The sequence below is a fragment of the Micropruina sp. genome, from assembly GCF_047606365.1.
GTDB lineage: Bacteria > Actinomycetota > Actinomycetes > Propionibacteriales > Propionibacteriaceae > Micropruina.
Genome location: NZ_JASGEN010000060.1, coordinates 1 through 42682, shown reverse-complemented (window position 1 = coordinate 42682; position 42682 = coordinate 1). Strand labels below are relative to the sequence as shown.

The window sequence follows — 42682 nt, the reverse complement described above, 5'->3', positions numbered from 1 at the left end:
TGTCGCTCCGCGGTGGCGGCGCGGGTCAGTGAGTCGGCACGTCCGGCCAGCGCGCGGGCCCGTTCCTCGATGGTGCGCAACGCCAGCCGGGCCTCCATCTCGGCGCCGCGAGCGGTCCGCTCCGCCTCACTCAACCGGTCCCGCTCGGACGGGTCGGCCTCGGTCACCTCGGTCTGCGCCGAGGCGAGTTCGAGCCGTTGCTCCAGCGCGGCGAGCGCCGCGCGGTTCTGCTCGCGGGTCGCCTGGGCCGCGGTGATGGACGCCTCCAGCCGCTCCGCCTCGGCCCGCGCGGCCCGGGTGGTCTGGCTGAGCGTGGCCAGTTCCTCGGCGAGGGCGGCATGCTCAGCGTCCGACTCGTTCAGCCTGGCCAGCGCGGCCTCGGCCCGCTCGCGCGCTTCGGCCAGCTCGGCCTCCGCCTGGGCGAGTGCGAACCGGGAACGCTCCAGATCGGCCTGGACGGCGGTCAGCCGCGCCTCGGCCTCGTCGACCGCGGCCTGCACCTCGATCAGGGACGGCTTCGCCGACGAGCCGCCGGCGGCGAACCATTGGCTGAGCACATCGCCCTCGGCGGTGACCGCGGTGACGTCCGGCAGGTCGGCGACCAGCGCGCGGGCGGTCGTCAGGTCGTCCACGGCGGCCACCTTGCGCAACAGCCGGACCAGCGCGGGCCGCACCTCGTCGGCGCAGGTGACCGTGTCGATCGCCCAGACCGCGCCGTCCGGGAGCGCCGGCCAGTCCTGCTCGTCGGGTGCGGACGCCCCACCCAGCAGCAGCCCGGCCCGGCCCAGGTCCTCGGCCTTGAGGTGCCCGAAGGCGCCGAGTGCGGCGTCCAGATCGGCGACCGCGACGGCGTCCGCGGCCGAGCCGAGCGCCGCGGAGATCGCCGCCTCGTAGCCCGAGCGCACCCCGATCAGGGTGGCGACCGAGCCGAGCAGCCCGCCCACCGCGTCACCGGCCGCCATCAGCGCGGCCGAGGCGTCCTTGCGTTCCAGGCCGAGCGCGAGCGCGTCGAGCCGGGCGGCCAGAGTGGCCCGTTCGGTTTGCGCCTTGGCCTCGGCTTGGCGGATCTCGGCCAGGCTCGCCTCGAGCTGTTCCACCTGTTCGGCGGCCGACTCGTAGGCGGCGTCCAGGCCGGACTCGCCGTCGCTGACCCCGGCGATCCGGGTTTCCAGCGCGGCGAACGACCGGGTGGCCGACTCGGCCCGGCCCAGCGCGTCGTCGCGCGCCGCACCGAGCCGTTCGATCTCGGCACCGGCCGCTTCGGTCCGGCTGCGCAGCGTGTTCACCTCGCCGGTCAGCCGGGCCAGGCCCTCGCGCCGGTCGGCGATCGCGCGCAATTGCGCCGCATAGCTGCGTTCGGCCTGCTCGTGCGCGGTCTCTGTCTCTTTGAGGGTGGCGCTGGCGTCGGTGAGTGCCTGTCCGGCGTTCGCCACCTCGACCCGCAGCGCCTCCTCGGCCTTGCGGACCTCGGCGGCCTCGCGTTCGATCAGCTCCGGGTCACGGCCCGGACGTTCGCCGTCGCCGGCGGATTCCGCGTTGCGCACCCGCTCGCCGGCGATGGTCACCGTCGAGGCCAGCCGCTCGCGCAGCCCGGCCAGCCCGTACCAGGTCTCCTGCGCTGCGTTCAGCCGTGGCAGTGCTTCCCGGGCCGCCGTCTCGGCCTCGGCTTCGGCCGCCCGGGCCGCTTCCAGGGATGCCTCCAGCGACGCCCGGCGGGCCTTCAGGTCGGCTTCGACCGCCAGGTCGGATTCCAATGCCAGCGTGGCGAGCACGTAGTCGTCGGCGATCAGCCGGGCCTTGGCGTCGCGCAGTTCGGCCTGGATCACCGCCGCCTTGCGGGCCACTTCGGCTTGCCGTCCGAGCGGTTTGAGCTGGCGGCGGATCTCGGCGAGCAGGTCGGTGAGGCGATTCAGGTTGGTGCCGGTCGCCTCGAGTTTGCGCAGCGCCTTCTCCTTGCGCTTGCGGTGCTTCAGGACGCCGGCCGCCTCCTCGATGAAGCCGCGCCGGATCTCAGGGGTGGCCTGCAGGATCGAATCCAGCTGGCCCTGGCCGACGATGACGTGCATCTCGCGTCCGATGCCGGAATCGGAGAGCAACTCCTGCACGTCGAGCAGCCGGGCGTTGTTGCCGTTGATCTTGTAGTCGGAGCCGCCGGTGCGGAACATCGTCCGGCTGATCGTCACCTCGGTGTACTCGATCGGCAGGGCGCCGTCGGTGTTGTCGATGGTGAGGGTCACCTCGGCGCGTCCGAGCGGGGCGCGTCCGGAGGTGCCGGCGAAGATGACGTCTTCCATCTTGCCGCCGCGCAGCGATTTGGCACCCTGCTCGCCCATCACCCAGCTGAGCGCGTCCACCACGTTCGACTTGCCCGAGCCGTTGGGTCCGACGACGCAGGTGATGCCGGGTTCGAAGGCCAGCGTGGTGGTGGACGCGAACGACTTGAATCCGCGCAGGGTCAGCGACTTCAGATGCATGGGTCTTACCGGACGCCGGCGGCCGTCTCGTTCTGGGCGTGACGGCGGCGGACGTGCCGGAACGTCCACAGCTTGTTGACCAGGAAGTTGATCGGCGTGGTGATCACGATGGTGAGCAGTTGCGCCCAGTACTCGCGCGACTGCAGACCGGCGTTCTCGTGGAACCACGGCTCGGGCAGATAGAACGGCGAGGTCGGATTGGTGAAGCCGATCTTGATGAAGATGCCGATCGCGGCGGCGGCACTACCGACGGCCAGGAACGGCATGAACTCCTTCAGCCATGGCGCCTGAGCGCGGTTGCGGAAGGTCCACTGCCGGTTCAGCTGGAAGTTGAACAGGTTCGCCACCAGGAAGCTGACGATCCAGACCAGCGTGGTGTAGCGGAAGTTGAACGGGGTGCCGGGAATTGTGAACAGGATGTTCTGCGCGTTGACCGTGCCGCCGTTGGCCTTGTTCATCACGATGGCAACCAGCATGTTCACCACGACGCCGGCGCCGCCGACCAGCCCGAACTTCACGAACTGGCGACCGACATAGGCGTAGCGGCGGTACCAGGGGCCGGCAGAAGTCACGAGGGGCACCTTATCTCGCGCAACGTCGCTCGCGGCACCGGCGCCACCGGGTCTTCATCTTCTGCCACCCCTTTCTCGGCATCCCGGGGCGGAGGCGCGAGCCGGCCGGAGCCTCGGGTGGCAGCGACGAATGGGAGAAGTCTGCGGGGCTGCGGGGGCCTATGGGGCCGATCCAGATCCGGTCGGGTGAACCCAACAAGACACAGCGCATCGGGCGGATGAAGTCCCACCCGTGGTTGGTACCGGAGGGCGGCGGCGCTTCGTAGCTTCGATGTCGACGCAACACGACGATTCGGAGAGGGCCGATGACGATTCAGGTCGACGGGCTGAGCAAACGCTACGGCCAGAAGTACGCCGTGAAGGACGTGGCCTTCACGGTGACACCGGGAAAGGTGACCGGGTTCCTCGGCCCGAATGGAGCCGGGAAATCGACCACGATGCGCTCCATCGTCGGCCTGGACCGGCCCACCTCGGGCATTGCGCTGATCGATGGTCGCCGCTATGCCGAGCACCGGGCGCCCCTGGGATGCGTCGGCGCACTCCTGGACGCGAAGGCTGCACATCGATCGCGCACAGCGCGCAACTACCTGACTTCGATAGCGGCGACGCACCGGATCCCGCGCTCCCGCGTGGATGAAGTGCTGGCTGCGACCGGCCTCAGCAGCGTGGCTGGGCGCAAGGTCGGCGGGTTCTCCCTCGGTATGGGCCAACGGCTGGGTATCGCGGCGGCACTGCTTGGAGACCCCGGCACGCTGATCCTGGACGAACCCGTGAACGGACTCGACCCCGAGGGCGTCACCTGGGTTCGCAGTTTGCTGCGGCGCCTCGCCGACGAGGGGCGCACCGTGTTCTTGTCCTCACATCTGCTCTCGGAACTTGCGCTGATCGCCGATCACGTCATCATCATCGGACGCGGCAGCATCCTCGCTGATGCTCCTGCGACTGCTCTGACCGAGAGCGGGCCCGAGCGGGTGCGTGTCCGCACCTCGGATGCCTCGACACTTGCCCGGCTGCTGGCAGCGCCCGGGGTGCGGACCACAACCACGACCTCCGACGCTCTGGACGTCGAGGGCGTCACCGCCGAGCAGATCGCCCGCGCCGCGCAGCAGGCCGGGATCCTGCTCACCGAACTCACTCCGCGGCGGCGGACCCTTGAGGACGCGTACACCGCACTCACCCGGGACGCCGTCGAGTACGCCTCGTCCTGACTCAGAAGGAGCATCATGACCACCACCTCCCCCACCCGGCCAGCTGTGGCGTCGGCGGTCGCCCGACCGGTCACACTCGTCAACTCAATCCGGTCGGAGTGGGTCAAGTTCCACGGCCTCACTTCGAACTTCATGCTGACCGGCTTCACGCTGTTGCTGCTGATCGGCAACGGGGCCGCGATGCCCTGGGCCTACGTCTTCCGCGACCGTGGATCGGCCCAGGCCGACTACGACGCCTACCCGGAGATGGTGATCGACAAGACCGGCTACGTCGGCATCCTGCTCGCGATCCTCGGTGCGCTGGTCGTCGCGAACGAATATCGCTCCGGGCAGATCAAGGCGACCATGCTGTCGGTGCCGCGCCGCACCCACGTCCTCGTCGCGAAAGCGACCACTGTCGGCACGGTTTCGTTCCTTGTCGGGCTCATCTCCGCCGCGATCAGCTTGACGATCGCGCCACCGATCCTGGCCACCGCCGGATACGGCTACGAACTGGCCGCTTCCGACGCAGTGCGGCTGATCCTCGGTTCCGGGCTCTATCTCGCCACCCTCGCGGTGATCGGGATCGCGATCGGCGCGCTCGTCCGCAATGTCGTCGCCAGCGTGCTCGGCGTCCTCGGTCTGCTGCTGGTGATGCCGGTCATCCCGCAGATGTTCAGCGATGTCGGCGGGCAGATCACCGCCTACTTCCCGATCCAGGCGGGCTCCCTGCTTCTCGCACCACCCGAACCCCACACGCTGGGGCCGTGGATCGGTTACCTCGTGCTCGCCGGCTGGGCGATCGTGCTGTTCCTGGTCGCAGCGGTGGTCGTGAGCCGCCGCGACACCTGAGCAGGCCGGTTTGCTCGGCGGGAACGAGCACAGCAGTCTGGCGTGGGCCGGGACAATGATGAAAGCAAGGGAGGTGGATGTCGTGACCGCAGCCGCGACCGCCGCGCTTTCCCGTCCAGACCTCGGGGAAACGGGCATCGTCGGCTGGATGCGGCACCACCCGCGCACCATGGGCGGAATCGTGGTGCTGATCTGTGCCGCCGTCCCTTCGATCGCGCTGATGTTCGCCGGCGAACCGATCAACTGGACGGCTTACCCGGTCGTCGCGCTCGCGGCTGTTGCGTTGCTATGGCGACGCCGCTACCCCCTGGGGGTGCTCAGCGTCGTCACGGCCGTCGCCTCCGCCGGCATCCTGCTGAGTCCCGGTTCGGGCTACCAGAGCATGGCCCCGGCATTTGCGCTCTTCGCCGTCGCCCGGCAGTCCACCAGCCGAGCCGTCCTCGGCTACCTGATCGCCGTCATCCTGCCCGCGCTCGCCGGGTTGATCTCCGCTCTCGCCAGCGGCGCACGATTCTCGCCGAGCATCCTCGACCCGCTCTGCCTGACCGCACTCGCCGCGGGTTTCGCGGTTCGCGCCCGGATCGAACGCCGCGCGGCCCTGGCCGATCACATTCAGCAGCGCGCAGAGCAGGCGGTCCTGGCCGAGCGAGCCCGGATCACCGCGGACATGCACGACATCGTCGCGCACTCCCTCACCGTCATGGTCGCCCTCTCCGGCGGGGCCCAGTCGGCCTGGGAGAAGCAGCCCGAACGCGCCCGCGACGCCCTTGCCAAGCTGAACGAGGTGGGCGTCTCCGCACTGGACGAGATGCAGCGCATTCTCCGCATCCTTCGCTCCGACGACCCCGAACTCGACGGGGTCCTGGGCGTGTCCCGGACAAATGCTCCCGACCTCGATGAGTTGGCTCAGACGTTCCGCTCGGCCGGGCTTCCCGTCACCATTGCGCGCTACGGATCGACCGAGATCACCGACCCGGTCGCAGCCACCGCCGTGCATCGGATCGTCCAGGAAGCCCTCACCAACGGGCTGCGTCACGCCCAGGGCGCCACCCAGGTCGTCGTCCGCATCGACGCCGGCCCGGACGCGATCGAGGTGGCCGTCAGTGACGACGGACACGCCTCCCCTCGTCCGTTTGTCGGCACGGGAATCGGTCTCGCCAGCATCCGCGAGCAAGCCGCAGCGTTCGGCGGTCGCAGCACCGCCGGACCTATCGAGGGAGGAGGCTGGCGCACCGATGCCCACCTCCCTATCGGCCGGGGGCAAGAATCGTGACCGATACCGCCCCGATCCGCGTCCTGATCGTCGATGACCAGCCCTTGCAGCGCACCGGACACGCGTTGATCCTCGGCTCTGCCGACGACATCGAGGTCATCGACGAGGCGGACAACGGTGAACAGGCGATCTCGCTGGTCCGCGTCCACCACCCCGATGTGGTCCTCATGGACGTCCGGATGCCCGGCATCGGCGGTATCGAAGCCACTCGTGCCATCACTCGCGACGCACCCGGAACCAGGGTCGTTGTGCTGACCACCTTCGACCTCGATGAGTACGCGTTCGGCAGCCTTCGCGCCGGAGCCAGCGCCTTCCTGCTCAAGACCACCAAACCCGACGCCCTCATCGACGCCGTCCGCACCGTCCACTCCGGCACCGCCGTCGTGGACCCCCGCCTCACCCAGCAGCTGATCGAACACTTCCTCGACTCCGACGAGTCCGCCTCGGGCGATGCCTCCCCGGAACTTGCCAGCCTCACCCGACGCGAGCGCGACATCTTCGATGCCATCGCCCACGGGTTCAACAACACCGAGATCAGCCAGCAGTTGTGCCTCGCACCCAGCACGATGAAGTCCTACATCAACACCATCTACGCCAAACTCGGGCTCCGCGACCGGGTCCACGCCGTGCTGCTCGCGCACAGCCTGGGTAAACGACCCCGCCGGTAGATACGACACCCGGCTCCGCTCAGAAGCTCTGGATCGCCGAAGCCGGTCTCGGCGGGAGGTCATCGCACACACTCGCCAGCCCTACTCGTGGGCGTGCTGGCCCTCCGCGGTCAGGATGGTCAGGATCTCGACGGGATCGGGGCCGTGGGTGCCGATGGCGTGGGGCACCATCGTGGAGAACTCGGCCGCATTGCCCTGCTCGACGACGATGACCCGTTCACCCAGGCGTAGAGCCGCGGTGCCGCGGAGGACGGTGAACCAGTCGCGCCCGGGGTGCACGCCGGCCTCTTCGAGCGGGGGCGGCGGTGTGGTGATCAGCATCTTCGCGACGGTGAGCCCACCGGGAGTGCGGGAGCTCGCCAGAGTCCAGGTGGTCATCCCGCGCCGCTCGTCCCGGTACGGCCGAATGACGACGTCCTCATCCTCGGGCGACTCGGTGAGCTGGTCGATCGTCGTGTCGAGAGCCCTGGCGATCGGCACGAGTTGATCGAGGGCGATGCGTCGGGCGCCAGTCTCTATACGGCTGAGGTTCGACGGGCTCAGATGGGCGCGCTCCGCCAGGGTGTCCAGGGACCACCCGCGCGCCAGACGCAGCGCGCGAATCCGCTGGCGGACGAGGCGATCCACATCCAGTTCTTGCTTCATAGGCAAGAGTGTATGCGTTGTGCGCATGGCGCTTCTACGCTGGATCCATGCCCGCACTCAACCGCCAGTCACCACACGCCCTTCAGCATTCGCACGGCGGGTCGACGCAACTCGGCAGGCTTCTCGATCTGGACGCACGCGTTCACGCGAGTCTGCTCGACGACGCATTGGACGCGGTCTCCGGCCACCTCGGCCACGATCCCGTTCGTCGCGTTCTGGACGTGGGCGCCGGGACGGGTGCCGCGACCTTCCGGTGGTCGGCCCGCTACCCGAAGGCAGAGATCGTCGCTCTCGACGCTAACCCTGCGATGACACAACAGATCGCCGCACGGGCCGGCCACGAACGCATCCGGACGATCACTCGCCCGGTCACGGCGATGGACCTCGAAGCGGGGTGCATCGACCTGGCATGGGCCTCGTCGGTGTTCCACGAATTCGACGACCCGGCGGCGGCGTTCGCTGCGCTGGCACAGGTGATCCGCCCCGGCGGGGTGCTGGCAGTCATGGAGATGGACGGCCCGCCGCGCGTGCTACCCGACGACTACGACGAGCTGGAAACGCGGCTGCGGATTCTCACCCGCGCGGACGCATCCGGACCGGAGTGGACGGCCCTCCTTGAAGCTACGGGCTTCGAGCTACTGGAGAAAAGGACGCTGGTGAGCGACCAGAACCTTCCCGCGGACGGCGTCGGCGGCGACTACGCGCGAGCCGAGTTGCACCGACTCGCGCTGCACGCGGCCGACGGTTTGGCCGCCGAGCAGGAGGCCTCGCTCTCGCGGATCCTGCAGCCCGGGCCCGACGCACCGGCCCTGCCCAGCGTCCATATTCGGGGCACACGAAGCCTCTGGATCGCCCGTCGCCCCTGAGCCCCCACCTCCCGTTCCGGCGACGTCGCTCGCCACGTCCACTCCCTCTTGTGAAGGAAGGGCTTCGCCATGCCAGAAATCACCCCTGCCACCGTCTCGCCCGCCCGGCGGTGGTGGCTGCTCGCCGTCCTCGCTCTTGCCCAGTTGATGATCGCCCTCGACACGACCATCGTGACGATCGCACTGCCCTCCGCCCAGGCTGAACTCGACTTCCCCGACAGCCTCCGTCAATGGATCATCACCGGTTACGCGCTCACCTTCGGCAGCCTGTTGCTGCTGAGTGGACGGCTCGGCGACCGTTGGGGCAGAAAGAGGACTCTCATCGCCGGTCTCGCCGGCTTCGCCGTCGCTTCCGCGATCGGCGGCGCGGCTCCCTCCGTCGCGCTGCTCATCGCGGCCCGCATCGCCCAGGGCGCGTTCGCGGCGCTGCTCGCTCCCTCCGCTCTTGCGCTGGTCTCGGTCCTGTTCAGCGACAGCAAGGAGCGCGGCAGGGCGTTCGGGATCTTCGGCGCCGTCTCCATGGTCGGCACCACGATCGGGCTGCTGCTCGGCGGAGCCTTGACCGAGGCGTTGTCGTGGCGCTGGACCATGTACATCAACACCGTCATCGCGATCCCGGCGGTCCTCGGAGCGCTTCTGCTGCTCCCCCGCGTCGCCGAGCGTGTGCGCCAGCGCCTCGACATCCCCGGCGCGGTCACCGTGACGGCAGGGTTCTTCGCGCTGGTGCTCGGCACTTCGCAGGTCGAGACCTCCGGTGGGACGGCACCGGAGACCCTCGGCTACCTGGTCGCCGCGTTCGTGCTGCTGACCGCCTTCATGGTCATCCAGACTCGCACCCGCGCACCTCTCCTGCCGCTGCGCGTCATCCTGGACCGCAGGCGAGGCAGCGCGCTCATCGCGCTCCTGCTGTCCTCGGCCGGCCTCTTCACCGTCTTCCTGTTCCTGCCCTACTACCTGCAGATCACACTGGGCTTCCCTCAGCTGCTCACCGGAGTCGCATTCCTTCCCGTCCCGGTCGCGCTGGTGACCTCGGCCGTGTTCATCGGACCCTCGCTGACCCGTCGGTTCACCGCACGCCCGATCGTCCCGCTCGGCCTCGCCATTGGTGGGGCCGGCGCGTTCCTGCTCGTTCGCCTGGGAACCTCTGCCGCCTACCTCACCGACCTGCTGCCCAGCCTGGTGCTCATCGGAGCGGGCATCGGGTTGGTCGTCTCGATCGCCACCGGTTCTGCGACCGCGGGAGTCGATCCCGCCGATGCCGGAGCGGCAGCCGCCAGCGTCAACGCCGCCCAGCAGATCGGAGGCTCCGTCGGTGTGGCAGTTCTCAGCACCATCGCAGGCTCCACGTCCGCCACGTTCCTGGCCGACCACCCCGGCCAGGAGGCCGCCGCCGCCGTTCACGGCTACGCCACCGCTTACGCCGGTGTCAGCCTGCTCTTCCTGGCCGGCGCCCTACTCGCCCTGTTGATCCACCCGAAGAACGAGAAGCGGGCCACGACGTCAAGGCTCAGCCCGGTCGTATCGAGACCTTCGTGAGCTGATGAACCAGGTGGACGAGTCAGCGTTTCCGCTGGCATCGCGGGCAGAAATGCGACGAACGGTTCATGAACGGAGCCCGCTTGATGAGGGTGCCGCACCGCCGGCAGGGCTGGCCGGCTCGTCCGTACACCGCGAGCTCGCGGTCAAAATAACCCGATGATCCGTTGACGTTCACATACAGCGAGTCGAACGAGGTGCCACCCTGGTCGAGCGCCTCGGCCATCACGTCGTGGACGTGGCCCAGCAGCTCACGAGCCTTCGGCCGGGTCAGGCTGTCGGCCGGCCGGTCGTAGTGCAACCGCGCCCGCCACAGCGCCTCGTCGGCGTAGATGTTGCCGATGCCCGAGACCACGGTCTGGTCGAGCAGCACCCGCTTGATCGCGCTGCGTTTGGCTCTGATCCGAGCCACCGCGGCGGCGGGATCGAACTGCGGGTCGAACGGGTCGCGTCCGATGTGGCTGAGTTCGACGGGCAAGTCGGCACCGTGAGGGCTGAGTGAGAGGCCACCGAACATCCGCTGGTCGACGAACCTGAGCTGACTGGGAGATCCCGGCGTGCGCCGGGATGACGAGGGAGGCTCAGATGACGGGGAAAGCTCATGGGCATCCGACGACGCCTCTGCCGTCCGCGCCCGATCGTCATCCCGGCGGACGCCGGGATCTCCTCGCTCCGCACCTTCGGTCTCCGACGGGTCGGCTGACGGGCCTAGATCGAACAGCACCCGGGTGTTGGGCAGCAGCGGGGCGTCCGGCTCGTCGAACCGGAACTGTCCACTCATGCCGAGGTGCGCCAGCAGCGCGTCGCCGTCGGCGAACGGCAGCCACAGGTACTTGCCGCGGCGCCGGGGTTCGGCGAAGGTCCGTCCGGCCAGGGTGGCGGCGAAGTCGTCCGGGCCGCCGGGGTGCCGACGGACCGGACGTGGGTGCAGCACGGTCACCGCCTCGATGCGTCGTCCGGTGACGATGCCTGCCAGGCCGGCTCGGACGGTTTCGACTTCGGGCAACTCGGGCACCCGGCGATTCTGCCACCCGCCCGGGAACTACTCGACGGTCACCGCCGCCAGGTCAGGCTCGGACGCCGTCCGCTTCGACGGGCTGGCGAACGGGATGCGGGTGAGCACGATCGCCGCAGCGACCATCATCACCAGGCCGATCCAGTACGGCGTCGAGTGCGCGAGGCTCGCATAGAGCACGCCGGCCAGCACGGGAGCGATGACATTGACGCCGGTGGTCAGCGACTGCATCACGCCGGCGATCCAGCCCTGCTCGTCGTCGCCGGCCTGGACGGAGATGATGCCGTCCATCGCCGCCGTCGCCGGCCCCTGCCCGGCACCCAGCGCCAGCGTGCCGACGATCAGCAGCCAGGGTTGGGCGAAGAGCCACCCGACCAGGGCGAGCGCGAACAGGCCGACGGCCTGGGTGATCACGCCGGCGATGATGACACCGCGCTCGCCGATCTGGGGCAGCAGCAACTGCATCAGTCCGCCCTGGATCGCGATGTCCAGGACGCCGATGACCGCGGTGAGCAGACCGATCTGCGTCGCGCTCCACTGCACCTGGTCGATGGCCAGCACGCTGAAGTTGTTCGCGAACATCGAGAACGGCACGCCAATCAGGACCAGCGCGATCAGCAGGCCACGCAGATTGGTTCGCGCGAAGGCGTCGCGGAACACCTTGACCGGGTGCAGCTCTTCGAGTTGCAGGGTGGCTGTCCGGTTCTCCGGTTTGAGGCTCTCGGGCAGGAAGAAGAAGCTCAGCACGGCGACGAGCAGCGCGATTCCGGCGGTGACGAAGACCGGCAGGTCGATGTCGACCGCGGCCAGCAGGCCACCGAGCGCGGGGCCGACCATGAAGCCGATGCCCGACAAGGCGCCGAGCAGCCCGAACCGCTTGGCGCGCTGCTCGGCCGGGGTGATGTCGGCCGCGTAGGCGAACAGGGCGGGCATGTCGCCGGCGGTGACGCCCTGGATGATCCGGCCGGCGAGCAGCACCCAGATGGAGCCGCCGATACCGAAGGTGGCGAAACCGATCGCCGCCCCGAACGCGGCCAGCACGATGACCGGACGGCGTCCGTACCGGTCGGAGAGGCCGCCGAACAGCGGGGCGACGAGGAACGCGCACAGCGCGTTGACGGTTTCGAGGATGCCGACCCAGACCGCGAGGTGGGACTGGTCGGACACATAGCGGCCGACGACGAAGGGCAGCACCGGCAGCACGACGGTCATGCCGATGACGTTGAGCATGGTGATCGCGATGAGCATCACCCAGGCGCGGCGCGATCCCGCCGCCTGAGGGGTCCGATTGACTGAAGTCACACCGTAACTGTACCGATACCAGTTTCGAAGTCAACCCAGTTATGTAGTTGTACCGCTATGGTGAAGGGGTGAGCACGATCCCAACGCCCCGCGGCCGGCGTGAACGGAAGAAGGCCGCCACTCGCAAGGCGATCTCGAACGCGGCCACCCTGCTCTTCTTCGAGCGTGGCTTCGACAATGTGAGCATCCGCGAGGTCGCCGAAAAGGCCGACGTGTCCCCGACGACGGTCTTCGCGCACTTCCCGCAGAAGGAGGCGCTGGTCTTCGACGAGGACGACGAGCAGCGCGAGCTCCTGGTGGCGGTGGTGCGCGACCGGCCGGCGGGAACGTCGATCTCGGCCGCCCTGCTCGACTACTACCGCGCCGAACTACTGCCGCCCTTCGACCACGACGGCGCACTGCGCCGGGAGTTCATGGACTTCATCGACCGGACGCCGGCGCTCAGCGACTACGCCGCCCGGATGTGGCTGCGGCATGAGGACTCCTTGGCCGCGGTCATCGCGGCCGAGCACGGCCAGGCCGAGCCCAGTGACGAGGTGCGGGCCTACGCCCGCTTCGTGCTGCAGATCCAGCTGCTGGTCAGCGGCAGCGAGAACCCGATCCCCATGCTGGAGGCTGGATTCCGGATCCTCGATCAGGGTTGGGAGCGCTACGAGGCCGAGCTGCACGGCTGATTCGAGTCAGTCGCGATCCGCCGCGTTGATCGCCCAGTTGAAGCGGGCGGCGTTGGAGCCGCGTCCGATCGTGACGCGCATCCACAGCGGCATCAGCAGTTCCTGTGCGGCCGCCGTCTCGATACCGCCGAGGTCGATCAACTGCACCGGGCGCCAGCCCATCGCTTGGAGCAGCTCCCGCACCTGATCCTTGGCTGCGACGTCGTCGCCGCTGAGGAACGCCACGTGGTCGCCGGGGACCAGCGACGGGTCGGCCATCACCGCGCAGTTCATCGTGCACAGCGATTTGACGATGCGGGCGCCGGGAAACGCGCGCTGCAGTCGCTGCCCGACCGAGTCGTCGGCGCTGACCACCGGCGTCGGAAACCCGCCGGGGTCGGGAGCCAGGGCATTGGCCAGGTCGAGGACGGTGAGCCCCGTCAGCGTCGCCTCATCAATGGCGGCCAGGGCGTCCACCGAATGCAGCCCGTTGGTGGCGTTGATCAGCAGATCGGCGGACGCGGCGGCGTCCGCGAACGATCCGGTGTCCACACCCAGCCGGGCCGCCGCGGCCAGGCTGTCGGAGGCCGCACTCCTGGCACCGACCGTCACCGCGAAGCCGAGGCTCGCGAGCCGCTCCGCCAGGGTGAGCCCCACCTGGCCGGTACCGAGAATCCCGATCCTGTCCATCGTCGCTCCCTCGATCGCCTGCTCCCATGCAGGCTACGCCGGTGGGGCGACGGGCGGCATCCGGACGGATCGTTCTCAGCCCTCAGAAACGTCGCCGCCGTACTCGGTCAAATACTTCGGCGGCACATCATCGACCAGCCACACCCCGTTGGCGGATCGGAAGAACTGGTGACCATCACGGAACATAGCACCAGCGTCGACGAGGAGTACCGCAGACGGCCCGCGGCGGCTTCCCACGGTGGACGCCGTGCTCACCTCGGCGGAGAGGTGGACGTGATGTCGTCCCATCGGGCGCAGGCCCTCTGCCCTGATGCGCTCCAGGAAGCGGACCGCCGTCCCGTGGTACAGGACATCCGGTGGACGAACGGCGGCCAAGCCCAGATCGACACTCACGCTATGTCCCTGCCGCGCCCTGATCCGATGCCGACCGGGGTCGAACTCGTAGCGGCCCTTGGCGTCGTCAGCGACGATCTGCTCGAGGACGGCCCGATCCAGCGGCCGTCCGGGTGCTCCCAGGCCGTTCAGCACCGTCTCCACCGCGATCCAGCCCGCGCGATCCAACTCGGCACCGATGCTGCCGGGATGGTGACGCAGTACATAAGACAGCCGCTTCGAGATCTGCGTAAGATCTGCCCGCTTCGCTCGGTCGGCACCCGCATCTGTCACGACGTCCGCTCCTACCCCAACATGCGATGGCGTCGACAAGAGTTCATGAGCTGAGCGACTCGAAGGCCGCCTGGGCGGCACCCTGCTCAGCCTGCTTCTTGGAGCGACCGCCGGCGGGCGGAAAGATCCGTGCGCCGATCACGGCGACCGCCTCGAAGCGCTTGTCGTGGTCGGGTCCGGACTCGGTCACCGCGTAGCTGGGCGCACCCAGCTCGCGCAGGGCGCAGAGCTCCTGGAGGCTGGTCTTCCAGTCCAGGCCGGCGCCGAGACCGTTGGCGGCCTCGACCAGCGGATCGAACAGGGTGTGGACGAAGGTGCCGGCGGCGTCACGTCCGGCCGACAGATGCAGCGCCCCCAGGACGGCTTCGAAGGCGTCCGCGAGGATCGAGGACTTGTCGGCGCCACCGGTGGCGATCTCGCCCTTGCCCAGCTTGATCAGCGAGCCGAGTTCGAGCCCGCGAGCCACATCGGCGAGGGCATGGGCGTTGACCACGGCGGCCCGCAGCTTCGCCAGCCGTCCCTCGGGCAGGTCGGGGAACCGCAGGTAAAGGTGTTCGGTGATCACCACGCCGAGGACGGCGTCGCCGAGGAACTCGAGCCGCTCGTTGTGCGGAATGGCGCCGTTCTCGTAGGAGTAGCTGCGATGCACCAGGGCAAGCTCGAAGAGCTGGGGATCGATCGTGATCCCCAGCTCGTCGAGTAGGTCGTGGATGCGGCTCATCGCCGCCGGTGTCAGGGTTCGAGAATCTGACGGCGGGCGGCGCGAGGCCCGTACTGGCCGCACTCCGGGCACGCGGTGTGCGGCAGGTGCTTGGCCCGGCAAGCGGCGTTGGCGCAGGTCACCAGGGTGGGCACGGACGCCTTCCACTGGGAACGGCGGTGCCGGGTGTTGCTCCGGGACATCTTCCGTTTGGGAACGGCCACGGCTCACTCCTTGTTTCTGGCCATTGCGGCCTCGTCTTCGTCGTCTGGGTCTGCCGCCCAGCCCGACAGGCCGGCCCAGCGCGGGTCGATCCGGTCGTCATGTGCATGGTCGGGGTCGGCGTTCAGGTTGGCCCCACAATCGGGACACAAGCCTGCGCAGTCCGGCCGGCACAAGGGCGTGTACGGCAGGTCGAGCACCACCGTGTCCCGCAGCAGGGGCTCGAGGTCGAGCAGATCGTCCTCGAGGCGGCTGGCCTCTTCGTCGTCGGGTTCCTTGTCGGGATAGAGGTACAACTCCTGGAGGTCGATCTCCTCATCGAAGGAGATCGGTTCCAGGCAGCGTCCGCACTGCCCCGTCAACGTAACCTCGGCGGCTCCGGTGACCAGCACCCCCTCCACCACCGACTCGAGCCGCAGCTCGAATTCGACGGAGGAACCGGTTGGTACTCCGATCACGTCCGTGCCGATGCCGTCCGGTGCCTCGGCGATCCGCTGGATCTCCTTCATGGCGCCGACTCGTCGTCCCAGCTCGTGAGTATCGATGACGAGCCCGGAGCGGGGATTCAGGTGGCGATGTGACATGGTCATGACCGAAGGGAGACTTTACCGGGCTCGCTTCGCCGGCGCCAATCGGGCCTGTTACGCGTCGGCGTCCAGGCCGGAACGGGAGGCGAGCCGAGCCCGCATGGTCTGGATCTGGCTGAGCGTCTTCTGCAGGCCGGCCTCCATGGCGGCGATCCGGCCGTCCACGTAGACGTCGGCTTCTTTGCGCAGCGCCTCGGCCTCGGCGTCGGTCTCCGCGCGCAGCGCGTCGGCGCGCTGCTGGGCGGCCTGCAACACCTCGCTGGCCTCGACCAGCCGCTCCGCCTCCTGCTGCGCGGCCCGGACGACCTCCTCGGCCTCGGCCTTCGCCCGCTCCAGTACCGGCGGGCTGGCCTCGGCGGCCAGGCGTGCGGCGTCCAGTTCATCGGTGAGGGCCGAGCGGACGGCGGCGACCAGCGCCAGCGCGTCCGCGCGGTTGATCATGCAGGACGCCGACATCGGCACCGCCTTGCCCTGCTCAATCAGTTGCTGCAGTGCGTTCAGCCGGTCCGCGGACGATTCAGGCATGGGGGTTCCTCTTCTGTTCGATGCGTTCGGCGACCAGCGGCGGGACGAAGGCCCGCACGTCTCCGCCCAGTGAGGCGACCTCGCGGACCATGGTGGAGGACAGCGTGCCCCACTGCGCGGAGGCCGGCAGCAGCACCGTCTCCAGGCCGGTCAGCGAATGATTGATGTGCGCCATCTGCAGTTCGAAGTCGAAGTCGGACGCGAACCGCAGGCCCTTGACCACCACGTCCGCCCCCTGCTCGCGACAGAAGTCGACCAGCAGGCCGGACAGCAGCTCGACCCGGACGCGGGGCTGCTCCCCCACCGCGGCCCGCACCAGTTCGACCCGTTCGTCGGTGTCGAACAGGTAGTTCTTGGCCGAGTTCCGACCGACCGCGACGACCACCTCGTCGAACAGGGCACCGGCGCGCCGGATCACGTCCAGGTGGCCATGCGTGATCGGGTCGAACGATCCGGGACAGACGGCCCTCATTCGCCACCTTCCGTCGCGAGAAACAGCGTCGTCTCACCGTAGCGACGTTCCCAGCGATCCCCCAACCGATCCGGCCAGGCGAACGGCTGGTCGCGCCGGGCTCGTTCCACGACGACGAGCGCGCCGGGCGCCAGCCAGCCGTCGAGCAGGTGGGTGAGCACGGTCTCGATCGTGGTGTTCGGCAGTCGGTAGGGCGGGTCCAGCCAGCAGATGTCGAACGGGGTCGGCGGCCCGGCCAGGTACCGCTCGACGCTGGCAGCCACCGCCCGCACACCCAGCCCGGTCTCCCTGATGTTGCGGCGGATCACGTCAGCCGCGCGCCGATCCTGCTCGACGGCGACCACGGGGTGCGCGCCGCGACTGGCCGCCTCCAGCCCCACCGCACCCGAACCGGCGTACAGGTCGAGGAAGGAGCAACCGGACAGCTGCTCGGCCGCGTCACCGGCGCGACCCAGCTCGGAGGCCAGCACGCCGAAGGCCGCCTCACGCACCCGATCGGAGGTCGGCCGAGTCCCGTCGCCGGGCGGCGTGTGCAGCCGATGACCCTTGCGGCTACCGGCGATGATCCGCGACATGGAGTTGACGCTAGCTCATGCGGACGCCGCATCCAGGCGGGACAATGGGGCATGACACAGCAATCTCCGGTCACCAGGTTGAGCGAGGCGGAGGCGTGGGAGCTGCTGCGGAGCTCCCCGGTCGGACGACTCGCCACCGTCATCAACCGTCAGCCCGACGTCTTCCCGGTCAACTTCGTCGTCGAAGGAACATCGGTGATCTTCCGCACCGCTGAGGGTTCGAAGCTGTTGCAGGTGACGGTGAACGAACGGGTCGCCTTCCAGGCCGACGGCTGGGTCACCGACACCGGCTGGAGCGTGGTGGCCAAAGGCACGGCGGCTGAAGTGGACGACCCGGCTGAGCGCGACCGGATCGAACAACTCCTGCATCCCTGGGTGGCATCGGTGGAGACCCATGTGGTCCGCATCGACGTCGACGAGATCGACGGACGCCGGTTCGTCTTCGGCGAGGAGCCCGAGCCGGACTACACCGGCGGCTGACTGCCCGTGCTTCCAAGCTCGACCAACGGGGGTCAGGGCTCGGCGGTGCCCTGGTGGAAGCGCTGACGCCAATCGCCGTCCTTCACCCACAGCGAGCTGCGGGCAGCGGTGGCCCCGTCACCGATCGAGCGCCAGATCAGCAGGATGGTGGCGGCGTCCAGCTGATCAGCAGTGATCACCTCAAGTCGGACGTCCGTGGGCAGCGGCCCGATCTCGGCGAGCATCTCCGACCGGGTCCACAGCCGTCCGGATTGTCCGATCTCGCACCAGTCGGGGTGCAGCAGGGCCGCCACGGCGGCGGGATCGGCCCGGACCTCGTCGGTCAGCAGGGACCGTTCCAGGGCGATCACCCGGTCGATGTCGGACGGCTCGGGCTCCAGCTGATCGGCCATCGCCGAGAACAGGTCCTCGGGCTCGTCGGGCGCCATGGCTGCCGCGGCCTTCGCCGGTGGTGCTTCGACGGTCTTTCCCAGGCCGGGCCCGGCGTCCGGGGTGAGGCCCTGGCTGAACGCGACCGCGGCGGCGTTCGCCAGCCGGTCGGCCTCCTCGTTCAGCGGATGCCCCGAGTGCCCTTTCACCCATTCGAACGTCACCCGGCGTCCGGCCAGTGCGGCGTCGAGTTCCTTCATGATCTCGACGTTGAGTACGGGTTTCCCGTCGCCCTTGCGCCAGCCTTTGCGCTTCCAGCCCGGCATCCATTTGGTCAGCGAGTTGATCACGTACATCGAGTCGCAGTAGACGAGCAGCTCGTCGTCGACGTCGGCGGTCTGCCGCAGCAGATCGAGTACGGCGGTCAGCTCACCCATGTTGTTGGTGCCGTGCGCCCACCCCCCGCAGGCCCAGCGGTCGGGGTCGATGTACCAGGCCCAGCCGGCGGGGCCGGGATTACCCAGGGCGGAGCCGTCCGCGGCGGCGATCAGAGTCACCGGGTCATCGTGCCAGAGCCCGGCCGACCCGGTTCAGCTGAGTTCCAGGAAGTCGCCGGCCATCAGCTGCTCCGTCGCGGCGACCGCGTCGACGAACCCGGGTGTGGACCGTTCCGGGTCGCGCCGGACGGCCTCGGCGGCGATCTCCTTGGCCTGGGTGATCACGTCGGCATGCTCGAGCACGCTGAGCAGCCTCAAGCTGGACCGCGAACCGGACTGCTCCGCCCCCAGCACGTCACCTTCCCGGCGCTGCAGCAGGTCGAGTTCAGCCAACTCGAAACCGTCGTTGGTGGCGGCCACCGCGTCCAACCGTTGCCGGATGGTCTCCTCCGCCAGCGCGGACGAGATCAGCAGGCAAACCCCCGGGTGCTCACCTCGGCCGATCCGGCCGCGCAGCTGGTGCAGCTGGGAGATGCCGAAGCGTTCCGCGTCCCAGATCACCATCATCGTCGCGTTCGGCACGTCGACACCGACCTCGATCACCGTGGTGGCCACCAGCACGTCGACCTCGCCGGCCGCGAAGGCGGTCATCGTCGCCTCCTTGGCGTCGGAAGCCAGTTGCCCGTGCAGCACCCCGACCCGGACGCCGGCCAGCGGTCCGGTGCTGAGCCGTTCAGCCAGCTCGGTGACCCCGACGCCGTCGTCGCTGCTATTGATCCGGGGCACCACGACGAACGCCTGCCGGCCCTGCGCGACCTCCTCGGCGACCCGCTGCCAGGCGCGCTCCACCCAGGCCGGACGCAGCGCCGCGTCCACCACGACGGTGCCGATGACCTGTCGTCCGGCGGGCAGCTCAGCCAATGTGGAGACGTCCAGATCGCCGAAGATCGTCATCGCCACCGAACGCGGGATGGGGGTCGCGGTGAGCACCAGCACATGCGGCCGGGCCGACGCCTTGTCGGTGAGCGCGCCGCGCTGTTCCACCCCGAAGCGGTGCTGCTCGTCGATCACGATGAAGCCCAGATCGGCGAATTGCACCTTGTCGTTGAGCAGTGCGTGGGTGCCGACCACGATGCCGGCCTCGCCGGACGCCGCCCGCAGCAGCGCGGACTTCTTGGCCGCCGCCGGCATCGAACCGGTGAGCAGGACGACGTCGGTGGCGGCGTCCGGGGAGCCCAACATGCGTCCACCGGCCAAGTCGCCCATCAGCGCCCGGATCGTGGCGTAGTGCTGCTGTGCGAGCACCTCGGTGGGTGCCAGCAGCGCGCATTGGCCGCCGGCGTCGACCACGGCCAGCATCGCCCGCAACGCCACCACGGTCTTGCCGGAGCCGACCTCGCCCTGCAGCAGGCGCTGCATCGGCCGGGCCCGGTCGAGTTCAGCGAACAGGGTGCCGCAGACCTCCTGCTGGCCCTCGGTGAGGCTGAACGGCAGGCGGGCGTCGAGGGCGTCGAGCAGCCCGCCGGAAACGGCCCGCCGCCGGATGGCGGTGTGGGTGGCGACGTCGGCACGCCGGTAGGCCATGGTCAGCTGAGTGGCGAAGGCCTCGTCGAACCGCAGCCGCTGGGCGCCCGCCTCGGCTTCGGCGACCGTGTGCGGCTGGTGGACGGCGGCGAAGGCGTCGGCCTGGCGCATCACGTCGGCCTCGTCCAGGACCCAGTCGGGCCATGGGTCGTTGGTGCCGGACAGTGTGGCGAGCGCCAGCCGGCAACATTCGGCGACCTTCCAGGTGGGCAGCTTGGCGGTCGCCGGATACATGCCAACCAGCCCGGAACGGCTCATGGTGGCCAGTCGCTGCTTCTCCTCCGACGAGCCGACGATGGCGCCGGAGGCGTCCAGCATGACGAACTCGGGGTGGGTGAGCTGCAGTTGGTCGCGGAACCGGCCGACCTTGCCGACGAAGATGCCGCGCACACCCTTGCCGAGCTCGCGCTCCCAGTACTCGACCAGGTGGTCGCGGCCGAAGAAGGTGACCGCCAGGTAGCCGTGCCCGTCGGTCAGCGTGACCTCGAGCCGGCTCGGACGCCCGCCCCGGCGCGACTGGCCGGAGTAGCCGCCCGCCCCGCGGATCACGTTGGTCCGGCTCACCCGGGCCATCACCGCGACATGCTCACCCTCTTCCAGCGTGGCCAGATCGGTCAGCTCGGTGCCGGACAGGTAGCGCCGCGGCAGATGCCGCAACAGGTCGCCGACCGTGCGCACCCGGAGCTTCTCGAACTCCTTCGCCGTCCGGGCGCCCAGCACATCGGCCACCGGCGTGTGCAGTTCGCGATACGCCTGCGTCTGCCACATCACCATGGTCGGCATGCTAACCGGAGCCTCCGACAGGTTCGTGCGGGTGCCCTGCTCGTGGTCCCGGACGGGGTCTCAGCTCAGCCCGCGCGCCCGTCCGACGGCCTGCCGGATCGTCTCGGCCACCTGCTCAGCCCCGTACATGCGGGACTTCACCTGGCGATAGCCGACGGTGATCGCGACGATCTTGGTGACGAAGCCGGGCTGCAGCTCCACCTGCGCGATGGAGCGCAACGGAAGGGCGATGTCGAGGGTGCCGGACTGCACCGCACGGTTGAGCGCGTTGGCGTGGAACTCGACCTGCTGGTCGGTCACGGTGAGCGTGCCGCCCACCCACAGTCCCCCGTACTTGGCGCGGAACCCGTCCAGCACCCGCTCGGTGCTCGACATCGGCGCCTCGACAACCGCCAGAGCCGCGTCAACGGTGGGGTGGAGGTCGGTCCGGGCGTCCTCGACGAGAAGGTTGGCCGCCTTCTTCAGCAGGATCTGCGGTTCGACGACGGCTTCTTCGATCCAGAACGACCATCCGGGCGGGGCCGCCGGCCAACTGGGATCCGGACGCCAGTCAGCGGGCGGCTGCCACCCCGGCGGCGGCACCGGCCAGCCCGGTGGTGGGTTGAAACGCATCATGGACGGGTCTGCTCCGATCGGGCCTGCGGCGAGGCGTCTGACAGCGGTGCCGTTCATGGTGCCGGACGCCGGGTTCGAGCGTGCGGAGATCCCGGCGTGCGCCGGGATGACGAGAGTGGCTGGGCTGACGAGGGGTGGGATGACGAGGGCGCAATTCGTCATCCCGGGCTCGCCCCGGGATCTCGCGGGCTGGCTTGTCGACATCGCTGCAGAGGGTCTCGACAAGCTCGACCGACGGGTTGCCGACGTCCGCCCGACCCCTGCGGAAACCTCTAGGCTCTGCACCATGCCTGTGACCCGCGACCAACTGATCGAGATCCTGGCCGAGGCGGACCCGGTGGGGCTGATCGCGACCGGAGCCCCACGCGACGAGTACGCGGCGGAGGCGGACGAGATTCTCGCGTTGCACGGCGTCCCCAGGCTGACCGAGGTCACCGGCATCTTCGGAGTCAGCTTCGGCGACCCCGGCGCGTGCCCGCGTGAGACGGCCCGCTGGATCCTCGACGAGATGGCCCGCCGAGCCGACTGAGCACGGGCCGGGAAAGCAGAAGGACCCGCCGAAGCGGGTCCTCGAGCGTGCCGGTCAGGTCAGCGGGTGACCTTGCCGGACTTCAGGCACGAAGTGCAGACGTTCAGCCGCTTCGGGGTGCCGCCCACCACCGCGCGCACGCGCTGGATGTTCGGGTTCCACCGACGGTTGGTCTTCTTCTTCGACCAGGGCACGTTGTGGCCAAAGCCTGGGCCCTTGGCGCAGATGTCACACACGGCAGCCACTGGTAACTCCTTGATTGCTTGGGAAACAGGCCCCACGACGAGGGCCTCGTCAAAGATACCCGAGAGGGCGCCGGGGCACCTAATCGTGGACCTCCGGCGCGACCGGCGAATCCCCGCCGTCGTTGTGGCACCCTGAGATTTCCCCCCGAGAGGTACCCGCATGACTGCCCCCGTTCCGTCCTGGCAGCCGGCTCCCGCGGCGCCGCCCGCCAAGCCACTGAGCAGCTCGTTCTCCTTCGTGGCCATCGCCGCCCAACTGTCACTGCTACTGGTCATCGGCACCGCCGGCGCCACCCTGGTGGTCAGCGTCGAGGGCCTGGCGCTGGTCGATGCCCTTGATGCCGGAACCCGGACGGTCGCCGAAGCCGAGAACTTTGACGCGCGTGTTCGGGTGCTGGCGATCCTGGCCAACGTGTTCTACCTGCTCACCGCCGGCCTGTTCATGTCCTGGATGTACATGCTGCGGACGAGCGCGGCGGCAGCGCCCGAGGCGATGCGCCACGGCGCGGGCTGGACGATCGGCGGCTGGATGGTACCGATCCTCAACCTCTTCCGGCCGTACCAGATCATGGTCGACCTGTGGCGCGGGATGGCGCGTCCGGCCCGGCCGTTCCAGGCTGCCGAACAGCCGTCGGTGCCCCGGCTGGTGCCGATCCGGTGGGCGTCCTTCCTGGTGGCGTCGATCGGCGGACGCGTCGCGATCACATCAGCCTTCTACTCACCGGCCACCCTCGACAGCGCCCGGCAGACGCTCCAGGCCGAGATCCTCGTCGACGCCGCCAGCGTGATCGCCGGTCTGCTGGCGATCAGCGTGCTGAGGATGTACACGACCCACGCCAAGGCGACCCCGCCGCCGGTGCAGTGGTTACCTATGGCCAACGTCTGGCCCTCGGCGGCCCCGACTCCCCCTGACACGCAGTTCCCCTACGGCCGGCCGTCCGCCTAGCCCCGATCCACCGATTCGAGGCTCAGGCGCTGACCACCACCGGGAGGATCATCGGACGCCGGCGGTAGGTGTTGTTCACCCAACGGCCCACTGTGCGCCGCACCACCTGCTGCAGGCCGCGGACGTCTTCGGAGCCGTCGGCCATCGCGTCCACCACCGCCTTGGCGATCTGGCCCTTGACGCCGTCGAAGACCGAATCGTCCTCGACGAAACCGCGGGCATGGATGTCAGGGCCGCTGACCAGGCTCATCGAATGCAGGTTCACCACGACCACGACGCTGATGAAGCCATCGGCACCGAGGATCTTCCGGTCGCTCAACTCGGCATCGCCGATATCGCCGACGGTGGAGCCGTCCACGAAGATGTAGCCGCAGTCGAGCTTGCCGACGACCCGCGCCTTGCCCTTGGCCAGGTCGACCACTCCCCCGTCCTCGACCACGATCACCCGCTCGCGCGGCACTCCGGTCGCCGCGGCCAGATCACCGTTCGCGATCAGGTGCCGGATCTCGCCGTGCACCGGCATCGCGTTGCGCGGCTGGATCAGGTTGTAGCAGTACAGCAACTCGCCCGCCGAGGCGTGCCCGGAGACATGCACCAGCGCGTTGCCCTTGTGCACCACGGTGACACCGTTGCGGACCAGTCCGTTGATCACCCGGTACACCGAGTTCTCGTTGCCCGGGATGAGCGAGGACGCCAGCAGCACCACGTCGCCGGGGCCGGCCTTCACCACCGGATGCTCGTGGTTGGAGATCCGCGACAGCGCCGACAGCGGTTCGCCCTGCGACCCGGTGGACACCATCACCACCTTGTCATCGGGGTAATTCTCGAGCTGCTTGAGTTCGATCAGGGTGTCGGCGGGCACCTTCAGGTAACCGAGCTCCTGCGCCACCGTCATATTGCGCACCATCGACCGGCCGATGTAGACGACCTTGCGTCCGTGCCGCACGGCGGCGTCCAGGACCTGTTGGACGCGGTGCACATGTGAGGCGAAGCAGGCCACGATCAGCTTCTGCTTGGCAGAGGAGAAGACCCGCTCCATCGCCGGTTCGATGTCGCGCTCGTGGGTGGTGAAGCCGGGGGTCTCGGCGTTGGTGGAGTCGGCCATGAACAGGTCGACGCCCTCTTCGCCGAGCCGGGCGAAACCGCGCAGGTCGGTGAGCCGGTGATCCAGTGGCAGTTGGTCCATCTTGAAGTCGCCGGTGTGCAGGACGAGGCCGGCGGGCGTCCGGATCGCGACCGCGAGGGCGTCCGGGATGGAGTGGTTGACGGCGAGGAACTCGAGATCGAACTCGCCGACCTTGATCCGGGTGCCCTCGGTGACCACGCGCAGGTCGACGTCGCGCAGCCGGTGCTCGCGCAGCTTCTCGCGAACCAGGGCCAGAGTCAGCCGGGAACCGATCACCGGAATGTCCGGACGGCTGCGCAGCAGGTAGGGCACGGCACCGATGTGGTCCTCGTGACCATGGGTCAGGACGAGGGCCTGGATGTCGTCGAACCGCTCCTCGAGCAGGTGCAACCCCGGCAGGATCAGGTCGACGCCGGGATGGTCGTCGGAGGGGAACAGGACGCCGCAGTCGACCAGCAGCAGCTGACCGTTGAACTCGAAGCTGGTGCTGTTGCGGCCGACATCGCCGAGCCCGCCGAGCGGGATCACGCGCAATGCGTCTTTGGCCAGTTTGGGGGGTGTCTTCAGGGACTCACGCACGTCGGTCACTTTATCGTCGCTACCTCGGTGCCCAACTCAGCCAACTGGGTGCGGCGCGAGCGGATCCCTATCATGAACCCGTGATCGCCGACTCCGTCCGCCTGGCCCTGCCCGTCGAGGCCCCCCAGATCGCGACGATCCAACGACGCGCATGGAACCAGCAACTGCCCGCCGAGCTCGCCGGCTCGGTGCTGGCCGATGTCGACCTGGACGAGATGACCCAGTCGTGGCATGCGGCGATCGTCCGTCCGCCGTTGGCCCAGTTCCGGGTGCTGGTGGCGGTCACCGACGATCGCGTGGTCGGTTTCGCGGCGCTCGGGCCGAGCGACGATCCGGACGCCGAACCGGGCGAGGACGGGATCGTCGCCGAGTTCGCCATCGATCCGGCCGCACAACGCTCGGGGCACGGATCGCGGCTGCTTAACGCCTGCATGGACACCCTGCGCGCCGACGGGTTCGCACGGGCCACCTGGTGGGTGCGTTCCACCGACGACGCACTGCGCCGCTTCCTGACCGAATCCGGCTGGGCCCCGGACGGCGGACATCAGGAGATAGGCATCGACGACACCACCCGGGTCAAGCTGGTGCGCCTGCACACCGACATCTCGGCTTGAACCCCGGACCGGTTCGGCCACGTCATCCCGGGCTTGATCCGGGATCTCGATCGGTACGCAAGTCGAGGCGGAGATCCCGGCGTTCGCCGGGATCACAGGTCACGCCATCGGCCCGCTCCCGGACCTGGATCCGGCGTCCTAAGGTGGGCGGCGGAAGGGAGCGGACGTGAGCGAGCACGAAGAGCACAGCGAGGGCGGGAGCTACTCCATGCCGGGCAAGGAGTTCGTCCGCGACAGCACCTACATCACCGACCGGATCGTTGCCGCACCGACGGCTCCCGATCAGTGGCCGGTGGAGCCCGGCCGCTATCGGTTGATCGCGGCACGGGCCTGCCCGTGGGCGAACCGGACGCTGATCGTCCGGCGGCTGCTCGGACTTGAGGACGTGCTCTCGGTCGGGCTGCCCGGACCCACTCATGACGCCGACTCCTGGACGTTCGATCTCGACCCGGGCGGCGTCGATCCGGTGCTGGGCATCCACAAGCTGAAGGACGCCTACGAGAGGCGGTTCCCGGGCTATCCGCGCGGCATCACCGTGCCGGCGATCGTCGAGATCGCCACCGGCGAGGTGGTCACCAACGACTTCGACCAGATCACCCGCGACCTGGCGTCCGAATGGACCGAGTTCCAGCGCCCGGGCGCCCCGGACCTGTGGCCGTCCGAGCTTCGCGACGAGATGGAAGAGGTGATGCGCCGGGTCTACACCGAGGTGAACAACGGCGTCTATCGCTGCGGTTTCGCCGGTAGCCAGGAGGCCTATGACGCTGCCTACGACCGGCTCTGGACGGCGCTGGACTGGCTGGAGGAACGGCTCACCACCCGGCGGTTCCTGATGGGTGACGCGATCACCGAGGCCGACGTCCGGCTGTTCACCACGCTGGCCCGCTTCGACGCCGTCTACCACGGGCACTTCAAGTGCAATCGGAACAAGCTCAACGAGATCCCCGCGCTGTGGGGATACGCCCGCGACCTGTTCCAGACGCCCGGCTTCGGCGACACCATCGACTTCCTCCAGATCAAGCAGCACTACTACATCGTTCATCGCGATCTGAACCCGCACGGCATCGTCCCCAAGGGCCCGGATCTCTCCGGTTGGCTCACCCCGCACGGACGCGAGTCACTGGGTGGGCGACCGTTCGGTGACGGGACGCCACCAGGCCCCGTCCGACCGGGCGAAGAGGTGCCCAACCCCCTCGCCTGAACTGGATGGGACGGTTACGGGAACGGCCCTGGTGACCAAAGGAACCGTCCCCGGTGACCAAAGGAACCGTCCCCGGTGACCGAAAGAACCGTCCCCGGTGACCAAAGGAACCGTCCCCGGTGACCGAAAGAACCGTCCCCGGTGACCGGGTTCGGTGGAGTCAGCCGGCGATCTCCTCGAAGCGGCTCAGGGCTCGCAGTTTGTTGGTGGCGTCCAGGGCGGCCACCTTGTACGCCTCTGACAAGGTCGGATAGTTGAAGACGGTGTCGACCAGGTAGTCGACGGTACCGCCGCAGCCCATCACGGCCTGGCCGATGTGCACCAGGTCGGTGGCGCCGGTGCCGAAGACGTGGACGCCGAGCAGGGTGCGGTCGACGGAGTGCACCAGCAGTTTGAGCATGCCGTAGGAATCGCCGACGATCTGGCCGCGGGCCAACTCCCGGTAGCGGGACAGGCCGGTCTCGTAGGGCACCGATTCGCCGGTCAATTCGTCCTCGCTCTTCCCGACGTAGGAGATCTCGGGAATGGTGTAGATGCCGATCGGCTGCAGCGGGGTGATTCCGCCGGGCTGCTCCCCCATGGCGTGCATCGCGGCCAGCCGGCCCTGTTCCATCGAGGTCGCGGCCAGCGCCGGGAAGCCGATCACGTCACCGACGGCGTAGATGTGCGGCACGGCGGTGCGGAAGTGCTGGTCGACGGCGATCCGGCCGCGGCGGTCGGCCTCCAGCCCGGCGTTCTCCAGCGCGAGCGCGGCGGTGGCGCCCTGGCGTCCGGCCGAGTACATCACCGTGTCGGCGGGGATCCGTTTGCCGCTGCCCAGCGTGGTGATGGTGCCGTGGGTGCTGCGCTCGACCCGTTCGACCGTCTCGCCGAACCGGAAAGTGACCGACAGGTCGCGCAGGTGGAACCGCAGCGACTCGACGATCTCGGCGTCGCAGAAGTCGAGCATCGAGGGCCGTGCGTCGACCACCGTCACTCGGGTGCCGAGCGCGGCGAACATGGAGGCGTACTCGATGCCGATGACGCCCGCACCGACCACCACCATCGTTCCTGGCACCCGTTGCAGGTCGAGGATGCCGTCGGAGTCGACCACGTTGACGTCGTCGAACTCGACGTTGTCGGGACGGGCCGGCTCGGTGCCGGGCGCCAGCACGATCCGATGCGCGCTGATCGTGTGATGATCGGCCCCCTCCACCTTGATGGTGTGCGGGTCGACGAACGAGGCGTCCCCGCTGTACAGGGTGACGTGGTTGCGCAGCAGCTGGTTGCGCACCACCTGCGTCTCGCGTCCGATCACGTGCTGGGTCCGTGCGGTCAGGTCGGCGATGGTGATCTCGTCCTTGACCCGGTAGGACGCGCCGTACAGGTCGCGCTGATGCATGCCGGTCAGGTAGAGGACGGCCTCGCGCAGCGTCTTGGACGGGATCGTGCCAGTGTTGATGCACACCCCGCCGAGCATCTGCCGTCGGTCGACGATGGCCACCCGGTGACCCAGTTTGGCGGCGGCGATCGCGGCACGATGGCCGCCCGGACCGCTGCCGACCACCAGCAGGTCGTAGTCGTACTTCATTGCGGCCTCCGTCCGTGCGCTGCGGCGATTATGCGCCCCGACTAGCACCGACGGCAATGATCGGCCGGTTACGATCGCACGATCAGGGCCACAGCCGGTGGTAGGCGTTGATCGCCGGCTGCCCACCCAGATGGGCATACAGCACGGTGGAATCGCGACCGATCTCACCGGAGGTGACCAGGTCGATCAGGCCGGCCAGCGATTTCCCCTCATAGACCGGGTCGGTGATCATCGCCTCCAGTTGGGCGCCCAGCGCCATCGCGTTCATGGTGGACTCGACCGGAATGCCGTACAGCTCACCGGCCCAGCCCTCCAGCACGGTGATCTCGTCGTCGCGAAGATCGCGGCCCAGATCGATCAACTCGGCGGTGTGCCGGGCGATCCGTTCCACCTGGTCGCGGGTCTGTTCCAGGGTGGCCGAGGCGTCGATGCCGATCACTCGGCGACGGACGCCGGTCAGCTCCTCCAGGGCGGCGAACCCGGCGATCATCCCGGCATGGGTGGATCCGGTCACCGTGCAGACGATGATCGTGTCGAACAACACGCCCAGCTCGCGCTCCTGCTCGGCCACCTCGAACGCCCAGTTGGCGAAGCCGAGGCCGCCCAGCGGATGCTCGGACGCCCCGGCCGGGATCGGGTAGGGCTTGCCACCGGACGCCTCCACCTCGGCCAGCGCGTTCTTCCAGGAGTCGCGGATGCCGATGTCGAAGCCGGCGGGGTCGAGCCGCGAGTCGGCGCCCATCATCCGGGACAGCAGGATGTTGCCGACCCGGTCGTTCATCGGGTCCTCCCAGGGCACCCAGTGCTCCTGCACCAGCCGGCACTTCAGACCGAGATGCGCCGCGACCGCCGCGACCTGACGGGTGTGGTTGGACTGGTAGCCGCCGATCGACACCAGGGTGTCGGCGCCGCTGGCCAGCACGTCGGGAACGATGTACTCGAGCTTGCGCACCTTGTTGCCGCCGAAGGCGAGACCGCTGTTGACGTCCTCGCGCTTGGCCCAGACCTGCGCGCCGCCCAGATGCTGACTGAGCCGCTTCAGCAGATGGACCGGGCTGGGTCCGAAGGTCAGCGGATGGCGGGGGAAATCGGCGATGGACATCGGTGCTCCTCGGTCGGCTGGCTGGAGGTTACCGCGGCAGTGGCTGTCGGCTCGGCGGAGATCCCGGCGTGCGCCGGGATGACGGGGGGAAGCTCAGCCCAGGCCGAGGATGGATTCGATGCCGACGGTCAGACCTGGACGGCTGGGCACGGCACGCACCGCGGCGATCACGCCGGGCATGAACGACACCCGGTCGAGCGAGTCGTGCCGGATGGTCAGCGTCTCGCCCTCGCCGCCGAACAGCACCTCCTGGTGGGCGATCAGCCCGCGCAGCCGGACGCTGTGCAGGTGGATGCCCTCGACCTCGGCGCCGCGCGCGCCGGGCAGGGACTGGGCGGTGGCGTCCGGGACGGGCCCGAGCCCGGCCTCGGCCCGGCCGGCGGCGATCTTGCCCACCGTGCTCACCGAGGTGCCGGACGGCGCGTCGACCTTGTTCGGGTGGTGCAGCTCGATCACCTCGACGGACTCGAAGAACCGGGCCGCCTGCGCGCTGAAGTGCATCATCAGCACCGCGCCGATGGAGAAGTTGGACGCCACCACGGCGCCGGCACCGCCGGCTTCGGCCAGTTCGCGCACCCGGTCGAGCCGTTCGGCGGTGAACCCGGTGGTGCCGACCACCACGTTGATGCCGCGTTCGGTGCACCAGGCGATGTTGTCGATCACGGCGTCCGGGTGGGTGAAATCGACCACGACCTCGGCCGCCTCCACCGCCGTCCGGTCGTCACCGGCGTCCACCGCGGCGACCAGTTCCAGGCCTTCCGCTGCCTCAACCGCCCGCACCACCTCGGAACCCATCCGTCCGCGCGCACCGAAAACGGCTACCTTCATCGCTTCTCCTCCACCTGGTTTCGTCGATGCTCACCCTACTGACCGGGTCTCGACAAGCTCGACCAACGGCTCGTCCCCGACTCGTCGCCCGCCCGTCATCCCGGCTCTCACCTCCACCGGAAGGTCGACGCGGAGATCCCGGCGTCCGCCGGGATGACGAGAACCCGGCGGGATGTGGACGCGTCGCCTCAGGCGTCGAAGAGCGACGAGATGGACTCGCCGCTGTGGATGCGTCGGACGGCCTCGGCGAACAGGGGCGCGACTGAGAGGACGGTCAGCCGCTCCAGGTCGCCGGCCACCCGCGGGGGGACCGTGTTGGTGCAGACGATCTCTTTGAGATCGGGCTGGGCGTTCAGCCGCTCGACGGCCGGGCCGGTGAACAGGCCGTGCACGCAGGCCGCGGTGATCGAGTTGACGCCGACCTCGCGCAGCTTGTCGAACAGTTCGATCAGCGAACCGGCGGTGGCGATCTCGTCGTCGAGGACGATGACGTCCTTGCCGCGGACGTCGCCGACGATGCTGTCGATCACCACCCGGTCGTCGGTCAGCCGGCGCTTGGCGCCGGCCGCCACCGGCACATCGAGCAGCCGCGCGAAGTGGTTGGCCTCTTTGACGTTGCCGAAGTCGGGCGACACCACCACCGCGTTGGACAGGTCGCCGTTGTTGCGGAAATGCCTGGCCATCACGTGGTTGGCGCTGAGGTGGTCGACCGGCATCTCGAACATGCCGTGCACCTGCGGCGAGTGCAGCGCCATCGTCACCACCCGCTGGGCGCCCGCCTTGTGCAGCAGGTCGGCCACCAGCCGGGCACCGATCGAGATGCGCGGGGCGTCCTTCTTGTCGCTGCGCGCGTAGGCGTAGTGCGGCATCACCACGGTCAGATGCCCGGCGGAGGCGCCGCGGGCGGCGTCCAGCATCAGCAGCAGCTCGACCAGGTTCTCCTGCACCGGCGGCACCAGCGGCTGGACGATGAAGACGTCCCGCTTGCGGCAGTTGCCGTCCAGATGAACCTGCAGGCAGTCGTTGCTGAAACGGGTGGTCTCCGACGGTGAGAGCGGAATGCCGAGCAGATCGCAGATCTCCTGCGCGAACTCACGATGTGCGGAGCCGGAGAAGACGGTGATGTCGCTGGCCACGGGACGTGACCTTAGTGGACGCCGTCGCCGCGACGTGCGCAGGGCCGAATACTGTTCGCCGACGCTGCTTACTTATAGCCTTGCGGCCATGTCGGAACACACCCCCAAGGACCGACCCATTCGGCGACGCCCATGCCCTCACCAAACCGCCGGACGACGGTGAGCGCCCCCGCGGTGGACGCCGCCGCACTCAGCCGCGCCGTCCACGACGGACAGCTCGTCGCCTGGTACCAGCCGATCATCGACCTCAGCACCGGGAGCGCCGTCGGCGTCGAAGCGCTGGCGCGCTGGCCACGGCCCGAGGGCATGATTGCGCCGGCGGAGTTCATCCCGCTCGCGGAGGCGAGCGATCTGGTGATCGAACTCGATCTGGCGATCATCCGGCACGCACTGGCCGACCTGCGGCGGTGGCAGCGCACCCGTCCCGGCTTCGAGCTCAGCATCAACCTGTCCGGACGGCACCTCGACTCCCCCACCGGGGTCACCGAGCTGGTGGCGATGGTCGAAGCCGCCTCGGTCGCCCCCGGCACCATCTGCGTCGAACTCACCGAGACCACCCGTCCGGACGCCGCCGACCAGGGCGCCCCCGCTCTGGAAGCACTCCGGGCCGCCGGCATGTCGGTGTGGCTGGACGACTTCGGCGCCGGCTTCTACAACCTGCGCGACCTGATCCGGCTGCCGGTGGACGGCATCAAGATCGACCGGGAGTTCACCGCACAACTCGAGCACCCGCGCGCCGCACCCCTGATCGGTGCGCTCACCACCGCCGCGCATCAGATGGGGCTCCGAGTCACCGTCGAAGGCGTCGAGACCACAGCCCAAGCCGACGTCGTCGCCCGGCTGGGCTGCGATCTCGGCCAGGGCTACCTGTGGTCGCGGCCGTTGCCGGTCGACGAACTAGAGGGCTGGCTCAGCGCGGCACCGGCGGCGTCTGAGTAGAGCGGGCCGAGTCCCAGTTCGCAGCCCGCGGCGGCGACCACCTCGGCCTCGGATTCGGTGACGATGCCGGGTGCGATCACCCGATAGCCGAAGGCGTTCGCCGTCTCGACGGTGAGCCGCAGCAGCAGGTCACCGCCGCGGGTGTCGAGCAGTCGCGGGTCGAGCTGGACGAAGTCGAACGGTGCCCGGGTCCACCGGTCGGTTCCGCTGTCGTCGCCGCCGAAGCTGTCAGCACAGATCCGGACGCCGAGGGTGCGCAGCTGCCGCAGGGTGTCCAGCACCCGCGCGCCGCCCACTTCGTCGGACGGCACCAGCAGCATCAGCCGGTTGGCGACGAGTCCGGCCTCCAGCGCGGCGTTCACCTCGGCCACGATGGTGCCCTGGGAGAGATGGCGTCCGGTGACCGGCACCACCAGCCAGCCGTCGCCCGGGCGGGTCAGCACGCCGCGGCGCAGCACCCAGCCGTCCAGGTCACACATGTTGTCGGTGCCCCGGGACAGCGGCAGCAACTGCCGCCGTTGCCACAGTGCGCCGGCCGGATCCGGCACCACCACCTCGAGTTCCTCGCCGGCCAGCCGGTCGGTGCGCAGGTCGATGATCGGACTGGTCTGCACCGACGCCGTATCGTCGCGAAGCGCCCCGACGATCGCGGTCTGCACCGCGGCCCGCCGCTCGATCTCGGCCCGTTGCGACGGCGCGAACACCTCGACGCGTCCGCGTCCGGTCGCTTTGGCCCGGAAGACGGCATGGTCGGCTTCCTGCAGCAGCCGTTCCGGGTCGATGGTCAGGTCGCTGTTGATCGTCACACCGATGCTGGCGCCGATCCTGGCTTCGCGGCCCGAACTCAGCTGGATCGGCTCGGCGAGGTCTGCGACCAGTCGTTCGGCCACTCCGACCGCGCTCACCTCGTCGGCCACCGGTTCGAGCAGCACCACGAACTCGTCGCCGCCCAGCCGGGCAACCACGTCACCGCCCCGGACGCCCTCCTGCATGCGGCGTCCGGCGACCTCCAGCACCTGGTCGCCGGCGGCATGGCCGAGGGTGTCGTTGACCTGTTTGAAGCCGTCCAGGTCGATGTACAGCAGACCCACCACGTCACCGGAGCGGCGGGCCCGGCTGAGTGCGCTGCGAATCAGTTCGAGCGCCTGGGCCCGGTTCGCCAGGCCGGTGAGGGCATCATGGGTGGCCTGGTGGGCAAGGGCGATCAGGGCACGTTCACGTTCGGCGCGCGCCTGCTCCATCGCCGTCATGGCGACGCCGATCCTGGCGATCACCAGGGCACAGATCACCACCCAGCCCGCCACCAGCGGCCAGACGTCGACGTCCTGCCCGATCAGTTCCTTGCCGGCCAGCAGCGCACCCGGCATCACCAGCGCCAACGCCAGTGCGATCAGCCCGGTCCGGCTGAACCCCCGCTCGGCCTCACGGCTGGCTTCGGGCGCCCCCGCCATCGACGGATGCAGCGCAGCCGCCGCCCAGAACAGGTAGGAAGCCATCCAGATGACCTCGAGGTGATCGCTCGAGGCCCAGGTCAGCTGCTCCAGCGCCGAGGCCAGCAGGTCGGCGAGCAGCAGGGTGCCGGCCCCGGAGACCAGCAGCCAGAAGGCGGGCGTCCGTCCCCAGGGCGCGCCGACCAGCGGCACCAGGATCGCGGCCAGGACCACGTCGGCAATCGGATACGCCAAGCTGATGGCCGCCGCGACCGCCGAGACACCCAGCGCCGACAGCGTCGGCTGGGCCAGGGCGACCCAGGTCAACAGGCCCAGCGCCATCATCAGGATGGCGCTGTCCAGCAGGCTGGCCAGCCCACGCCGCCAGCGTTCCCGGCTGAGCAGCAGCAGTCCGAGGCCCATCACCGGATAGCCGACCAGATAGATCGCGTCGGAGGGGGCCGGGAACTGTTCCTCGCCGAGCAGGTCGCCGTAGATGGCGCCCACCAGGTCGGCCACGCCCCAGATCACGTGAGCGGCCGCCATCAGGTACCAGGGCAGCACCCGGGTGGGGCGGTGCATCCGGACGCCGACGACGATGCTGGCTGCCGCGATCGGGCCATAGACCGCGAACGCGATCGATCGCGGCAGGCCGTCCGGCAGCAGCCTGCTGACCAGGATGCCGACCGCGCCCACCGCGAGCAGCAGCCACCACCCGGACGAGCGCAGGGTGTGCGAGGGTGCCGCGACACTCATCGCTCCGGCCTCAGCCATCGAGCGACCTTCGCTCGGTCTGCGCCTCGGCCGGCCCGTACTGGGCGACCAGCGTGGGTACCCGGGCCGGAGGCCGGCCGGTGCGCAGCGCAACGACGGGTGTGCCGTCCGGCAGCCCCTCGACCACCCCGTCCGGCGTGTGGAAGACCCACAACGCGATCGTCCGGTAGGCGGCCCAGTCACCGAACCGCACCCGGAACGAGGCGATCTCGGCGTCGTCGGCGCTGCGCACCCGGACGGCTTCGAGCACGATCGGCTCGCTCTGTCCGGGCAGCACCAGTTCGATCTCGGACGCCGACGGCAGCGCCCCGGTCGGCATGGCGATGGCCACGCCGCCCAGGGAGATGTCCAGCAGCCGGCCGTCCACACCGTTCACCCGGATCGGCGCGCTGACCCCGACCCGGTAGGCGTTGCGCCGCGAGGTGGCGAACTCGACGGCCTGGATGCGCCGGATGCCCATCACCAGCACCGCGCCGGCCAGCACCACCCAGGCACCCGCGGTCACCGTCGAGGAGGGCGACGTCCGCCACGGCACGACCCCCGCCACGCCGGCACCGGCGTACAGCACGACGGCGACGAGCAGCCCCAGCAGCCACCACAGGATCTGCGGCACGTGCCCGCGCAGCCGCTCTTCGGCACCCGCCTTGGGGGTGACCGCGAAGTCCAGTGAGCGGCGGGTCAGGAGCCACCACAGGCAGGCCAGGCCGACCGGGATCCGCAGGATCCGCAGCGCGAACGCCGTCCCCCAATGCAGATGCTGCCGGTAGAGCCGCCGCGCACCCCACAGCCGGATCACGAAGAGTGCGACGAACACCACCATGAACACCCACGGGTCGGCGGTGGACACCTGCGCGCCGCTGAGCAGCACCACCACCGGGATCATGAAGCCCAGCACAGTCGCCACGCCTTCCAGCCACCACACCGTGGCGTCCAGGTATTCGTAGTAGCCCCGCCAGGACAGCCAGCGCTTCGCGGCCCAGAGCCGCTCCTGCACCAGCACCTGCATGCAACCCATCCCCCAGCGGCGGCGCTGCAGCAGGTACTGCTCCGGGGTGTCCGGGGCCAGACCCAGGGCGAGAACCTGGTGGTGATAGGCGGACGTCCACCCCGCCCTGATCAGCAGCATCGTGGTGTGGAAGTCCTCCACGATGGTGTCGGTGGCGATCCCGCCGATCTGCTGCAGCGCGCTCACCCGGATGAACGAGGTGGAGCCGCACCACGACGTCCCGGCCCCGGCACGGTCACGGGCCGGAAGCTGGACGTGGAAGAAGACGCCCTGCTCGCCGGTGTCACCGTCGTCGTCGAAGGCGCCGGAGTTGTAGTAGTTCTGCGGCGCCTGGACCAGCGCGAGTTCGGGGTCCCGGAACCAGCCCAGCGTCGCGGTGAGGAAATGCGGCAGCGGAACATGGTCGCAGTCGAGAACGCCGATCACGTCGATCGGTTCAGCACCGGCCGCGACCTCGGCGGCCATCAACCCCAGGGCGTGGTTCATGTTGCCGGCCTTGGCGTGGGTGTGCTGATCGCGCCGGACGTAGCGGGCGCCGTAGCTCTCGCACAGTTCGCGCACCCAGGGCCGGTCACCGTCGTCGAGCACCCAGGTCTGGTGGGCCGGTTCCAGCGCGACGGCGGCGGCGATGGTCGGGGCGATCACCTCGACGGGTTCGTTGTAGGTCGGAATGAAGACGGCGGCGCGCAACCCGGGCTCGACGGTGGTCACCGGTTCGGGGCCCGAGCAGTCCAGGTTCCACAGGTTGATCGCCCGGATCACCAGCCCGGTCACCGGCAGCACCTCGAACGCCACCAGCACCCAGGCCGCGACCAGGTTCCAGCCGCTCGGCGGCATGGTGAACATGATCCGCCAGGTGCCGTAAACGACGATCGCCGTGATCGAGACCAGCACCCCGATGTGCGCCCAGGTACGGGAGCGGCGGGTCTCGGCGCCCAGCAGCCGCAGGCCCGGCGTCCAGCCTGCGAGGCGGGAATCGGGGGCGGAGGAGAAGCGTGCCGTGTCGGCGCGGAAGGACGAGCGGCGCAGGGTGCGCGGAGCCTGCTCGTCGGTTGTCGGTGCCGGGACGCCGTCCACCTCTGCGAGGGGCGGGTTGGACAGCTGGGACCGCTGGTGGTACACGGTGAGGTCTCCTCGGAGTCGCCGAAATAGGCTCCCCCGAGTGCGCTCAGCTTAATCGCAGGAAGCCGCCACGCGAAAATCAGCTCAGCGCAGGCCGGAGAGGTTCGCTTGGAACGCCGGGGACGGTTCTTTTCGTTCCGCTCTGGCACGCCGGGGACGGTTCTTTTCGTTCCACTCCGACACGCCGGAAATGGTCCTTTTCGTGCCAATCCTCGGCTCCGGTGGGACGAAAAGAACCGTCCCCTCGTACCGCCCGCTGGGACGAAAAGAACCGTCCCTCCGTGTCACTCGGGCGCGGCGTCCGTGAGCCCCTGCCCTATCCCGCCGGTTCCTAACCGCCGCCGAAGGTCGCCCGCAGCACCGTTCCGTGGGGTTCGGACGGCTCGATGGCCAGTGACCCGCCGAGTTCCTCGCAGCGCTGCCGCATCGACTCGGTGCCGACCCCGCCGTCCCGCGGGCCGGCGTAGCCGCGTCCGTCGTCGGTGACGGTCAGGACGAGATACTCGGCCGTTCGCTCGACCCGCACCGTGACCGCGGACGCGCCGGCGTGCCGCACGCAGTTGGTGAGCGCTTCGTCCAGGACCCGGTACAGCGCCACCTCGACGGCGGCCGGCACGCTCTGGAGCCGGCCCGGCAGCGCCAGGTCGATCCGCAGGCCGGTCTGCGCGTGCCTGTCGACCACCCCGGACAGTGCCGCCGCCAGCCCACGGTCCAGCGCCGGCGGACGCAGACCCTCGATCGCCCGGCGCAGCTCGGCCGACGCCAGGCCCAAGTCCTCCTCGATGGCATGGACGGCCGAGTCGTCCGGAGCCCCACCGAAGCCGGCCAGGGCCGCCCTCAGCTGCATCCGGGCACCGCTCAGCGCGGGCCCGACCCCGTCGTGCAGGTCCTTGCGCAGTCGGCGACGCTCCTCCTCGCGGGCGGTGACCAGCCGCTCCCGCGCCTGCTGCAGATCCCGGATCAGGGCAACCGTCGCCGCGGGCGCCGCGACCTGCAGGGCCAGGGTGTCGAGCAGTCTCCGCTCACGTCGCGTCCACGGCTCGTCCGGGGCCCGCTGCTGGACGGCCAGTTCACCGATCCGGGTGCCCCGGTAGCGCAACTCGCGGGTGGTCAGCGGCCAGGGACGCTGCGTGCCCCAGGCCCGTGCCGGACGGCTCTCCGGCTCGAGCAGGACGGCCACGTAGGGCGCACGGAGGCCTTCGGCGACACCGTCGACGACCACGGTCAGCATGTCGTCGGGTGTCAGCGCGGTACCGACGCCCCGGGCCAGCGACGCGAGCAGCTCGACCGGTCGTCCGCTGGACCCGTACAGCCACCGGTCGATCAGCCGCTGCAGCCAGATCCGCAGCGGCAGCACCGCGACCACCGCCGCGGCCGCCGCGAAGGCCTCCGGCACCACCGCCCATCGCATCGCGACCACCAGAGCCGCCACCCCGGCGTAGACACCGGCGACCACCAGGGTGAGGGTGCCGTAGAGCAGCGACCGGTGCACCACCGTTTCGATGTCGTACAGGCCGTACCGAGCAATCGCGATCACGCCCGCCGCCGGGAAGACCAGCGCGATCATGATGGCGATGTAGGGCACGTTGACGGTCTCCAGAACCATCCCCAGGATCAACAACGCGGTGGACGCCGCGGCCCAGATCAGCGGGCCGCGGTCGGACGCCGGTGCCCGTTTGATCCGGACCACGATGGCGGCCAGTGCCAGCATCGCCGCCGCGAGCACCGCGACCAGCCCCACACCGGCGAGCACCTGGTCCCAGCCGGGAGCGGCCCGTTCGGTCATCGGCTGTCCCCCCGTCCGCGCCATCAGCGCGGCCAGTCCGACCAGGCCACAGCCGAGCGCCGCCGCAACCACGGCGATCGCGGGACGCCAGCGTGGTGATGGCGGCCTGCCGTCCGGGAAGAAGCAGCCGCTCAGCGCCAGCAGGGCATAACTGGGAAAGGAGGCCCAGCTGGCTATCACCAGCGCCGGCCCCGATGTGGCCAGCGACATGCCGACCGACGCCGCCGCGAGAACCCCGACCAGCAGCAACAGCCAGCCGTAGCGATTGGCGGGCGCATGGCTGGCGATCCGGGCACCGACGACCAGCATCGCGACCGCGAGCACACCGTCGCGGATGACGACCTCGCCGCCGGTGAGCTGATCGATGATCAGGCTGCCCAGTGACACCACCAGGCCGGCGCCGGCGATCGACCAGGCCAGCACCGGGGCCCGCCCCGCCACCGCAGCCATGATTCGGGGCCCTAGCCGGTCAGCAACCGAACACCGCACACCACCATCGGCGGAACGGGTTCCCCGTGTTCGCCGGGCCGTCCGCGATCCACTCGGCCTGGTCCAGCACGGGCAGCCCCATGTCGGCGATCGACCAGGCGTCGTCCTCGGTGGAGAAGGCGCGCTCAACCGCCCGCCACACTGCGGCCACGGTGATCACCACCGTGCCCTGCGGCAGTTCGACCGGGTCGTCGGAATCGGGTCCGGAGACGACGGCCAGCTTCTCGTAGAGCTGGTCGACCCAGGCCTGCAATGAGGGCGTCGCATCGACGACCAGGCAGCGGCGCGGTGCGACCGCGGGGGCGAGTGGCTCGTCGGTCATGGTTCGGGCTCCTGTCTTATCGGTGGCCGCACAGTACGGCCCATCGACCTGAAGTTGGGCCGACCGCTGACATTGATACGTAGTTTTCCTACGATTCGGCCATGGAATCCACCGCAGGACCGGCGACGGTGCTGCTGGTCGACGATCATCCCGTCGTCCGCCGGGGTCTGGCGGCGATGCTCAACGGGGTGCCCTGGGTCGGCCGGCTGATCGAGGCCGGGACGGTCGCCGAGGCGCTGCGGCTCGGGGTCCTCGACTCTCCGGACGCCGCGGTCGTCGATCTCGGGCTGCCGGACGGCGACGGCGTCAGCCTGATCCGCCGGCTGCGGCACGCCGTCCCCGATTGCCTGGTGCTGGTGCTCACCATGACCCAGGACGACGCGACGGTGCAGGCCTGCCTGGCCGCGGGCGCCACCGGCTACCTGCTCAAGGAATCCGCGCCGGACGCCCTGCTGCCGGCGCTGCGCACGGTGCTGGACGGCGGCCTGGTGCTGGGGCCGAAGGTCGCCACCGCCGCCCTCAGCGGTACCCGTGGCGGGGTACCGTCGCCCTTCGACCTGCTCAGCCCGCGGGAGTTGCAGCACGTGGGGCTGTTGGCCGCCGGGCTGTCCGGCGGGCAGATCGCCGACGCGCTGAACGTGACCGAGAAGACCGTCCGCAACCAGATGGCGGCGATCCTGGCCAAGCTCGGCATCAGCGATCGGGTGCGGCTCGCGCTGCTGGCCCGCGACGCCGGCCTGCACGAGCGGTGAGCGTCGTCCGGGTGAGAGGCCTGCCCGTCCGGGCGTTCTTCCCGACCGTCGCGGGCGGATCTCCCCGCCGCGACCCCTCCGCCGAACACACGCTGAAGCATGACCACACAGATGCTCAGCCCGGTCGCGGATCAGCGTCGCGACGACTGGCCCGACGATCTGCTGGAACGGCTCGCCGCCGGCGACTCCGCACTCTGGGCGGACGTCGTCCGAGCCTTCCGGCCCTGCCTGCTGGCGCGCGCGTCCGAGGTCGGCTTGAAGCCCTGGCAGCGCCAGGACATGGAGCAGCGGGTCTGGCTCGCGCTGCTGCGCAACGCCACCTCGATCCGCAACCCGGCCTGCCTGCCCGGCTGGCTGTCCACCACCGCACGCCGGACGGCGCTCACCGTGCTGCGCGAGGAGAGCCGGGAGCTTGTCGTCGACGAGTTGCCGGAACGCACCACGCCCGCCGAGAGCGACATCGAACGGCGCTGCCTGGACCGGCAGCAGTTGCGCGAGCTCCGCGCGGCGGTGGCCCAGCTTCCGCCCCAGCAGCGGGCGGTGGTCCGGGGCCTGCTCCGCGACCTGTCCTACGACCAGATGTCCTCGCTGATGGGCATGGCGATCGGCAGTATCGGACCCACCCGACAGCGTGCCCTGAGCCGGCTCCGAACAGTCCTGGACGCCGCATGACGTACTGCCCGCCACCGCTGGTCGAGCTTGTCGAGACCCCTCACCGACGTCCTTGCTCTGGGCCCTCGAAAAGCTCTACCAACGACACCTGGTACCCAGAGAGGATCCATCCATGACTCAGGATTCACTGCCGTTCCCGCACCGCAGACCGTTCCGGGTGGTCGTCCGGCTCAACGCCGAGCTACCCACCGACCCCTACGACGAGCTGCGTGAGGCGGCGGAGAGACTCGGGCTGCGAGAGCTCGAGGACGCCCTGACCGAACTCGGTGTCCCCACCGCCCGACTCGTCCCGAGAACAACGATCGACCCCGCCGAGCTGCGTGCCCGGGAACTGGAGGCCAGAGAGGAGGACCGGGCCGATCCCGAAGATCCGGCCAGCATCGAGGATCCCAACGACCCGGAACTCGCCGTGAGCCTCACCCAGTACTGGCTGGTCGACCTGAGCGGCAGCCCGCACTATCCGGTGGAGGTCGCAGCTCGGCTCGAGCAGGTCGACGGCGTCGAGCTGGCGTACCCGGAGCTGCCGGTGATCAACGCCGGCGGCCAGGACGGAGCGGCCGGGCCGGCGTCTCAGCCGAGCCACCTGGATCGGGCGCCGATCGGCAGCAACGTCCGCTGGGCATGGGAGGAGCGCGAGCAGTACGGCGAACAGGTGCGGGTCCTCGACGTGGAGTCGGGCTGGCTGTTCGACCACGAAGCACTCAAACCGCTCGGGGTGCAGCTGGTGGGCGGGGTCAACCAGGACGGCGTCGGCGGCTTCAGCGGCGGCCACGGGACGGCGGCCGTCGGCATCGTCGCCGGCACGTTCGTGGCACCCGCCGGGGTGTACGGCGTCGCGCCCCGGGCGGGGGTACTGGCGGCGTCCCCGTTCAACGGCGACCTCCCCGTCCTACCCTTGGCCGACGTGCTGACCCAGGCCTTGTTGTCGTTGCGGCGCGGCGACGTGGTGCTGATCGAGGTGGCCGCACTGGAGGGCGGCACCACGACCAAGTGGCAGCGTCCGATCGAACGGCAGGTTGACGTCCGGGCCGCGATCAGGCTGCTCACCCGCTCGGGGATCGTGGTCATCGAACCGGCCGGCAACGGCGACACCGACCTGGACAGCCTCGAAACGGCGTCCGGACGCAGCCCACTCACCCCGGGCGAACCCGGCTACGTCGACTCCGGCGCGGTGATGGTGGGTGGTGCGTTCGTGGATCCGAGCCGTCCGGACGCCCCGAAACGCTGGGTGAGCGGGGATGATCCCGGGGTGGGGTCGAACTTCGGCCGCCGGGTGGACTGCTTCTCGTGGGCGCGGAAGGTGCGCACCAGCGGCTGCCGGCCGTGGGGTAACTGCAAACCCCCGACCTCGGCCTATCAGAGCTTCAACGGCACCAGTTCGGCCAGCGCGATCATCGCCGGTGTCGCCGTTCTCGTGCAGGGCTTGCACAACAACGCCGGGCAACCGCTGCCCAGCTCACGTCGGCTCCGCCGGGCGTTCCGGGACGCCGGCACCGGCACCGCGTCCGAAGCCGATGCGGGCATCGGCGCGATGCCCGACCTCGAGCTGGTCGCCGCGTTCCTCGGCGTCTAGAGCACGGGCCGTTCCGGGGCCGGCTTTCGTCATCCCGGCGCCCTTTCGTCATCCCGGCGAACGCCGGGATCTCCGCACCGGCCCGAGGAACTACCGCTCAACGCACCACCACTGGTCCGAGATCCCGAGGCAAGCCCGGGATGACGAGGGCGCGACGAACGCCAGCGGCGCCGCACCCCGAGGGGGGCGGCGC

General features: G+C 69.5%; 42 protein-coding genes. 16 read left to right on the top strand and 26 right to left on the bottom strand.

What is annotated here, in order from left to right:
* Together smc and QM624_RS07510 are read right to left on the bottom strand one after the other, a co-directional pair.
* Positions 1 to 2474 (bottom strand): chromosome segregation protein SMC (gene smc, locus QM624_RS07515; RefSeq protein ID WP_415090367.1); only part of this gene is annotated, 2474 nt, incomplete at its 3' end.
* Between the two features lie 5 nt (positions 2475 to 2479).
* On the bottom strand, positions 2480 to 2950 hold the full coding sequence (locus QM624_RS07510; protein WP_415090371.1) for a GtrA family protein: 471 nt from the start codon (positions 2948 to 2950) through the stop codon (positions 2480 to 2482).
* A 401-nt stretch (positions 2951 to 3351) separates the two neighbouring features.
* Between QM624_RS07510 and QM624_RS07505 the strand changes: the two genes are divergently transcribed.
* The 4 genes from QM624_RS07505 (at position 3352) to QM624_RS07490 (ending at position 7026) form a co-directional block, all read left to right on the top strand.
* Positions 3352 to 4254 (top strand): ATP-binding cassette domain-containing protein, encoded by a 903-nt coding sequence (locus QM624_RS07505; protein ID WP_415090365.1) that lies wholly within the window; start codon positions 3352 to 3354, stop codon positions 4252 to 4254.
* Between the two features lie 15 nt (positions 4255 to 4269).
* Positions 4270 to 5085, top strand: a complete 816-nt coding sequence (locus QM624_RS07500; protein ID WP_415090362.1) for an ABC transporter permease subunit — start codon at positions 4270 to 4272, stop codon at positions 5083 to 5085.
* A gap of 82 nt (positions 5086 to 5167) precedes the next feature.
* The gene (locus tag QM624_RS07495; RefSeq protein ID WP_415090360.1) at positions 5168 to 6358 is read left to right on the top strand and encodes a sensor histidine kinase; all 1191 of its coding nucleotides are present in this window, start codon (positions 5168 to 5170) and stop codon (positions 6356 to 6358) included.
* Positions 6355 to 7026: a response regulator transcription factor gene (locus QM624_RS07490; protein ID WP_415090358.1), complete on the top strand. Its 672-nt coding sequence runs from the start codon at positions 6355 to 6357 to the stop codon at positions 7024 to 7026. Before QM624_RS07495 ends, QM624_RS07490 begins: the two co-directional genes overlap by 4 nt.
* An 81-nt stretch (positions 7027 to 7107) precedes the next feature.
* Here QM624_RS07490 and QM624_RS07485 read toward each other — a convergent pair whose 3' ends face one another.
* A complete protein-coding gene (locus tag QM624_RS07485; protein WP_415090356.1) occupies positions 7108 to 7671 on the bottom strand; it encodes a helix-turn-helix domain-containing protein in 564 nt (187 codons plus the stop codon).
* 47 nt (positions 7672 to 7718) lie between these two features.
* On the opposite strand from QM624_RS07485, the gene QM624_RS07480 reads away from it, so the two are divergent.
* A complete protein-coding gene (locus tag QM624_RS07480) occupies positions 7719 to 8537 on the top strand; it encodes a class I SAM-dependent methyltransferase (protein WP_415090354.1) in 819 nt (272 codons plus the stop codon).
* A gap of 69 nt (positions 8538 to 8606) precedes the next feature.
* Positions 8607 to 10073, top strand: coding sequence for an MFS transporter (locus tag QM624_RS07475; RefSeq protein WP_415090352.1), 1467 nt, complete (start codon positions 8607 to 8609; stop codon positions 10071 to 10073).
* A gap of 22 nt (positions 10074 to 10095) precedes the next feature.
* Here the strand turns inward: QM624_RS07475 and mutM are convergent, their stop codons facing one another.
* A complete protein-coding gene (mutM, locus tag QM624_RS07470; protein ID WP_415090350.1) occupies positions 10096 to 11088 on the bottom strand; it encodes a bifunctional DNA-formamidopyrimidine glycosylase/DNA-(apurinic or apyrimidinic site) lyase in 993 nt (330 codons plus the stop codon).
* 27 nt (positions 11089 to 11115) lie between these two features.
* Complete coding sequence (locus QM624_RS07465; RefSeq protein WP_415090348.1) at positions 11116 to 12390, bottom strand: MFS transporter; 1275 nt, start codon at positions 12388 to 12390, stop codon at positions 11116 to 11118.
* Between the two features lie 68 nt (positions 12391 to 12458).
* Between QM624_RS07465 and QM624_RS07460 the strand changes: the two genes are divergently transcribed.
* The gene (locus QM624_RS07460) at positions 12459 to 13064 is read left to right on the top strand and encodes a TetR/AcrR family transcriptional regulator (protein WP_415090346.1); all 606 of its coding nucleotides are present in this window, start codon (positions 12459 to 12461) and stop codon (positions 13062 to 13064) included.
* 6 nt (positions 13065 to 13070) lie between these two features.
* On the opposite strand, the gene QM624_RS07455 is transcribed toward QM624_RS07460, so the two are convergent.
* From QM624_RS07455 to rsmD, 8 genes are all read right to left on the bottom strand, one after another.
* Positions 13071 to 13733 (bottom strand): NADPH-dependent F420 reductase, encoded by a 663-nt coding sequence (locus QM624_RS07455; protein WP_415090344.1) that lies wholly within the window; start codon positions 13731 to 13733, stop codon positions 13071 to 13073.
* A 75-nt stretch (positions 13734 to 13808) separates the two neighbouring features.
* The gene (locus tag QM624_RS07450; RefSeq protein ID WP_415090342.1) at positions 13809 to 14399 is read right to left on the bottom strand and encodes an RNA 2'-phosphotransferase; all 591 of its coding nucleotides are present in this window, start codon (positions 14397 to 14399) and stop codon (positions 13809 to 13811) included.
* Between the two features lie 43 nt (positions 14400 to 14442).
* Positions 14443 to 15120, bottom strand: coding sequence for a ribonuclease III (gene rnc / locus QM624_RS07445; protein ID WP_415090340.1), 678 nt, complete (start codon positions 15118 to 15120; stop codon positions 14443 to 14445).
* Between the two features lie 11 nt (positions 15121 to 15131).
* Entirely contained in the window at positions 15132 to 15323 is a 192-nt protein-coding gene (gene rpmF / locus QM624_RS07440; protein ID WP_298130948.1) for a 50S ribosomal protein L32, read from the bottom strand.
* A gap of 3 nt (positions 15324 to 15326) precedes the next feature.
* Positions 15327 to 15911, bottom strand: a complete 585-nt coding sequence (locus QM624_RS07435; protein ID WP_415090338.1) for a YceD family protein — start codon at positions 15909 to 15911, stop codon at positions 15327 to 15329.
* 51 nt (positions 15912 to 15962) lie between these two features.
* Positions 15963 to 16433: a hypothetical protein gene (locus tag QM624_RS07430; protein WP_415090336.1), complete on the bottom strand. Its 471-nt coding sequence runs from the start codon at positions 16431 to 16433 to the stop codon at positions 15963 to 15965.
* Complete coding sequence (gene coaD, locus QM624_RS07425; RefSeq protein ID WP_415090334.1) at positions 16426 to 16905, bottom strand: pantetheine-phosphate adenylyltransferase; 480 nt, start codon at positions 16903 to 16905, stop codon at positions 16426 to 16428. Before coaD ends, QM624_RS07430 begins: the two co-directional genes overlap by 8 nt.
* Complete coding sequence (gene rsmD / locus QM624_RS07420; RefSeq protein ID WP_415090332.1) at positions 16902 to 17480, bottom strand: 16S rRNA (guanine(966)-N(2))-methyltransferase RsmD; 579 nt, start codon at positions 17478 to 17480, stop codon at positions 16902 to 16904. The genes coaD and rsmD overlap by 4 nt, the downstream gene beginning before the upstream one ends.
* A gap of 51 nt (positions 17481 to 17531) precedes the next feature.
* On the opposite strand from rsmD, the gene QM624_RS07415 reads away from it, so the two are divergent.
* On the top strand, positions 17532 to 17960 hold the full coding sequence (locus QM624_RS07415) for a pyridoxamine 5'-phosphate oxidase family protein (RefSeq protein ID WP_415090330.1): 429 nt from the start codon (positions 17532 to 17534) through the stop codon (positions 17958 to 17960).
* Between the two features lie 32 nt (positions 17961 to 17992).
* Here the strand turns inward: QM624_RS07415 and QM624_RS07410 are convergent, their stop codons facing one another.
* From QM624_RS07410 to QM624_RS07400, 3 genes are all read right to left on the bottom strand, one after another.
* Positions 17993 to 18886, bottom strand: a complete 894-nt coding sequence (locus tag QM624_RS07410) for an RNase H family protein (protein WP_415090328.1) — start codon at positions 18884 to 18886, stop codon at positions 17993 to 17995.
* A 33-nt stretch (positions 18887 to 18919) separates the two neighbouring features.
* Positions 18920 to 21124 carry an ATP-dependent DNA helicase RecG gene (locus tag QM624_RS07405; RefSeq protein WP_415090326.1) on the bottom strand — a complete coding sequence of 735 codons (2205 nt, stop codon included), beginning with the start codon at positions 21122 to 21124 and terminating at the stop codon, positions 18920 to 18922.
* A gap of 69 nt (positions 21125 to 21193) precedes the next feature.
* Entirely contained in the window at positions 21194 to 21748 is a 555-nt protein-coding gene (locus tag QM624_RS07400) for a hypothetical protein (RefSeq protein WP_415090323.1), read from the bottom strand.
* Between the two features lie 286 nt (positions 21749 to 22034).
* On the opposite strand from QM624_RS07400, the gene QM624_RS07395 reads away from it, so the two are divergent.
* Positions 22035 to 22277 carry a hypothetical protein gene (locus QM624_RS07395; RefSeq protein WP_298131570.1) on the top strand — a complete coding sequence of 81 codons (243 nt, stop codon included), beginning with the start codon at positions 22035 to 22037 and terminating at the stop codon, positions 22275 to 22277.
* 59 nt (positions 22278 to 22336) lie between these two features.
* Here QM624_RS07395 and rpmB read toward each other — a convergent pair whose 3' ends face one another.
* Positions 22337 to 22522, bottom strand: a complete 186-nt coding sequence (gene rpmB, locus QM624_RS07390; RefSeq protein WP_298131571.1) for a 50S ribosomal protein L28 — start codon at positions 22520 to 22522, stop codon at positions 22337 to 22339.
* A gap of 160 nt (positions 22523 to 22682) precedes the next feature.
* Here rpmB and QM624_RS07385 point away from each other — a divergent pair, with 160 nt between their 5' ends.
* Positions 22683 to 23468 carry a DUF4328 domain-containing protein gene (locus QM624_RS07385; protein ID WP_415090319.1) on the top strand — a complete coding sequence of 262 codons (786 nt, stop codon included), beginning with the start codon at positions 22683 to 22685 and terminating at the stop codon, positions 23466 to 23468.
* A gap of 22 nt (positions 23469 to 23490) precedes the next feature.
* Here QM624_RS07385 and QM624_RS07380 read toward each other — a convergent pair whose 3' ends face one another.
* The gene (locus QM624_RS07380) at positions 23491 to 25182 is read right to left on the bottom strand and encodes a ribonuclease J (protein WP_415090317.1); all 1692 of its coding nucleotides are present in this window, start codon (positions 25180 to 25182) and stop codon (positions 23491 to 23493) included.
* A 71-nt stretch (positions 25183 to 25253) separates the two neighbouring features.
* On the opposite strand from QM624_RS07380, the gene QM624_RS07375 reads away from it, so the two are divergent.
* Together QM624_RS07375 and QM624_RS07370 are read left to right on the top strand one after the other, a co-directional pair.
* Positions 25254 to 25787: a GNAT family N-acetyltransferase gene (locus tag QM624_RS07375; protein WP_415090315.1), complete on the top strand. Its 534-nt coding sequence runs from the start codon at positions 25254 to 25256 to the stop codon at positions 25785 to 25787.
* A gap of 208 nt (positions 25788 to 25995) precedes the next feature.
* Entirely contained in the window at positions 25996 to 26988 is a 993-nt protein-coding gene (locus QM624_RS07370; RefSeq protein ID WP_415090369.1) for a glutathione S-transferase family protein, read from the top strand.
* Between the two features lie 160 nt (positions 26989 to 27148).
* Here the strand turns inward: QM624_RS07370 and sthA are convergent, their stop codons facing one another.
* From sthA to QM624_RS07350, 4 genes are all read right to left on the bottom strand, one after another.
* Positions 27149 to 28558 carry a Si-specific NAD(P)(+) transhydrogenase gene (gene sthA, locus QM624_RS07365; protein WP_415090313.1) on the bottom strand — a complete coding sequence of 470 codons (1410 nt, stop codon included), beginning with the start codon at positions 28556 to 28558 and terminating at the stop codon, positions 27149 to 27151.
* An 82-nt stretch (positions 28559 to 28640) separates the two neighbouring features.
* Entirely contained in the window at positions 28641 to 29660 is a 1020-nt protein-coding gene (locus QM624_RS07360; RefSeq protein ID WP_415090311.1) for a 1-aminocyclopropane-1-carboxylate deaminase, read from the bottom strand.
* A gap of 93 nt (positions 29661 to 29753) precedes the next feature.
* Positions 29754 to 30488 (bottom strand): 4-hydroxy-tetrahydrodipicolinate reductase, encoded by a 735-nt coding sequence (gene dapB / locus QM624_RS07355; RefSeq protein ID WP_415090309.1) that lies wholly within the window; start codon positions 30486 to 30488, stop codon positions 29754 to 29756.
* 188 nt (positions 30489 to 30676) lie between these two features.
* Positions 30677 to 31624 (bottom strand): ribose-phosphate diphosphokinase, encoded by a 948-nt coding sequence (locus QM624_RS07350; RefSeq protein WP_415090307.1) that lies wholly within the window; start codon positions 31622 to 31624, stop codon positions 30677 to 30679.
* A gap of 132 nt (positions 31625 to 31756) precedes the next feature.
* Here QM624_RS07350 and QM624_RS07345 point away from each other — a divergent pair, with 132 nt between their 5' ends.
* The gene (locus tag QM624_RS07345; protein ID WP_415090305.1) at positions 31757 to 32563 is read left to right on the top strand and encodes an EAL domain-containing protein; all 807 of its coding nucleotides are present in this window, start codon (positions 31757 to 31759) and stop codon (positions 32561 to 32563) included.
* Here QM624_RS07345 and QM624_RS07340 read toward each other — a convergent pair.
* The 4 genes from QM624_RS07340 to QM624_RS07325 form a co-directional block, all read right to left on the bottom strand.
* Positions 32488 to 34767: a diguanylate cyclase gene (locus QM624_RS07340; protein ID WP_415090303.1), complete on the bottom strand. Its 2280-nt coding sequence runs from the start codon at positions 34765 to 34767 to the stop codon at positions 32488 to 32490. The genes QM624_RS07345 and QM624_RS07340 overlap by 76 nt on opposite strands.
* Complete coding sequence (locus QM624_RS07335; RefSeq protein ID WP_415090300.1) at positions 34760 to 36895, bottom strand: glycosyltransferase family 2 protein; 2136 nt, start codon at positions 36893 to 36895, stop codon at positions 34760 to 34762. Before QM624_RS07335 ends, QM624_RS07340 begins: the two co-directional genes overlap by 8 nt.
* A 331-nt stretch (positions 36896 to 37226) precedes the next feature.
* Positions 37227 to 39122: a sensor histidine kinase gene (locus QM624_RS07330; RefSeq protein ID WP_415090298.1), complete on the bottom strand. Its 1896-nt coding sequence runs from the start codon at positions 39120 to 39122 to the stop codon at positions 37227 to 37229.
* A gap of 28 nt (positions 39123 to 39150) precedes the next feature.
* Positions 39151 to 39492 (bottom strand): hypothetical protein, encoded by a 342-nt coding sequence (locus tag QM624_RS07325; protein ID WP_415090296.1) that lies wholly within the window; start codon positions 39490 to 39492, stop codon positions 39151 to 39153.
* 101 nt (positions 39493 to 39593) lie between these two features.
* On the opposite strand from QM624_RS07325, the gene QM624_RS07320 reads away from it, so the two are divergent.
* The 3 genes from QM624_RS07320 to QM624_RS07310 all read left to right on the top strand — a co-directional run bounded on the left by QM624_RS07320 (position 39594) and on the right by QM624_RS07310 (position 42489).
* Positions 39594 to 40244, top strand: a complete 651-nt coding sequence (locus QM624_RS07320) for a response regulator (protein ID WP_415090294.1) — start codon at positions 39594 to 39596, stop codon at positions 40242 to 40244.
* 99 nt (positions 40245 to 40343) lie between these two features.
* Positions 40344 to 40916 (top strand): RNA polymerase sigma factor, encoded by a 573-nt coding sequence (locus QM624_RS07315; protein WP_415090292.1) that lies wholly within the window; start codon positions 40344 to 40346, stop codon positions 40914 to 40916.
* 112 nt (positions 40917 to 41028) lie between these two features.
* Complete coding sequence (locus tag QM624_RS07310; protein WP_415090290.1) at positions 41029 to 42489, top strand: S8 family serine peptidase; 1461 nt, start codon at positions 41029 to 41031, stop codon at positions 42487 to 42489.
* Positions 42490 to 42682 lie beyond the last annotated feature (193 nt).

Coding starts and splice junctions, on each gene's coding strand:
- QM624_RS07485 (WP_415090356.1), bottom strand. CDS start 7,671: ATGAAGCAAGAACTGGATGTGGATCGCCTCGTCCGCCAGCGGATTCGC.
- QM624_RS07345 (WP_415090305.1), top strand. CDS start 31,757: ATGCCCTCACCAAACCGCCGGACGACGGTGAGCGCCCCCGCGGTGGAC.
- QM624_RS07480 (WP_415090354.1), top strand. CDS start 7,719: ATGCCCGCACTCAACCGCCAGTCACCACACGCCCTTCAGCATTCGCAC.
- rnc (WP_415090340.1), bottom strand. CDS start 15,120: ATGAGCCGCATCCACGACCTACTCGACGAGCTGGGGATCACGATCGAT.
- QM624_RS07435 (WP_415090338.1), bottom strand. CDS start 15,911: ATGACCATGTCACATCGCCACCTGAATCCCCGCTCCGGGCTCGTCATC.
- rsmD (WP_415090332.1), bottom strand. CDS start 17,480: ATGTCGCGGATCATCGCCGGTAGCCGCAAGGGTCATCGGCTGCACACG.
- QM624_RS07415 (WP_415090330.1), top strand. CDS start 17,532: ATGACACAGCAATCTCCGGTCACCAGGTTGAGCGAGGCGGAGGCGTGG.
- QM624_RS07360 (WP_415090311.1), bottom strand. CDS start 29,660: ATGTCCATCGCCGATTTCCCCCGCCATCCGCTGACCTTCGGACCCAGC.
- QM624_RS07500 (WP_415090362.1), top strand. CDS start 4,270: ATGACCACCACCTCCCCCACCCGGCCAGCTGTGGCGTCGGCGGTCGCC.
- QM624_RS07370 (WP_415090369.1), top strand. CDS start 25,996: ATGCCGGGCAAGGAGTTCGTCCGCGACAGCACCTACATCACCGACCGG.
- QM624_RS07320 (WP_415090294.1), top strand. CDS start 39,594: ATGGAATCCACCGCAGGACCGGCGACGGTGCTGCTGGTCGACGATCAT.
- QM624_RS07310 (WP_415090290.1), top strand. CDS start 41,029: ATGACTCAGGATTCACTGCCGTTCCCGCACCGCAGACCGTTCCGGGTG.
- sthA (WP_415090313.1), bottom strand. CDS start 28,558: ATGAAGTACGACTACGACCTGCTGGTGGTCGGCAGCGGTCCGGGCGGC.
- QM624_RS07455 (WP_415090344.1), bottom strand. CDS start 13,733: ATGGACAGGATCGGGATTCTCGGTACCGGCCAGGTGGGGCTCACCCTG.
- coaD (WP_415090334.1), bottom strand. CDS start 16,905: ATGAGGGCCGTCTGTCCCGGATCGTTCGACCCGATCACGCATGGCCAC.
- QM624_RS07510 (WP_415090371.1), bottom strand. CDS start 2,950: ATGCTGGTTGCCATCGTGATGAACAAGGCCAACGGCGGCACGGTCAAC.
- QM624_RS07430 (WP_415090336.1), bottom strand. CDS start 16,433: ATGCCTGAATCGTCCGCGGACCGGCTGAACGCACTGCAGCAACTGATT.
- QM624_RS07395 (WP_298131570.1), top strand. CDS start 22,035: ATGCCTGTGACCCGCGACCAACTGATCGAGATCCTGGCCGAGGCGGAC.
- QM624_RS07315 (WP_415090292.1), top strand. CDS start 40,344: ATGACCACACAGATGCTCAGCCCGGTCGCGGATCAGCGTCGCGACGAC.
- QM624_RS07400 (WP_415090323.1), bottom strand. CDS start 21,748: ATGATGCGTTTCAACCCACCACCGGGCTGGCCGGTGCCGCCGCCGGGG.
- QM624_RS07405 (WP_415090326.1), bottom strand. CDS start 21,124: ATGGTGATGTGGCAGACGCAGGCGTATCGCGAACTGCACACGCCGGTG.
- QM624_RS07385 (WP_415090319.1), top strand. CDS start 22,683: ATGACTGCCCCCGTTCCGTCCTGGCAGCCGGCTCCCGCGGCGCCGCCC.
- QM624_RS07325 (WP_415090296.1), bottom strand. CDS start 39,492: ATGACCGACGAGCCACTCGCCCCCGCGGTCGCACCGCGCCGCTGCCTG.
- QM624_RS07340 (WP_415090303.1), bottom strand. CDS start 34,767: ATGGCTGAGGCCGGAGCGATGAGTGTCGCGGCACCCTCGCACACCCTG.
- QM624_RS07505 (WP_415090365.1), top strand. CDS start 3,352: ATGACGATTCAGGTCGACGGGCTGAGCAAACGCTACGGCCAGAAGTAC.
- QM624_RS07475 (WP_415090352.1), top strand. CDS start 8,607: ATGCCAGAAATCACCCCTGCCACCGTCTCGCCCGCCCGGCGGTGGTGG.
- dapB (WP_415090309.1), bottom strand. CDS start 30,488: ATGAAGGTAGCCGTTTTCGGTGCGCGCGGACGGATGGGTTCCGAGGTG.